General features: G+C 71.5%; 50 protein-coding genes (2 of these 50 running past the window's edge). 27 read left to right on the forward strand and 23 right to left on the reverse strand.

The annotated features are described in order from the left end of the window. On the forward strand, positions 1–144 hold the 3' portion of the coding sequence (locus tag DEJ49_RS24045) for a hypothetical protein (protein WP_150186057.1). Its footprint begins 138 nt before the window's first position; 144 of the gene's 282 nt are visible here — the last part of the coding sequence; its start codon lies beyond the left edge, outside the window; the stop codon is at positions 142–144. Then, entirely contained in the window at positions 132–299 is a 168-nt protein-coding gene (locus DEJ49_RS24050; protein WP_003966491.1) for a DUF3117 domain-containing protein, read from the forward strand. Before DEJ49_RS24045 ends, DEJ49_RS24050 begins: the two co-directional genes overlap by 13 nt. Positions 300–410: 111 nt before the next feature. Here the strand turns inward: DEJ49_RS24050 and DEJ49_RS24055 are convergent, their stop codons facing one another. Then, positions 411–1,109, reverse strand: a complete 699-nt coding sequence (locus tag DEJ49_RS24055; protein WP_150186058.1) for an O-methyltransferase — start codon at positions 1,107–1,109, stop codon at positions 411–413. A 153-nt stretch (positions 1,110–1,262) separates the two neighbouring features. Here DEJ49_RS24055 and sigE point away from each other — a divergent pair, with 153 nt between their 5' ends. The 5 genes from sigE (at position 1,263) to DEJ49_RS24080 (ending at position 6,676) form a co-directional block, all read left to right on the forward strand. After that, a complete protein-coding gene (gene sigE / locus DEJ49_RS24060; RefSeq protein WP_190329429.1) occupies positions 1,263–2,036 on the forward strand; it encodes an RNA polymerase sigma factor SigE in 774 nt (257 codons plus the stop codon). Between the two features lie 77 nt (positions 2,037–2,113). Further along, a complete protein-coding gene (locus DEJ49_RS24065) occupies positions 2,114–3,052 on the forward strand; it encodes a zf-HC2 domain-containing protein (protein ID WP_411757249.1) in 939 nt (312 codons plus the stop codon). A 130-nt stretch (positions 3,053–3,182) separates the two neighbouring features. Then, entirely contained in the window at positions 3,183–5,249 is a 2,067-nt protein-coding gene (locus DEJ49_RS24070) for a S1C family serine protease (protein WP_150186060.1), read from the forward strand. 176 nt (positions 5,250–5,425) lie between these two features. Then, positions 5,426–5,887: a sec-independent translocase gene (locus DEJ49_RS24075; RefSeq protein ID WP_150186061.1), complete on the forward strand. Its 462-nt coding sequence runs from the start codon at positions 5,426–5,428 to the stop codon at positions 5,885–5,887. Positions 5,888–6,007: 120 nt separating this feature from the next. Continuing rightward, the gene (locus DEJ49_RS24080; protein WP_223833220.1) at positions 6,008–6,676 is read left to right on the forward strand and encodes a hypothetical protein; all 669 of its coding nucleotides are present in this window, start codon (positions 6,008–6,010) and stop codon (positions 6,674–6,676) included. A gap of 145 nt (positions 6,677–6,821) precedes the next feature. Here DEJ49_RS24080 and DEJ49_RS24085 read toward each other — a convergent pair whose 3' ends face one another. Genes DEJ49_RS24085 through DEJ49_RS24095 form a run of 3 tightly spaced genes read right to left on the reverse strand, consistent with a single transcriptional unit; the run spans position 6,822 to position 9,824 of the window. Next, positions 6,822–7,955 (reverse strand): Mrp/NBP35 family ATP-binding protein, encoded by a 1,134-nt coding sequence (locus DEJ49_RS24085; RefSeq protein ID WP_150186063.1) that lies wholly within the window; start codon positions 7,953–7,955, stop codon positions 6,822–6,824. Positions 7,956–7,999: 44 nt separating this feature from the next. Then, positions 8,000–8,557, reverse strand: coding sequence for a DUF1003 domain-containing protein (locus DEJ49_RS24090; protein ID WP_150186064.1), 558 nt, complete (start codon positions 8,555–8,557; stop codon positions 8,000–8,002). Continuing rightward, positions 8,547–9,824 (reverse strand): magnesium transporter MgtE N-terminal domain-containing protein, encoded by a 1,278-nt coding sequence (locus tag DEJ49_RS24095; protein ID WP_150186065.1) that lies wholly within the window; start codon positions 9,822–9,824, stop codon positions 8,547–8,549. Before DEJ49_RS24095 ends, DEJ49_RS24090 begins: the two co-directional genes overlap by 11 nt. Before the next feature lie 193 nt (positions 9,825–10,017). On the opposite strand from DEJ49_RS24095, the gene DEJ49_RS24100 reads away from it, so the two are divergent. Beyond that, positions 10,018–10,791, forward strand: a complete 774-nt coding sequence (locus DEJ49_RS24100; RefSeq protein ID WP_150186066.1) for a hypothetical protein — start codon at positions 10,018–10,020, stop codon at positions 10,789–10,791. Positions 10,792–10,883: 92 nt separating this feature from the next. Here DEJ49_RS24100 and DEJ49_RS24105 read toward each other — a convergent pair whose 3' ends face one another. Both DEJ49_RS24105 and DEJ49_RS24110 read right to left on the reverse strand, forming a co-directional pair. Further along, on the reverse strand, positions 10,884–11,414 hold the full coding sequence (locus DEJ49_RS24105; RefSeq protein ID WP_150186067.1) for a hypothetical protein: 531 nt from the start codon (positions 11,412–11,414) through the stop codon (positions 10,884–10,886). A gap of 23 nt (positions 11,415–11,437) precedes the next feature. Further along, the gene (locus DEJ49_RS24110; protein WP_150186068.1) at positions 11,438–12,574 is read right to left on the reverse strand and encodes a magnesium and cobalt transport protein CorA; all 1,137 of its coding nucleotides are present in this window, start codon (positions 12,572–12,574) and stop codon (positions 11,438–11,440) included. A gap of 502 nt (positions 12,575–13,076) precedes the next feature. On the opposite strand from DEJ49_RS24110, the gene DEJ49_RS24115 reads away from it, so the two are divergent. Further along, on the forward strand, positions 13,077–13,661 hold the full coding sequence (locus DEJ49_RS24115; RefSeq protein ID WP_150186069.1) for a suppressor of fused domain protein: 585 nt from the start codon (positions 13,077–13,079) through the stop codon (positions 13,659–13,661). 37 nt (positions 13,662–13,698) lie between these two features. Here the strand turns inward: DEJ49_RS24115 and DEJ49_RS24120 are convergent, their stop codons facing one another. Next, complete coding sequence (locus DEJ49_RS24120; protein ID WP_150186070.1) at positions 13,699–14,952, reverse strand: MFS transporter; 1,254 nt, start codon at positions 14,950–14,952, stop codon at positions 13,699–13,701. Positions 14,953–15,124: 172 nt separating this feature from the next. On the opposite strand from DEJ49_RS24120, the gene DEJ49_RS24125 reads away from it, so the two are divergent. From DEJ49_RS24125 to DEJ49_RS24135, 3 genes are all read left to right on the forward strand, one after another. Then, positions 15,125–15,766, forward strand: coding sequence for a DUF6758 family protein (locus DEJ49_RS24125; protein ID WP_150186071.1), 642 nt, complete (start codon positions 15,125–15,127; stop codon positions 15,764–15,766). A 155-nt stretch (positions 15,767–15,921) separates the two neighbouring features. After that, complete coding sequence (locus DEJ49_RS24130; RefSeq protein ID WP_150186072.1) at positions 15,922–16,797, forward strand: PHP domain-containing protein; 876 nt, start codon at positions 15,922–15,924, stop codon at positions 16,795–16,797. A 145-nt stretch (positions 16,798–16,942) separates the two neighbouring features. Continuing rightward, positions 16,943–17,548, forward strand: a complete 606-nt coding sequence (locus DEJ49_RS24135; protein WP_150171940.1) for a MarC family protein — start codon at positions 16,943–16,945, stop codon at positions 17,546–17,548. A gap of 109 nt (positions 17,549–17,657) precedes the next feature. Here the strand turns inward: DEJ49_RS24135 and DEJ49_RS36025 are convergent, their stop codons facing one another. Then, the gene (locus DEJ49_RS36025; protein ID WP_165283191.1) at positions 17,658–17,810 is read right to left on the reverse strand and encodes a hypothetical protein; all 153 of its coding nucleotides are present in this window, start codon (positions 17,808–17,810) and stop codon (positions 17,658–17,660) included. 193 nt (positions 17,811–18,003) lie between these two features. On the opposite strand from DEJ49_RS36025, the gene DEJ49_RS24140 reads away from it, so the two are divergent. Further along, on the forward strand, positions 18,004–18,930 hold the full coding sequence (locus DEJ49_RS24140; RefSeq protein WP_150186073.1) for an NYN domain-containing protein: 927 nt from the start codon (positions 18,004–18,006) through the stop codon (positions 18,928–18,930). Between the two features lie 13 nt (positions 18,931–18,943). Here DEJ49_RS24140 and DEJ49_RS24145 read toward each other — a convergent pair whose 3' ends face one another. Next, a complete protein-coding gene (locus tag DEJ49_RS24145; protein WP_150186074.1) occupies positions 18,944–19,852 on the reverse strand; it encodes an alpha/beta fold hydrolase in 909 nt (302 codons plus the stop codon). A gap of 133 nt (positions 19,853–19,985) precedes the next feature. Further along, positions 19,986–22,697: a DEAD/DEAH box helicase gene (locus DEJ49_RS24150; RefSeq protein WP_223833221.1), complete on the reverse strand. Its 2,712-nt coding sequence runs from the start codon at positions 22,695–22,697 to the stop codon at positions 19,986–19,988. 454 nt (positions 22,698–23,151) lie between these two features. Here DEJ49_RS24150 and DEJ49_RS24155 point away from each other — a divergent pair, with 454 nt between their 5' ends. Next, positions 23,152–23,898, forward strand: coding sequence for a ferritin-like fold-containing protein (locus DEJ49_RS24155; protein WP_150175858.1), 747 nt, complete (start codon positions 23,152–23,154; stop codon positions 23,896–23,898). Between the two features lie 170 nt (positions 23,899–24,068). Here DEJ49_RS24155 and DEJ49_RS24160 read toward each other — a convergent pair whose 3' ends face one another. The 4 genes from DEJ49_RS24160 to DEJ49_RS24175 all read right to left on the reverse strand — a co-directional run bounded on the left by DEJ49_RS24160 (position 24,069) and on the right by DEJ49_RS24175 (position 25,949). Then, positions 24,069–24,338 carry a hypothetical protein gene (locus DEJ49_RS24160; protein WP_150186076.1) on the reverse strand — a complete coding sequence of 90 codons (270 nt, stop codon included), beginning with the start codon at positions 24,336–24,338 and terminating at the stop codon, positions 24,069–24,071. Positions 24,339–24,525: 187 nt separating this feature from the next. Further along, positions 24,526–24,753 (reverse strand): DUF3107 domain-containing protein, encoded by a 228-nt coding sequence (locus DEJ49_RS24165; protein WP_055565193.1) that lies wholly within the window; start codon positions 24,751–24,753, stop codon positions 24,526–24,528. A gap of 139 nt (positions 24,754–24,892) precedes the next feature. Then, positions 24,893–25,534: a TetR/AcrR family transcriptional regulator gene (locus DEJ49_RS24170; RefSeq protein WP_150186077.1), complete on the reverse strand. Its 642-nt coding sequence runs from the start codon at positions 25,532–25,534 to the stop codon at positions 24,893–24,895. A gap of 169 nt (positions 25,535–25,703) precedes the next feature. Continuing rightward, positions 25,704–25,949, reverse strand: a complete 246-nt coding sequence (locus DEJ49_RS24175) for a hypothetical protein (RefSeq protein WP_150186078.1) — start codon at positions 25,947–25,949, stop codon at positions 25,704–25,706. A 210-nt stretch (positions 25,950–26,159) separates the two neighbouring features. Here DEJ49_RS24175 and DEJ49_RS24180 point away from each other — a divergent pair, with 210 nt between their 5' ends. From DEJ49_RS24180 to moeZ, 12 genes are all read left to right on the forward strand, one after another. Beyond that, on the forward strand, positions 26,160–27,161 hold the full coding sequence (locus DEJ49_RS24180) for an alpha/beta fold hydrolase (protein ID WP_150186079.1): 1,002 nt from the start codon (positions 26,160–26,162) through the stop codon (positions 27,159–27,161). 8 nt (positions 27,162–27,169) lie between these two features. Then, the gene (locus tag DEJ49_RS24185) at positions 27,170–28,510 is read left to right on the forward strand and encodes a DUF3152 domain-containing protein (protein ID WP_223832968.1); all 1,341 of its coding nucleotides are present in this window, start codon (positions 27,170–27,172) and stop codon (positions 28,508–28,510) included. A 45-nt stretch (positions 28,511–28,555) separates the two neighbouring features. Continuing rightward, positions 28,556–28,648, forward strand: a complete 93-nt coding sequence (locus DEJ49_RS36885; protein WP_317850464.1) for an Ms4533A family Cys-rich leader peptide — start codon at positions 28,556–28,558, stop codon at positions 28,646–28,648. 136 nt (positions 28,649–28,784) lie between these two features. Beyond that, the gene (locus DEJ49_RS24190) at positions 28,785–30,506 is read left to right on the forward strand and encodes an ABC transporter substrate-binding protein (protein WP_150186080.1); all 1,722 of its coding nucleotides are present in this window, start codon (positions 28,785–28,787) and stop codon (positions 30,504–30,506) included. Beyond that, positions 30,503–31,438 carry an ABC transporter permease gene (locus tag DEJ49_RS24195; RefSeq protein WP_223832969.1) on the forward strand — a complete coding sequence of 312 codons (936 nt, stop codon included), beginning with the start codon at positions 30,503–30,505 and terminating at the stop codon, positions 31,436–31,438. Before DEJ49_RS24190 ends, DEJ49_RS24195 begins: the two co-directional genes overlap by 4 nt. Next, positions 31,435–32,433, forward strand: a complete 999-nt coding sequence (locus DEJ49_RS24200; RefSeq protein WP_150186081.1) for an ABC transporter permease — start codon at positions 31,435–31,437, stop codon at positions 32,431–32,433. The genes DEJ49_RS24195 and DEJ49_RS24200 overlap by 4 nt, the downstream gene beginning before the upstream one ends. Then, positions 32,430–34,031, forward strand: a complete 1,602-nt coding sequence (locus DEJ49_RS24205; protein WP_150186082.1) for a dipeptide ABC transporter ATP-binding protein — start codon at positions 32,430–32,432, stop codon at positions 34,029–34,031. Before DEJ49_RS24200 ends, DEJ49_RS24205 begins: the two co-directional genes overlap by 4 nt. Before the next feature lie 200 nt (positions 34,032–34,231). Beyond that, on the forward strand, positions 34,232–35,971 hold the full coding sequence (locus DEJ49_RS24210; RefSeq protein ID WP_150186083.1) for a DUF3492 domain-containing protein: 1,740 nt from the start codon (positions 34,232–34,234) through the stop codon (positions 35,969–35,971). After that, on the forward strand, positions 35,968–37,503 hold the full coding sequence (locus DEJ49_RS24215) for a hypothetical protein (RefSeq protein ID WP_190329432.1): 1,536 nt from the start codon (positions 35,968–35,970) through the stop codon (positions 37,501–37,503). The genes DEJ49_RS24210 and DEJ49_RS24215 overlap by 4 nt, the downstream gene beginning before the upstream one ends. A 49-nt stretch (positions 37,504–37,552) precedes the next feature. Continuing rightward, positions 37,553–38,512, forward strand: a complete 960-nt coding sequence (locus tag DEJ49_RS24220) for an NAD-dependent epimerase/dehydratase family protein (protein WP_150171966.1) — start codon at positions 37,553–37,555, stop codon at positions 38,510–38,512. Continuing rightward, on the forward strand, positions 38,500–39,264 hold the full coding sequence (locus DEJ49_RS24225; protein ID WP_150186084.1) for a spherulation-specific family 4 protein: 765 nt from the start codon (positions 38,500–38,502) through the stop codon (positions 39,262–39,264). The genes DEJ49_RS24220 and DEJ49_RS24225 overlap by 13 nt, the downstream gene beginning before the upstream one ends. Before the next feature lie 63 nt (positions 39,265–39,327). Next, positions 39,328–40,506 (forward strand): adenylyltransferase/sulfurtransferase MoeZ, encoded by a 1,179-nt coding sequence (gene moeZ / locus DEJ49_RS24230; protein WP_150186085.1) that lies wholly within the window; start codon positions 39,328–39,330, stop codon positions 40,504–40,506. A 43-nt stretch (positions 40,507–40,549) separates the two neighbouring features. Here moeZ and DEJ49_RS24235 read toward each other — a convergent pair whose 3' ends face one another. The 8 genes from DEJ49_RS24235 to DEJ49_RS24270 all read right to left on the reverse strand — a co-directional run bounded on the left by DEJ49_RS24235 (position 40,550) and on the right by DEJ49_RS24270 (position 53,077). Further along, positions 40,550–42,115: an alpha/beta hydrolase gene (locus DEJ49_RS24235; RefSeq protein ID WP_150186086.1), complete on the reverse strand. Its 1,566-nt coding sequence runs from the start codon at positions 42,113–42,115 to the stop codon at positions 40,550–40,552. A gap of 94 nt (positions 42,116–42,209) precedes the next feature. Continuing rightward, positions 42,210–43,760 (reverse strand): alpha/beta hydrolase, encoded by a 1,551-nt coding sequence (locus DEJ49_RS24240; protein ID WP_150186087.1) that lies wholly within the window; start codon positions 43,758–43,760, stop codon positions 42,210–42,212. Positions 43,761–43,863: 103 nt separating this feature from the next. Continuing rightward, a complete protein-coding gene (gene hemG / locus DEJ49_RS24245) occupies positions 43,864–45,303 on the reverse strand; it encodes a protoporphyrinogen oxidase (RefSeq protein WP_223832970.1) in 1,440 nt (479 codons plus the stop codon). Then, entirely contained in the window at positions 45,300–46,487 is a 1,188-nt protein-coding gene (locus DEJ49_RS24250; protein WP_223832971.1) for a TIGR04053 family radical SAM/SPASM domain-containing protein, read from the reverse strand. The genes hemG and DEJ49_RS24250 overlap by 4 nt, the downstream gene beginning before the upstream one ends. Continuing rightward, positions 46,484–47,206 carry a respiratory nitrate reductase subunit gamma gene (narI, locus tag DEJ49_RS24255; protein ID WP_150188435.1) on the reverse strand — a complete coding sequence of 241 codons (723 nt, stop codon included), beginning with the start codon at positions 47,204–47,206 and terminating at the stop codon, positions 46,484–46,486. The genes DEJ49_RS24250 and narI overlap by 4 nt, the downstream gene beginning before the upstream one ends. Continuing rightward, positions 47,206–47,862, reverse strand: a complete 657-nt coding sequence (gene narJ, locus DEJ49_RS24260; RefSeq protein WP_150186089.1) for a nitrate reductase molybdenum cofactor assembly chaperone — start codon at positions 47,860–47,862, stop codon at positions 47,206–47,208. Before narJ ends, narI begins: the two co-directional genes overlap by 1 nt. Further along, the gene (gene narH / locus DEJ49_RS24265) at positions 47,859–49,391 is read right to left on the reverse strand and encodes a nitrate reductase subunit beta (RefSeq protein ID WP_150186090.1); all 1,533 of its coding nucleotides are present in this window, start codon (positions 49,389–49,391) and stop codon (positions 47,859–47,861) included. The genes narJ and narH overlap by 4 nt, the downstream gene beginning before the upstream one ends. Then, positions 49,391–53,077: a nitrate reductase subunit alpha gene (locus DEJ49_RS24270; RefSeq protein WP_150186091.1), complete on the reverse strand. Its 3,687-nt coding sequence runs from the start codon at positions 53,075–53,077 to the stop codon at positions 49,391–49,393. Before DEJ49_RS24270 ends, narH begins: the two co-directional genes overlap by 1 nt. A gap of 154 nt (positions 53,078–53,231) precedes the next feature. On the opposite strand from DEJ49_RS24270, the gene DEJ49_RS24275 reads away from it, so the two are divergent. Further along, entirely contained in the window at positions 53,232–53,999 is a 768-nt protein-coding gene (locus DEJ49_RS24275; protein ID WP_223832972.1) for a YwiC-like family protein, read from the forward strand. A gap of 17 nt (positions 54,000–54,016) precedes the next feature. Here the strand turns inward: DEJ49_RS24275 and DEJ49_RS24280 are convergent, their stop codons facing one another. Then, on the reverse strand, positions 54,017–56,751 hold the 3' portion of the coding sequence (locus DEJ49_RS24280) for a lysylphosphatidylglycerol synthase domain-containing protein (protein ID WP_411757193.1). The gene runs 34 nt beyond the window's last position; 2,735 of the gene's 2,769 nt are visible here — the last part of the coding sequence; its start codon lies beyond the right edge, outside the window; the stop codon is at positions 54,017–54,019.

The following is a 56,751-nucleotide window of genomic DNA, read 5'->3' on the forward strand; positions in this document are numbered from 1 at the left end:
CCAAGCGATGCCGACCGATGTTGGTCATCGGGTCCTGCCATGCGGGATAATGGCCTGGAAGCAATGTGTTCGATGCCGGTGACACCTGGGTTGTCGGCTGCGATGAGCTGGTTTCAGGAAGGGGAACGAGCATGGCGGCCATGAAGCCGCGGACGGGCGACGGCCCGCTCGAGGTGACCAAGGAGGGGCGGGGCATCGTCATGCGCGTTCCGCTCGAAGGCGGCGGACGACTTGTCGTCGAACTGACTCCGGACGAGGCCGACGCGCTCGGCGACGCCCTGAAGAAGGTCGTCGGCTGACGCGGAAGCGCGCTCCATACTTTTCCACTGCCCCGGCATCGTACGACGATGCCGGGGCAGTTCTGTTTTCCGGGTCCGGGATCTGCGGGACCCCTGTGAGGGGGCCCCGCGCTAGCGCTTGACGGCGCAGAGGAGCCCGTCGCCGACGGGCAGCAGCGACGGCACCAGATCGGGGCTCTCGCGCACGGTCCGCAGCAGATCGCGCAGGTGCAGGACCTCCACCGGCTGGGGCCCCGAGTCGACGGTCCTGCCGTCCGCGAGGACGCCCTCGAAGCAGACGAGCCCGCCGGGCCGCAGCAGGCGCAACGATTCAGCGAGGTATTCGAGGGACTCCAGGCGGTCGCCGTCGCAGAAGACGAGGTCGTACCCGCCGTCCGCGAGGCGCGGCAGTACGTCGAGGGCGCGGCCCGGGATGAAGCGCGCGCGGTTGCCCGCGAAGCCGGCCGCCCGGAAGGCCTGACGGGCGAACTGCTGGCGGTCGGGTTCGGGGTCGACGGTGGTCAGCACGCCGTCGGGCCGCATGCCGTGCAGCAGGTGGATGCCCGACACTCCCGTGCCCGTACCGATCTCGGCCACCGCTTTCGCGTCAGCCGTGGCGGCGAGCATGCGCAGCGCGGCGCCGGTGCCGGGGGACACCGAGGGCAGGCCTGCCTCCCGGGCCCGGTCCCGGGCCCAGCGCAGCGCCTCGTCCTCGGCGACAAAGGCGTCGGCGAACGCCCATCCCGTCTGCCGGTTGCCGGTAATGGCCCTCTCCTGTCCCCGTGGTTGCCTGGCCGTGACTGTATCCGTTGGGCGCGGGAACCCGCAGATGGGACCGCGCGTTTATAGGGGGTGGGAGCACAGCGGGGGTAACGGATGGATCAAGACTTGAAGCGGGCGGCTCGCAGGGGCAGGACACCTGCGACGAAGCCCGTACCAAATTCACGTAAAAACGCTTATCCGGAGCTAACGGGCGAGGTGGTTATGGTAGGGGCTCCACTGGACACCACCAGAGCCGACAGGGGAGGTGCGGCTGCGTCCGCGGATCGGGGAGGAGTGCTCCGGCGCTTTCTCGGATTGGCGGGTGAGCCGAAATCCGTGACCGACACCGCTGACCGCATCCGTGCCAACGACTCCGCTCAGACCGCGACCTTTGCCGCTGACGCGGAATCGCAGGCGTGGACTCCGCCCACCTGGGAGGAGATCGTCAGCACGCACAGCGGCCGCGTATACCGCCTGGCGTACCGCCTGACCGGCAATCAGCACGACGCCGAGGACCTCACGCAAGAGGTCTTCGTCCGTGTCTTCCGGTCCCTCTCGACCTACACCCCCGGCACGTTCGAGGGCTGGCTGCACCGCATCACCACGAACCTCTTCCTGGACATGGTGCGCCGCAAGCAGCGCATCCGGTTCGACGCTCTCGGGGACGACGCCGCGGAGCGACTGCCCAGCCGTGAGCCGTCGCCCCAGCAGGTGTTCAACGACACGCACTTCGACGCGGACGTCCAGCAGGCGCTGGACACCCTCGCGCCCGAGTTCCGTGCGGCCGTCGTCCTCTGCGACATCGAAGGCCTGTCGTACGAGGAGATCGCCGCGACCCTCGGCGTCAAGCTCGGTACGGTCCGCAGCCGTATCCACCGGGGCCGCTCGCAGCTGCGCAAGGCCCTCCAGCACCGGTCTCCCGAGGCCCGCGCCGAGCGCCGTTCGCTCGCGGTCACGGGTGCCGTGGCGCTGGGAGGAGGGGGCGCGACCGCGTGAGTGGATCACGGTCGAATCCTGCCGAACGGCACGTAGCCGAGGCCGAGCAGCATCTGGGGGACCGGCTCGCCGCCCTTGTGGACGGTGAGTTGGGACATGACGCGCGCGAGCGCGTCCTCGCACATCTGGCGACCTGTCCGATGTGCAAGACGGAGGCGGACGCGCAGCGTCGCCTGAAGAGCGTTTTCGCGCAGGCGGCCCCGCCGCCGCCCACCGAGAGTTTCCTCGCCCGCCTCCAAGGCCTTCCAGGCCTCCCGGGAGGCGGTTCCGGGCCGTCCGGAGGACCTGACGCCGAGGACGGCTTCGCCACGGGAGCGACCGACTCCGCCGGGCTCCCGCGGAACGGGATCTTCGGCGTGAGCACGGAGCCCTTCGTGGAGTACGTGCCGGCGGGCGCCCATGCCGCGGTGCTGCCCAGCGAGCAGCGCGGCTTCCGCATCCACGAGGTCGCCCGGCGCTCCGAGGCGGAGCGTTCTTCCTGGCGCGGGCGCCGGTTCGCCTTCGCGGCGGCCGGTGCGGTGTCGATGGCCGCGATCGCGCTCGGCGGAGTCACGGTCGGCGTCCCCACGGACACCGGCGGCGACACCCGTGCGGGCGGTTCCGGGAGCAATGTGACCCCGCAGCGCAGTCAGGGTTCCGGCACCGCCGCCACCCCCGACTCCGTGCGCCGTCGCGGCGCCGGCAATCCGCTGTCGGTGCAGGGGCAGCGTCCCGGCGCGCTGTCGGCGCCGGTCGCGCCGACGGAGGTCACGGGACCGCTGCTGCCGGGCGCGCCCACGCAGCCCTTCCGGTCCCGCGCTCCCGTATACGAACTGACGGCCCCGATGCTCGCGGGCGCCGCGGCCATCTCGCCCCTCATACGTCCCGAGCCGCCCGGTCGGCACACCGCCGCCCTGCCCGGCATCAAGCTGCCGCAGGCGACGGACGCCGTGGTGCCGGGGGACGCGGATCCGGTGCGCGCCGGCGCGGCGGCTCCGGGCGTCGGACCGCTGGAGGGCACGTCGCAGGTCCGCTGACGCGACGGCGCCCTGCGCTTCCGCGCGGGAACCTGGTTGAATCCTCGGTGGGCCGTGCCCGCCGGGGATTCGGCGGTCACGGGGTTGAACATGCGAACGGCGTCCGCCGCGGGCCAGTTGTGGGGAGAACATGGACGAGGGGAAGCCCACGAAGGCGAACTGGTGGAGCCGCCCACGGCCGGACGCGCGGGGTGCGTCGGACGACCCCTCGACGCGGCCCCCGCACCCCACCGACGCCCCGTCCACGGCACAGGACGGCTCCGCCGAGTTCTCGTCGGGCCAGGCCCCCGAGGTCCCGGCCCGGTCGGGTGGCACGTGGGCCGAGCCGTCGCAGCCCACCGACCTTCCGCCCGCTCAGGCGCAGGTGCCGGACGCTCCGGCGGTGCCGGATCGCCCTGCCGAGGTCCCGGGCCGGCCGGACGCGACGTGGACCGGGTCCGGTGCTCAGCCCCAGTCGCCGAGCCCGGCGCACTCCGGGGAGTACCCGATCGCGCCCGCCGAGCCCACCGCGAGCCAGACCGGCCCCGTGGACCGGCCCAGGCCCCTGCACGACCCGGATCCGTACAGCACTCCGCCCTACGGTGAGCCGGGGCCCTGGGCACCCGCGCCGCCCGTGCAGCACCCCGCGGCGACGCCGGCGCACGGCACCCAGCTCTCGCCGCCGCACGGCACCCAGCTCCCGCCGCCACACGGCGGCACACCCTCGCACGGCACACCCGGCCCGACTCCCTACGGGGGCACGCCGCCGCACGGCACGTCTGGCCCGGCCCCGCACGGCACACCGGGTCCCGCGCCTCACGGCGGCACGCCCCCGCACGGCACACCCGGTCCCGTCCTTCAGGGCGGCACGCCGCCCCACGGCACACCCGGGCCCGCCCCTCACGGCGGCACGCCCCCGCACGGCACCTCTGGTTCCGCTCCCCATCCCGGCCCCCAGGTGCCTCAGCAGCAGGCCCAGCCTTCCCACGGCGTGACTCCCTCCGCGCAGGCCGGGGCCGGTCAAGGCGTGCCTCGGCAGCCGTACGATCCCTGGGACGCGCCCTTTCAGCAGGTCGGCTCTCTGCCGCCCGAGACCCGGGAGAAGCGGGACAAGCGGGGGCGGCGGGTGTTGTTCATCGGGGTTGCCGTCATCGCGCTGCTCTCGGGGCTCATCGGTGGGGCCACCGGCGCGTATCTGGAGCGGAACGGGACCGGGGACATCGAGTTGCGGCAGGCCGATGCCGAGTCCGCCGACCGGCCCAAGGGCAGCGTCGCCGGCATCGCGTCGGCCACCCTGCCCGGCGTCGTGACGCTGCACGTCAGCGGCGACTCCGCCCAGGGCACCGGCACCGGCTTCGTCCTCGACGGCAAGGGCCACATCCTCACCAACAACCACGTCGTGGAGCCCGCGGGCACCGGCGGCGAGGTCTCCGTGACCTTCAGCGGCGGCGAGACCGCCAAGGCGGAGGTCATCGGCCGCGACTCCGGCTACGACCTCGCGGTCGTCAAGGTCAGCGGCGTCCGCGGCCTCAAGCCCCTGCCCCTCGGCAACTCCGAGAACGTCCAGGTCGGCGACGCCGTCGTCGCCATCGGCGCCCCTTTCGACCTGGAGAACACGGTCACCTCCGGGATCATCAGCGCCAAGGAGCGGCCGATCACCGCGGGCGGCGAGAAGGGCGACGGCAGCGACATCTCGTACGTCGACGCCCTGCAGACCGACGCCCCGATCAACCCGGGCAACTCCGGCGGCCCCCTCGTCGACTCCAAGGCCCGCGTCATCGGCATCAACAGCGCCATCCGCTCCGCGGACGACGGCTCCGAGCCGGGCGGCGGCCAGGCAGGATCCATAGGCCTCGGCTTCGCCATCCCGATCAACCAGGGCAAGCGCGTCGCCGAAGAGCTGATCAACTTCGGCAAGGCGACGCACCCCGTGATCGGTGTCACGCTCGACACGGAGTTCAACGGCGACGGCGCGCGCATAGCGGACAAGGGCAGGAACGGCGGCTCGTCGGTCAACAAGAACGGCCCCGGCGACAAGGCGGGCCTGAAGCCGGGCGACGTCATCACCGAGGTCGACGGCCGCGCCGTGCACTCCAGCGACGAACTGATCATCAAGGTCCGCGCCCACCGTCCGAAGGACAGCCTGCGGCTGACCGTCGAGCGCGACGGCGACGACCGCGAGGTGACCCTGGTGCTTGGAACGGCCGGCAGCGGCTGAGTGCCGGTGGTGGCTGAGTAAAGGACTGGCCACGTCTGATCCGGGTTGTCGTGCAGCGGCTACCGGACAGACATCAGCGGCGGGTACCGTGGTCACGGTCCGACCCGGACGACGACCTGTTGCCGACGACCTGCTGCGGGCTGAGGACATCGCGGACATCGCGCAAGGAGCTCTAGGTGTTCAATGACATTGGCGCACTCGAGATAGTGACGCTGGTCGTCCTCGCCGTGCTCATCTTCGGTCCGGACAAGCTGCCGAAGGTCATCCAGGACATCTCCCGCACGATCCGCAAGATCCGCGAGTTCTCCGACAGTGCGAAAGCGGACATTCGCGAGGAGCTGGGCCCCGAGTTCAAGGACTTCGAGTTCGAGGACCTGAACCCCAAGAAGTTCATCCGCAAGCAGCTCGACAACGACGATCTCGGGCTCAAGGAGATCCGCAACGGCTTCGACCTGAAGAAGGAGATGAACGAGGTCGCGGACGCCGTGCACGGCCGCGACAGCGACTCCTCCGACACCGGGTCCGCGGCCTCCGCCGCCTCGTCCGGCGGAGCCCGCGTCGACATGCGGAAGAAGTCCGAGGAGCCCCGGAAGCCGGTCGCCGACGACCGTCCGCCCTTCGACGCGGACGCCACCTGAGCCCTCGCCTGGACTGCTCACGCCAACAGGTGTGGCTATCCTGCCTTGTTGTCCGGCGTGAGGACGCCCGAGGGGGGCGGGCCGCTCCGGACCGACGAGAGCGAGGAGGCGGCCGGGTACATGGAGACGACAAGTCGGGTGGGCGCGCAGGCGCCGACCGCGGAGGGCACCGCACCAGCGGTGTCGACCGCCCGGCGCACGGTCGACGGCTACCTGCTGGCGCCCTTCCCCTGGTACGGCCTCGACGAGGCCTTCACGGGGCAGCGCTGGCTGATGCAGGTCGGCGCGACATCGGACGGTGCCGTGGAGCACGGTTCCATCGGACACGGTGACGAGCCGTCGGTCCTGGCCGAGGGCACCCTCGGCAACAGCGACAAGGAGCGCTTCGCGGTCGTGGTGACCGTCGCCGCCAACCCGGTGCGGCGCACCGCGGACGGCACGGGCGTCCTGGAGGCCACGTCGGTCTCCTCGGCGGCCTGGCTCGCCGGGGTCGGCCTGCTGAACTTCACCTGGCCCGGCCAGATGGACCACACCCTGCGCGACGACTGGCTCGACCAGCAGACGGAGACCGCGTGGGTCCTCGCCGACGACCTGGAGGGCTCCGACTGGTCGTCGCTGTCACTGCCGGTCGACGGGGTGCCGACGCCGTTCCACTACCGCGAGTCCGAGTACGGCTGGATCCTCGCGGGCTCCACGAAGGAGGGCGTGCACCTGGGCGCGTACGGGCGCGGCATGAGTGCGTATGGGTTGGGGTTCTCGGTGATCGAGGACATCAGCGCGTACGCCTAGGGCGGCGGGCGGAGCGGGAACGGGGGGCGCCGTCACTGTGACGGCGCCCCCCGGTTCCCGTACAACCTGCTCGTGTTTCGGCTGCGGGTCCGCTGTGGCTGGGCGCGCAGTTCCCCGCGCCCCTTACGGGGCGCTCCCGGGGTCTCTAGAACTTGTTGCGTGGGGTGATGCCCAGGGACATGCCCGACAGGCCGCGCTGGCGGCCGCCCAGCTTGCCCGCGATGGCGCGGAGCGCGGAGCCCGCGGGGGAGTCCGGGTCGGACAGGACGACGGGCTTGCCCTCGTCGCCGCCCTCGCGCAGCCGCACGTCGATCGGGATGGAGCCGAGGACCGGCACCGTCGCGCCCGTCGTCTTCGTGAGGCCCTCGGCGACCTTCTGGCCGCCGCCCGTGCCGAACACGTCGACCATCTCGCCGCAGTGCGGGCACGGCAGGCCCGACATGTTCTCGACGACGCCGACGATCTTCTGGTGGGTCTGGACGGCGATGGAGCCGGCCCGCTCGGCGACCTCGGCGGCAGCCTGCTGCGGGGTGGTGACCACCAGGATCTCCGCGTTCGGGACGAGCTGCGCGACCGAGATCGCGATGTCGCCCGTGCCCGGCGGCAGGTCGAGGAGCAGGACGTCCAGGTCGCCCCAGAAGACGTCCGCGAGGAACTGCTGGAGCGCGCGGTGCAGCATCGGGCCGCGCCACACGACCGGCGCGTTGCCCGGCGTGAACATGCCGATGGAGATGACCTTCACGCCGTTCGCGGACGGCGGCATGATCATGTTCTCGACCTGGGTGGGCTTGCCGTCGGCGCCCAGCATGCGGGGCACCGAGTGGCCGTAGATGTCCGCGTCGACGACGCCGACCTTCAGGCCGTCGGCGGCCAGCGCGGCGGCGAGGTTCACCGTCACCGAGGACTTGCCGACGCCGCCCTTGCCGGACGCGACCGCGTAGACCCGGGTCAGTGAGCCGGGCTTGGCGAAGGGGACCTCGCGCTCGGCGGTGCCGCCGCGCAGCGCCGCCGCCAGCTCCTTGCGCTGCTCGTCGCCCATCACGTCCAGGGTCACGGTGACATCCGTGACGCCCTCGACCGCCGCCACCGCGTCGGTCACGTTCTTGGTGATGGTCTCGCGCATCGGGCAGCCGGAGACCGTCAGGTACACGGTGACCGCCACTGCCCCCTCGGCGGAGATGTCCACCGATTTGACCATCCCCAGTTCGGTGATGGGTCGCTGGATCTCGGGGTCGTTCACCGTCGCCAGTGCTTCACGCACCGCGTCTTCCGTAGCCATGGCACCGATAGTACGGCGCGGTAACCCCGCCCCGGGAAGGTATGTCAGCGGTCGCCTACATCACTCCCGCGCGAGCGCTCCGACGGGAATACGGCGCGCTGCTCCTCCAGCTCCTTGACCAGGTCCTGGAGCTCGGAGCGGATCCAGTCGCGGGTGGCGACCTCGCCGAGGCCCATGCGCAGCGAGGCGATCTCGCGGGTGAGGTACTCGGTGTCCGCGATGGACCGCTCGTTCTGCTTGCGGTCCTGTTCGAGGTTGACGCGGTCGCGGTCGTCCTGCCGGTTCTGCGCGAGGAGGATCAGCGGGGCGGCGTAGGACGCCTGGAGGGAGAGCATCAGGGTCAGGAAGATGAACGGATACTGGTCGAAGCGCAGGTGGTCGGGGGCGGCGATGTTCCACACCACCCACATGATGATGACGACCGTCATCCAGACGATGAACCTGCCGGTGCCGAGGAACCGCGCGATGCGTTCCGAGAGGCGCCCGAAGGCCTCCGGGTCGTAGTCGGGCAGGATCTTGTTGCGCGGGGGCCTGGGCTGGTCCAGACGGAAGCGCGGATTCCGCTGCTCGGGACGGTTCTCGCGGTCGCGGTCAGCCGCCATGGCCCGCCCCTTCCTCCTCCAGGTGGAACTCCGTCTCGCGCCAGTCGACCGGCAGCATGTGGTCCAGCACGTCGTCGACGGTGATCGCGCCGAGCAGCGAGCCGCTCTCGTCGACGACGGGGGCGGCCACCATGTCATACGTCGCGAAGTACCCGGCGACGGCCGGCAGCGTCGTGGCGGGCGCGAGCGGCAGCAGATCGTCGTCCAGGATCGAGCCGACCAGCGTGTACGGGGGATCGCGCAGCAGCCGCTGGAAGTGCACGGTGCCCAGGTACTTGCCGGTCGGCGTCTCGTCCGGCGGGCGGCACACGTACACCTGCGCGGCGAGCGCCGGGGAGAGGTCCTGCTGCCGCACCCGGGCGAGCGCGTCGGCGACCGTCGCGTCGGGCCGCAGCACGATCGGCTCGGTGGTCATCATGCCGCCGGCGGTCCGCTCCTCGTACGCCATCAGGCGCCGCACGTCCGCCGCGTCGGCGGGCTGCATCAGGGTGAGCAGCCGTTCCTTGTCCTCCTCGGGCAGCTCGGCCAGGAGGTCGGCCGCGTCGTCCGGGTCCATGGCCTCCAGGACGTCGGCGGCGCGCTCCTCCTTGAGCTTGCCGAGGATCTCGATCTGGTCGTCCTCGGGGAGCTCCTCCAGGACATCCGCGAGCCGGTCGTCGTCGAGGGCGGCGGCCACCTCCGTCCGCCGCTTCGGGGAGAGGTGGTGCAGGACGTTGGCGAGGTCGGCGGGGCGCAGCTGCTCGAAGGTGGCCAGGAGGCTCTCCGCGCCCTGTCCGTGCTCCTCCAGGGAGAAGCCGTCCACGGCGGACCAGTCGACGGTCAGCGTCTCGCCCTTGCGCCGGAACGTGCCGGCCTTGCCCTTCCGTACGAAGACCCGGTCGATCTCCCAGTCGCGGCGTGCGGGCAGCTGCTGAATCGATACGTCGAGGACGGTGACCTCGTCGCCCGTCTCCACGAGCCGCACGCGCCGGTCGAGCATCTCGCCGAGCACGAGCCGCTCCGTGGGCCGCTGCTCGAAGCGCCGCACGTTCAGCACGCCGGTGGTGATGACCTGGCCCGACTCGATGCCGGTGACGCGGGTCATCGGCAGGAAGATGCGGCGCCTGGTCGCGAGTTCGACGACGAGCCCGAGGAGCCGGGGCGGCCGTCTGCTCACCCGCAGCATCGCCACCAGATCGCGCACCCGGCCCACCTGGTCGCCGTTCGGGTCGAAGACGGGGGTGCCGGAGAGGTGTGAGACGAAGACCCTGGGGGCACCTGCCGCCATACGTGCGCCTCCTTCAGGCCGGGGGTTTCATGCCGGTTGGTCCGTCAATACGGGCTTCAGGCTAGCCCGTCCCGGTCGGGTACGCCCCGGCGGAGGGTCCGGAAGGACTGCCGCCGGTCGACTCGGCCGACCCGGGTACGCTGCCGTACTGCCGAAGCCGTAGAGGTCGTCCGTACGAGAGGCAGCGCCACCTGTGACCGCTCTTCCCCTGGCCAGCCGCGCCCGCAGGGCAGCTTTCGTGAGCGCCGTGTGCGCGGGCCTGGTCGCGGCGGCGACGAGTCTGACGGGCTGCAGCAGCGGCGAGGACCCGGACGCGGGCACCAACGGCGTCGGGAAGCTCTCCGCGTCGAAGATCCAGGGCAAGGCGGACAAGGCGGCCGAGTCGGCGTCGGCGGTCCGGCTCTCCGGCACGGTGGTCAGCAAGAGCCACACGTACAGCCTCGACATGCGCCTCAAGGGCGAGGGCGGCACCGGCTCGGTCACCTCGAAGGGCAGGACGTTCCAGCTGCTCCGGATCGGCGAGCAGCTGTACCTGAAGGCCGACACGGAGTTCTGGACGGGCGGCGACGGCGAGGCCGACGGGAAGTCCGGCAAGTCCGACGCGACGGCCGCGGCGAAGCTGGACGGCAAGTACGTGAAGGTCCCGCAGGGCGACCCGGCCTACCAGCAACTGAGCGGCTTCACGGACAAGGACAAGCTCCTGGGCGGCATGCTCACGCTGCACGGCAAGCTCACCGTGGGCGACCGCGGCAAGACGGGCACCCTGCGCAGCATCAAGATCACCGGCGACGAGGGCGCGGGCGGCACGCTCTCCGTCTCCCTGGACGGCAAGCCCTACCCCCTCCGCCTGGACCGAGGCGGCCACGCGGGCACCCTGAAACTCACGGACTGGAACAAGGACTTCCCGCTGGAGGAGCCGGGAAAGGACGAGATGGTCGACTACGGGAAGCAGCTGCCGACATCCTGAGGGGATAGCAAGCCCCGAAGGGGTGAGCTTCAGGGGCGCGGGGAACTGCGCGAACAACCCCGACGCACCCGCAGAGCAAAGCAGCGAACCCCTCAACGCCGCTTGCGCTTGAAGAGCAACCGAGGAAGCCCACCGGGCAACGCCTCACGCGTAGTGACCCCGGTAGGCAGCGGCGCAGCCGCGAGAGACCCCGACGGAAGCTCCGTCGTCACATCACGCGGCTTGAGCCGGACGACCCGGCACTGCTCGGCCCACCGCACCGTGACCCGCTCCGCGTCCGGCGCGTTCAACCGCTTCCCCTTGAGTTCCGAGGCCGCCGCCTCCCACTCCTCGGACCCGGCCGAAAGCTCCCGCACGTCCGCGGTCCAGGCGACGACCCGCCCGCCCTTGTCCTTGCTGCGCACGGTCACCTCGGCCGTGCCCCCGTCGACGAGCCCCGGCAGCGGCTGCTCGCCGGGCCCGTCCCCGACGAGATGCACGGCCCCCTCGTACCAGACGTGCCAGAGCGCCCGAGCGGGCGAACCCTCGCCCTGGACCCAGATGAGGCCGGACTTCTTCGTGGCCTCCTCGACGAGGGCGCGGTCGAGCAGCGGGTCGGCGGCCGTGGCGGGGTCAGCAGTCATGGCGGCAGCCTACCGAGTGGCGGTCAGAGCCAGCCGTTGCGCTTCAGGGTCCGGTGGATCGCGAAGCAGACGCCGCCGATGAGGGCGAGCACCATCGGGTAGCCGTACCGCCACCGCAGTTCGGGCATGTGGTCGAAGTTCATGCCGTAGATCCCGCAGACGGCGGTCGGGACGGCGATGATCGCCGCCCACGAGGTGATCTTGCGCATGTCCTCGTTCTGCGCGACGGCGGCCTGCGCGAGGTTGGCCTGGAGGATCGAGTTGAGGAGCTCGTCGAAGCCGATGACCTGTTCCTGGACGCGCGTGAGATGGTCGGCGACGTCACGGAAGTACTTCTGGATGTCGGGGTCGACGAGCCGCATCGGCCGCTCACTGAGCAGCAGCATCGGCCGGAGCAGCGGCGACACGGCGCGCTTGAACTCCAGGACCTCGCGTTTGAGCTGGTAGATCCGTCCGGCGTCGACGCCGCGAGAGGTCCCCTTGCCCTTGCTCGGCGCGGAGAACACCTCGCTCTCCACGTCGTCGATGTCGTCCTGCATGGCGTCGGCGACCGCGATGTACCCGTCGACGACGTGGTCGGCGATGGTGTGCAGGACCGCCGATGGACCCTTGGCCAGCAGCTCGGGGTCCTCCTGGAGGCGGCGGCGCAGGGCGCGCAGCGAGCCGTGGCCGCCGTGCCGGACGGTGATGAAGAAGTCCCGGCCGGTGAAGCACATCACCTCGCCGGTCTCCACGACCTCGCTGGTGGCGGTGAGTTCGGTGTGCTCGACGTAGTGGATGGTCTTGAAGACGGTGAACAGCGTGTCGTCGTACCGCTCCAGCTTGGGCCGCTGGTGGGCGTGGACGGCGTCCTCGACGGCGAGCGGGTGCAGCCCGAACTCGGCCGCGATACCGGCGAACTCGGCCTCGGTCGGCTCGTGCAGGCCGATCCAGGCGAAGCCGCCCCGGCGGCGCACTTCGAGCATCGCCTCGTGCGGGCTGAGGGTGTCGGCGCACTCCAGGCGGCGCCCGTCGCGGTAGACGGCGCAGTCGACGACGGCCGACGCGGCGTCACGGGTGGCGTCGTAGGTGTCGTACGACGCGGGGGAGGAGGGGTAGGCGGTGCCGTCCTTGCGCAGCGAGGGGCGGACGGCGGCACGAAGGTCGCGGATCATCGACATGGGCAGGCTCCTTCGAAGGAGGCCGCCGGCGACGGTTGGAACTGCCCGGAATGGGGACGTCCTACGGAGAAGTGTTTGGCACGTCCGCAAAGCGGGAAGCACCGCACCGTCGCGGTGGCAGCTTCGCTACTGACACAGATCAGGGAACTCAGACAGATCAGGTGGGAACGAAGTGCTCTTCCGACGCACACGGCACGAACGGTGCTCGCGGTGCGTGCGTGTGCTCGCGCAGCAGCTACAGGGCTGCGGGAATCACCGGGCGGAAGAGCGGGTGGTACTGCACGGTCGACTTCGGTCCATTGCAGCCCCACCTCCTCCGGCCGGTCCCCCGTAAGGGAAGTCCCATGCGCCCCTCACGCCCGTGGCGCGAAGTCAGTGTCTGTCTGCAGGGCTTGAAAGCGACGCTTCTGCGTGCTGCCCTGAGCCAGCGGCCAACACTATCAGCCGACAGAAGTGTCAAGCCCCCGCTTTGCGATTGCCTGACGAGTTCTATGCTCGCGTCATGGCTGATGTTCTTGCGCTGGTCGAGGCCCGTCTCCTTACTGGCCTGGGGGAACCCGACGCGCGCGCCGCGGTGACCTTCCTCGGGACCGACCGCGTGGAAGTGCTGCGGTTCACGGACGGCGACGTGGTGCGCTATGCCACGCTCGGGATGTCGGCCCAGCCGATGGCCGACCCCACCGCCGCGCTGGCCGACCCGGTCAAGGGCCCGCGCGCCGAGCTGGTGCTCTCGGTACGCGGGGGACTCGCCGACACGGACAAGGTGCTGCGGCCGCTCGCCGTCCTCGCCGCCTCGCCGGTGGTCGAGGGGCTGATCGTGGCGCCGGGCGCGTCGCTGGACGTGGGCGAACCGCTGTGGCCGGGCGCGCCGTTCACCTCGGTGCTCGTGGCGGAGTCCGGCGGTCTGGTCGAGGACCTCGCGCTGGACGAGCCCATGGATCCCGTACGGTTCCTGCCGCTGCTGCCCATGACGCCGAACGAGGCGGCGTGGAAGCGGGTGCACGGCGCGGCGGCCCTTCAGGAGCGCTGGCTGAACAGCGGAACGGACCTGCGCGATCCGCTGCGCACGTCCGTGTCCCTGGACTGAACTCCGGCCGCCGGGCTGAACTCCGGCCGCCGACGGCTCAGTTGGCGAAGACCGTCACGCTGTCCTCCGTGGCGTGCTTCGGTTCGAGCTCCTCCGCTTCGTGCGTGAGGGCGTTCCTGCGCACCCACACCACGACCGCGCCGAGCACCGCCGTGACGGCCGCGACCACGAACGGGATGTGGATGTTGCTCCACTCCTCGATCTTCGGCGCGAAGAACGGCGCGGCGGCGGCCGCGAACCACCGGACGAAGTTGTAGCCGGCGCTGGCCACCGGGCGCGGCGCGTCGGAGACCCCGAGGGCGAGCTCGGTGTACACGGTGTTGTTCACGCCGATGAACGCGCCGGACAGGATGGTGCAGACGACGGCGACCGTGTGGTTGCCGTAGCCGAGGACCAGGACGTCGGCGGCGAGCAGCACCAGGGAGCTGCCGAGCACCTTCAGCGAGCCGAACCGCGCCTGCAGCCGGGGCGCCACCAGGACGGAGAACACCGCGAGGAGCACGCCCCAGGCGAAGAAGACCGCGCCCGACTTGTACGGCGACATGTTCAGGACGAACGGCGTGAAGGCCAGCACGGTGAAGAACGTGTAGTTGTAGAAGAAGGCGGACGCGGCGGCGGAGGCGAGTCCGCCGTGGCCGAGCGCCTTGACCGGGTCGAGCAGGGACGTCTTCCGCGCGGGCTTCGGCTGTTCCTTGAGGAACGCGGTGATGCAGAGGAAGCCGATCGCCATCAGGGCCGCGGTGCCGAAGAACGGGTAGCGCCAGCTGGCGTCGCCGAGCAGCGCGCCGACCAGCGGGCCGCAGGCCATGCCGAGGCCGAGCGCCGACTCGTACAGCAGGATCGCGGCCGCGCTGCCGCCGGCCGCGGCGCCGACGATGACGGCGAGGGCGGTCGAGACGAAGAGCGCGTTGCCGAGCCCCCAGCCCGCCCGGAAGCCGACGAGCTCGCCGACCGATCCCGATGTGCCGGAGAGGGCCGCGAAGACCACGACGAGCGCGAGACCCAGCAGCAGGGTCTTCTTGCCGCCGATGCGGCTGGAGACGAAGCCGGTGACCAGCATCGCGACGGCGGTGATCAGGAAGTACGAGGTGAAGAGGAGGGACACCTGGCTCGCGCTCGCGTCCAGGCCCTTGGCGATGGAGGGCAGGATCGGGTCGACGAGTCCGATGCCCATGAAGGCCACGACGGACGCGCCGGCCGTCGCCCAGACGGCCTTCGGCTGCCGCAGCAGGCTGCCCGCCCCGGCGTCGAACGGGTCCCCTTCGGCGGGACCCCCTGTGCTGCTGTTCATACAGCCGCTCCTTCACTGCCTCCGCTGCCTCCGCGGAAGTCGTTGACGTATGCACATATTAAGTTAGCAAGGCTAATGAATGCAAGTTACACCTAATTTTGGCGGGTGACAGCGCCACCGGACGGGTGATCGTCCTTGACGGGGCGGCGACCGGGGAGGACCGTTGGGCGCTATGAGGGGCGAACCCAGTTGCCCGAAGTGTGGTGGCCGGGTCAGGGCTCCCGGTCTCTTTGCCGACTCCTGGCAGTGCGATGTGCACGGCACGGTGCACCCGCTGCAGCCCGTGATCCCGCCCAGCGTCGAGGCCCTCCAGGTCGTGGTGCACCGCACGCAGGTCCCGGTGTGGATGCCGTGGCCGCTGCCGGTCGGCTGGCTGTTCACGGGCGTGGCCTGCGCGGGCGACGACAGGAGCGGCGGCCGTGCGACGGCCGTGGCCTGCTCGGGCCCCGCGCCGCTGGGCGGGGTCGGTGAGCTGGTGCTCGTCGCCGAGGAGCTCGGGGTCGGACTCGGCGCGCGGTACGCGGGCATCGACGGCCCCGACCCGGGCCCCCACATGAGCGTCGAGAAGCCGCCGCAGACCAAGGTCCTCGCCGCCGGACGGCCGACACCCTTGTGGCACGTCTCCGGGACGCCCGACGACCGCGCCGTCTTCGCCGGAGAGGCGCGCGGCCTGTGGCTGTGGGCCATCGCGTGGCCGGAGCAGTCGGGCCTGCTCATGTACGACGAGCTGGTCCTCACGGACCTGCGGGACGCGGGCGCGGAAGTGGACCTGCTGCCGTGCGGGGCGCTGTCCCCGCGCCTGCTCATGCCGTAGGCGAGCGGCTGCCGGGTGGCGCGTCCCGGGGCGGACGGTGCGCGGGGTGAGCGATGCCTCTTCCGGGGCGGGCCGTGCGGGGCCCGAACCCCGTTATCCTTGAGCGTCCGCTCTCATCTTGTCGTCCGTCCCGCCAAAGCCCTGGAGTCAGCGTCGTGCGCATCGATCTGCACACCCACTCCACCGCGTCCGACGGCACGGACACCCCCGCCGAGCTGGTCCGCAACGCGGCGGCCGCCGGGCTCGACGTCGTCGCGCTGACCGACCACGACACCACCCGGGGCCACGCCGAGGCGAAGAAGGCACTGAGTGAGCTGTCGACCGGCCTGACCCTGGTGACCGGCGCCGAACTCTCCTTCAACCTCGACGGCATGGGCCTGCACATGCTGGCCTACCTCTTCGACCCCGAGGAGCCGGAGCTCGCCCGCGAGTGCGAGCTGGTCCGCGACGACCGCGTGCCGCGCGCCAAGGCGATGATCGAGAAGCTGCAGGGGCTCGGCGTGCCGGTGACCTGGGAGCAGGTCGCGCGGATCGCGGGCGACGGCTCGGTGGGCCGCCCGCACATCGCCGAGGCGCTCGTCGAGCTGGGCGTCGTGCCCACCGTCTCCGACGCGTTCACGGCCGAATGGCTCGCCGACGGCGGACGCGCGTTCGCCGACAAGCACGAACTCGACCCCTTCGACGCGATCCGCCTGGTCAAGGCGGCCGGCGGCGTCACCGTCTTCGCCCACCCGGGCGCCATCAAGCGCGGCAAGGTCGTCTCGGAGAGCGTGATAGCCGACCTCGCGGCGGCCGGCCTCGACGGCATCGAGGTCGACCACATGGACCACACGCCCGAGACCCGCGCCCGGCTGCGCGCGCTCGCGGGTGACCTCGGCCTCCTGGTCACCGGGTCCAGCGACTACCACGGCAGCCGCAAGACCTGCGTGCTCGGCGAGTTCACCACGGACCCCGAGATCTACGGCGAGATCACGCGCCGGGCCACGGGAGCGTTCCCGGTGCCCGGAGCGGGCGGACGCCCCGCCGCCTGACGGCCGGCCCGCTCGCAGGACCGCCCGCCCCCTTCACTCCCACCCTTCACCGCACTCCACGGTTCCGTGGCGGCGGCTGCCCTGCCCCGCGCTCGGCGCCATGCCGCCGCGGCACCTTCGTACGACTCTCCGCAAGGCCATCACTGTGTTCGACGTCGCCGTTTTCGGATCTCTCTTTCTCACGCTTTTCGTGATCATGGACCCCCCTGGGATCACCCCGATCTTCCTCGGTCTCACCGCGGGCCGCCCCGCCAAGGTCCAGCAGCGGATGGCCTTCCAGGCCGTGTGCGTCGCCTTCGGCGTCATCTCGGTCTTCGGCCTCGTGGGCCACCAGATCCTCGACTACCTGCATGTCTCCGTCCCCGCGCTGATGATCGCGGGCGGTCTGCTGCTGCTCCTGATCGCGCTCGACCTGCTCACCGGCAAGACCGACGAGCCCAAGCAGACCAAGGACGTCAACGTCGCGCTGGTCCCGCTCGGCATGCCGCTGCTCGCGGGCCCCGGTGCGATCGTGTCCGTCATCCTGGCCGTGCAGGACGCCGACAGCGTCGGCACGCAGATCTCCGTCTGGGCGGCGATCGTGGCCATGCACGTCGTGCTGTGGCTGGTGATGCGGTACTCGCTGCTGATCATCCGCGTCATCAAGGACGGCGGCGTGGTGCTTGTGACGCGGCTCGCGGGCATGATGCTGTCCGCCATCGCCGTGCAGCAGATCATCAACGGTGTGCTGCAGGTGATCGAGGGGGCCTGACGGGCTCCGAGCCCGACTGTCCGCGTACGTCTGTATACGACTGCGTACGTCTGTGTACACACGAAGGGCCCCGGTACGGATTCCGTACCGGGGCCCTTCGACGTCTGCGTTACGAGGCCGTGGTGTCGGCCGGGCGGATGTAGATGCGCTGGCCGATCGCTGCGGCCTGCTGCACGATCCGATTGACGGAGGCGGCGTCCACGACGGTGCTGTCCACGGCCGAGCCGTCGACGTCGTCGAGTCGCATGATTTCGAAGCGCATAGGGCTTCTCCCTTCGTCTGGTCATCCTCCTGCAAGGAGAACTGCTGGGGTGTTGCTGTTGTCTCTGATGGTGTCAACGAGTTGCCCCCTGCAAACATTCCCTACGCTAAAGAAATTTTTCGGTAACCTAATTACCTGCGAGTAGCGGGAGCGGTTGTGTTCGCTGCGTGACCGGCGGGAGACTGGGATCGATATGAACGACGCCGACCCCAGTGCAGTCGACGACTTCCGCGCAGTCGACATCAGCGCTCAGTTGGAGCGCGCCAACAACCTGCTCGAGCGTGTTCTCGCCGAGGTGGCGCGGACGCCCTCCACGCACGCGATCTTCGTCGACGCCGGGTACCTGTACGCTGCGGCGGGCCGCCTCGCCGCCGGCACCGAGGACCGGCGGACCTTCGACCTCGACGCGGAGGGCCTCATCGAGGCGCTCATCGACAAGGCGCGCACGATCTTCGCGGACAGCCGACTGCTGCGCGTCTACTGGTACGACGGTGCCAGGCGCCGCATCCACACCACCGAGCAGCAGTCGATCGCCGAGCTCCCCGACGTCAAGGTCAGGCTCGGCAACCTCAACGCCAACAACCAGCAGAAGGGCGTCGACTCCCTGATCCGCAGCGACCTGGAGTCACTCGCCAGGCACCGCGCCATCAGTGACGCGGCCCTCATCGGCGGCGACGAGGACCTCGTCTCGGCCGTCGAGGCGGCGCAGGGGTACGGCGCGCGGGTCCACCTGTGGGGCATCGAGGCCCCCGACGGGCGCAACCAGGCGGAGGCGCTGCTCTGGGAGGTCGACAGCCAGCGCACGTTCGACCTGGACTTCTTCAAGCCGTACGTGGCGCGGCGCACCGTCGCGACGTACGAGACGGCCACGGCCGCGCACCGCCCCTCCCGCGACGACGTCCGCTTCGTCGGCGCGCAGATCGCCGCGAAGTGGCTCGGGGCGCGCGGCCGCGAGGCGCTGGTCGGGCTGCTGCCCGGCCACCCCTACCTGCCCGGATCCGTGGACCAGGACCTCCTGGTCGAGGCGGAGCGGCTGCTCCAGTACTCGCTGCGCGGCCAGTCCGATCTGCGCAGGGCGCTGCGGGACGGGTTCTGGGAGCACCTGCAGGCGCAGTACTGAGATCACCGAGATCTCACCCGGTCAGGTGCCAGAAACCGACCAGGGCCGCCGCCGTCTCCGCGGGGCGGTCCGTGTTGGGGGAGTGCTCGGCGCCGCGGATCACCGTGCGGTGGGCGTCCAGACGGCGGGCCATGTCGTCCAGGAGCGGCACGGGCCAGGTGTCGTCGCGCTCGCCCGAGATCACGTGCTTGGGCAGCGGCAGCGCGGCGAGCTCGGCCACGCGGTCCGGCTCCGCGGAGAGCTGCCTGCCGGTGGCGATGAGCTGGGCCGGGCTGTGCATCAGCCAGCGGGCGCGCAACGCCTCGCTGTCATCCGTGTCCCCGCCGTCCTCGGCGCCCGTCTCCGCCTCCTGCGGGGGCGGCGGCTCCATGGCCCGCATCGCCTGCCACACCTCGTCCATGGACAGCGTCGCGAGGGCGTCCGCGAGCATCTTCGCCCGGGCCTGCTGCACGGGGACGATCGCGGCGGGACCCGAGGACATCAGGGTGAGGGTGACGAAGGGGCGGGAGTCGAGCAGGACGGCGGCGCGGGCGATCTGGCCGCCGAGGGAGTGGCCGAGGAGGTGGAGCCGGGCGGCGAATCGCTCCTCGGAGGGCTCGTCCTCCGACAGGGCGGCGGCCTGCGCCAATACGTCGCGGGCCAGCTCTTCCTGGGCGTACGCCGCCACGTCGTCCGGGCCCGGCGTCTCGTACTGTCCGCGCCCGTCCACGGTCACCGCGCGGTAGCCCGCGGCGGTCAGCGGCTCCAGGAGGGCGATGAAGTCCTCCTTGCTGCCGGTGAACCCGGGAAGCAGAAGTACGGTCCCCCGGCGCCGGACGCCGTCCGCCGGAACGGCGTCGAGAACGGCGAAGTCGCCCCGCGTGGTGCGGAGGGTCCGCGCGCTCGCGCAGGGGGGTGGGACGAAGGTCGGCGGCCTGCTCATGGGCCGAGGCTAACCGGTGCCGTGGACGACCGTGCCGGGCGCACTGCGCGAGAAGGCCCGCCCCGGGATGGGGCGGGCCTTCTGCGTGGCGGGCGGCCGGTCGAGGACCGAACCGTGTGGGTGGACCGGAGGGTCAGCCCTCCGGCGTCTCCACGGCTGCCGCCTTCTTGCGCGTGCGGCGGCGCGGCGCCGGGGCGGTCGCCTCGGCCTCGGCCGTCTCCGCCGGGGCGGCAGCGGCCTTGCGCGTACGACGTCGGGGCGTGGGCTCCTCCGTCGCCTGAGCCGGGATCCCGGCCTCGGTGGCGGCGGCCTCCGTGTCCTTGGCCGTGGTCTTGCGCGTGCGGCGCTTCGGCTTCTCGGCTTCGGCGTCGGTCGCGGTGACCTCGGTGGCGTCAGCCTCGGGTGCCTTGGTGGTGGTTTTGCGGGTGCGTCGCTTGGGCTTGTCCTCGGCCGGGGCCTCGGTGGTGGCCTCGGGCGCGGTGGCTTCGGCGGGCTTGTCCCCGGTCTTGCGGGTGCGGCGCTTGGGCTTGTCCTCGGCCGGGGCTTCCGCGACGGCTGCCTCGGGGGCAGCAGCCTCGGGTGCCTTGGCCGTGGCCTTGCGGGTGCGGCGCTTGGGCTTTTCGGCCTCGGCGTCGGTCGTGGTGACCTCGGCTGCGGTGACCTCGGGTGCCTTGGCGGCGGCCTTGCGGGTGCGTCGCTTGGGCTTGTCCTCGGCCGGGGCCTCGGTCGTGGCCTCGGGCGCGGTGGCTTCGGCGGGCTTGTCCGCGGTCTTGCGGGTGCGGCGCTTCGGCTTGTCCTCGGCCGGGGCCTCGGTGTCGGCCTCGGGCGCGGACGCCTCGACGGCCTTCTCCGTGGTCTTACGCGTGCGGCGCTTGGGCTTTTCGGCTTCGGCGTCGGTCGCGGTGACCTCGGTCGCGGCAGCCTCGGGTGCCTTGGCGGCGGCCTTGCGGGTGCGTCGCTTGGGCTTGTCCTCGGCCGGGGCCTCGGTGGTGGCCTCGGGCGCGGTGGCTTCGGCGGGCTTCTCCGCGGCCTTGCGGGTGCGGCGCTTCGGCTTGTCCTCGGCCGCGGCTTCCGTGACGGCTGCCTCGGTGGCGGTGGCCTCGGGGGCCTTTTCCGCGGTCTTGCGAGCGCGGCGCTTCGGCTGGTCCTCTGCCGGGGCTTCCGCGACGGTGGCCTCGGGTGCGGTCGCCTCGGCGGGCTTCTCCGCGGTCTTGCGGGTGCGGCGGCGCGGCTTCGTGGCCGGGGTCTCCGCCTGGGCGGCCGGCGCGGGTGCCTCCGTCTCGACGACGGTCGCGGTCCCGGCCGTGGCCACGGCGGCCTCGGACGACGCGCCGGAACGCGTGCGCCGACGACGACGCGGCGTACGCGGCTCGGTCGTCTCGGCCACCGGGGCGCTCACCTCGGCGGCCGGGGCGCTCGCCTCGACCGTCGCAGCGGCCGGAGCCGACGCGGTGGCCTCAAGCGGGCTGCCGCCACGCGTACGGCGACGACGACGCGGCGTGCGCGCGGGGCGCTCGCCCTCTGCGGCCGCCGGGCCCGAACGGTCCCTGTCACGGTCCCGGTCGCGGTCGCGTCCACGGTCCCGACCGCGGTCACGGTCACGGTCGCGGTCCTGCGTACGACCGCCGGAGCGGCCACCGCGGCCGCGGCCACCGGTCTCGCCGAGGTCCTCGACCTCCTCCGCGCCCAGACCCGCACGGGTCCGCTCGGAGCGGGGCAGCACACCCTTGGTGCCCGCCGGGATGTCCAGGTCCTCGTAGAGGTGAGGGGAGCTGGAGTACGTCTCTACCGGGTCGTTGAAGCCCAGGTCGAGCGCCTTGTTGATCAGCTGCCAGCGCGGGATGTCGTCCCAGTCGACCAGCGTGATCGCGATGCCCTTGGCGCCCGCGCGGCCCGTACGGCCGATGCGGTGCAGGTACGTCTTCTCGTCCTCGGGGGACTGGTAGTTGATGACGTGCGTGACGCCACCGACGTCGATGCCGCGCGCGGCGACGTCCGTGCAGACGAGCACGTCCACCTTGCCGTTGCGGAACGCGCGCAGGGCTTGCTCGCGCGCGCCCTGCCCGAGGTCACCGTGCACGGCGCCCGAGGCGAAGCCCCGGCGCTCCAGCTGCTCGGCGATGTCGGCGGCCGTCCGCTTCGTGCGGCAGAAGATCATCGCGAGTCCGCGGCCGTCGGCCTGGAGGATGCGCGAGACCATCTCGGGCTTGTCCATGTTGTGCGCGCGGTACACGAACTGCTTCGTGTTCGCGACGGTCTGGCCCTCGTCGTCCGGCGCGGTGGCGCGGATGTGCGTGGGCTGCGACATGTACCGACGGGCCAGTCCGATGACCGCGCCCGGCATGGTCGCCGAGAACAGCATCGTCTGACGCTTCGCGGGAAGCATGTTGATGATCTTCTCGACGTCGGGCAGGAAGCCCAGGTCGAGCATCTCGTCGGCCTCGTCGAGGACCAGGCACTTGACGTGCTTGAGGTCGAGCTTGCGCTGGCCCGCGAGGTCGAGCAGGCGGCCCGGCGTGCCGACGATCACGTCGACGCCCTTCTTGAGGGCCTCGACCTGCGGTTCGTAGGCCCGGCCGCCGTATATGGCGAGGACGCGGACGTTGCGCGCCTTGCCGGCGGTCAGGAGGTCGTTCGTGACCTGCTGGCACAGCTCGCGGGTGGGGACCACCACGAGGGCCTGCGGGGCCTCGGTCAGCTGCTCGGGCTTGGCGCGGCCCGCCTCGACGTCGGCGGGGACGGTCACGCGCTCCAGGATCGGGAGGCCGAAGCCGAGCGTCTTGCCCGTGCCGGTCTTGGCCTGGCCGATGACGTCCGTGCCGGAGAGGGCGACGGGGAGCGTCAGCTCCTGGATGGGAAAGGGATTGATGATGCCGACGGCTTCAAGGGCCTCGGCCGTCTCGGGAAGAATCCCGAGCTCTCGGAAAGTCGTAGTCAGGGCTATGCCTCTTCTGTGAGACGCGGCGTGAGGCGAACGCTGGGGGTCGTGACCGTGCCACTACCGCCGGCCGCTTGGGGGGCGGGCCGGGGGCGCGGGACCACTGCCGGCGCTCGAGCGCTCTTACCGCTGAGGTTCCCTCCTCGTGCCGCACGCACCTGTGCGTGCCGCCCGGAGGGCTGTCGGGTCGGAGCCGATCGGGCCACCGACCGGGCATCCTCATTCGTACGGCCCGTCGAATATTCGGCAGGCGCTTTACCACTGTACCGCGTAATCTCGCATGTGTGTCCGGCGAATTCGTCACATGGTCGTCGTCACAGTCACTGACCAGGGCCTTACGCCGTCCGGCAAGCGGGCTATTGTGCGCTTCATGGAGACCCCCGACACCCCTGCAGAATCCGCCCCCGAGCCCACCGGAATCGCCGCCCAGGACTGGGCGAAAGCCGCCACCGAGCCGCAGTACCGCGCCGCTGTCGTGGACCTCCTCGGCGCGCTCGCCTACGGGGAGCTCGCCGCGTTCGAGCGGCTCGCGGAGGACGCGAAGCTCGCGCCGACGCTCGGCGACAAGGCGGAGCTCGCGAAGATGGCGTCGGCCGAGTTTCACCACTTCGAGCAGCTCAGGGACCGGCTCTCGGCGATCGGTGTGGAGCCGACGGAGGCGATGGAGCCGTTCGTCGCCGCGCTCGACGGCTTCCACCGGCAGACCGCTCCCTCCGACTGGCTGGAGGGTCTCGTCAAGGCGTACGTCGGCGACTCGATCGCCAGCGACTTCTACCGCGAGGTCGCGGCGCGTCTCGACGGCGACACGCGTGCGCTGGTGCTCGGTGTCCTCGACGACACGGGGCACGCGAGCTTCGCCGTGGAGAAGGTGCGCGCCGCGATCGAGGCGGATCCCCGGGTCGGGGGGCGGCTCGCGCTGTGGGCGCGGCGGCTGATGGGTGAGGCGCTCTCGCAGTCGCAGCGGGTGGTCGCCGACCGGGACGCGTTGTCGACCATGCTGGTCGGGGGTGTCGCCGACGGGTTCGACCTCGCGGAGGTCGGGCGGATGTTCTCCCGGATCACCGAGGCGCACACCAAGCGGATGGCTGCGCTGGGCTTGGCGGCGTAGGTCGTCTGTCATCCGCGGGTGCGTGGGGGCTGATCGCGCAGTTCCCCGCGCCCCCAAGCCCCCCGGCACCACCCCGGCGCCCCCTCAGCGGGGGCGTTTTGAGGGGCGCGGGGAACTGCGCGACAAGCCCCCACGCACCCGCAGGTGAACACCGGCACCCCTTGCGGGAGCTAAGCCGTCGCCGAGCGGCGCATTCTGGTGCGGGTCGGGCGGAGCAGCAGGGACAGCAGGGCCACGGAGACGGCCGCCGCTCCTACGAGCGTCGCGGGCGCGTGGTCGGGGCCGAGCGCCATGTGGGTGATGAAGGCGCCGATGAGTGCGCCTGCGGGGCCCGTCGACAGGACCAGGGTGCGCGCGGGCAGCCGGTGCCCGTAGCGACGCGCGGCGGCCCAGGCCAGGGCCAGGCCGAGCAGCATGGAGCCGAGTGCTTCCAGAATCACGGTGTGTGCCCTCCCTTGCGGCCGGTGCAAATCGGTCGTAGCCGGTCTACCCCCGGCGGCCGGAATGCAACCCTCAAGATCGGATGACACCGACGCGACCTCGTACAACGCGCCTCGTACAACGCACGGGAACGGCCCGGTGGTTGAGAACCACCGGGCCGTTCCGTCACGATCCACCAAGAGCGTCCTACAGGGCGCTGAAGCCCACCTTGCGGGCGGTGGGCTCACCGAGCTCCACGTACGCGAGGCGGTCGGCCGGAACCAGGACCTTGCGGCCGTGGTCGTCCACGAGGCTCAGCAGCGGCGACTTGCCGGTCAGCGCCTCGGACACCGCGTGCTCGACTTCCTCGGCGCTCTGGCCGCTCTCCAGCACGATCTCGCGGGGCGCGTACTGCACGCCGATCTTGACCTCCACGGCTTTGTCCCTCCGACGGTCAGTCTGTGCGCGGCCGTCCGCGCCGTACCCAGCACACATTAGCCCGGTGAGGGGACGGGGACGGCCGCGGCCGTGCACGCCGTCAGCGAACACGGGACGGGAACAAAACCGCGAGGGGTCAGTGGCCCTCTGAACCGTGCAGCGGGAAGCCCGCGATGCCGCGCCAGGCGAGCGACGTGATCAGCTGGACCGCCTTCTCGCGCGGCACCGTGCTGGAGCTCGCCAGCCAGTAGCGCGCGACGACCTGCGAGTACCCGCCGAGGCCGACGGCGAGGAGCATCGCCTCGTCGCGGGGCAGCCCCGTGTCCTCGGCGATGACCTCGCAGATCGCCTCGGCGCACTGCAGGGTGACGCGGTCCACGCGCTCCCGCACGGCCGCCTCGTTGGTCAGGTCCGACTCGAAGACCAGGCGGAACGCGCCGCCCTCGTCCTCCACGTACGCGAAGTAGGCGTCCATCGTCGCGGCGACGCGGAGCTTGTTGTCCGTGGTGGACGCAAGTGCCGTGCGCACCGACTGCAGCAGTGACTCGCAGTGCTGGTCGAGCAGGGCGAGGTAGAGGTCGAGCTTGCCCGGGAAGTGCTGGTAGAGCACGGGCTTGCTGACGCCGGCGCGCTCGGCGATGTCGTCCATCGCCGCCGCGTGGTACCCCTGCGCGACGAAAACTTCCTGGGCAGCCCCGAGGAGCTGGTTGCGTCGGGCACGGCGCGGCAGGCGTGTGCCCCGCGGGCGTGCCGCCTCTGTCTGCTCGATGGCTGTCACGCCGCCTCCCAAATCGTCCGATGTGCGGTGAGCGCCGCGCCGCCATCGTACTTTTCGGTAACAGCGATGTGCGCGGTACGAGCGCAGAATTTCATGGACTGGACCATCGTTGAAGGGCTGTTCAACGGTGCGTAGCAGGGCAAACACGGTCAGGCCACGGGTGCGGGCCTCATCGGTAGTCGTCCTCGTCGAGGCTGACGACGCGGGCCTGCTCGGCCAGGTCGGCCTCGCTCGCCGCCGCCGGGTCGGCCTCCAGGAGGGAGTCGTCCCGGCTGGGGGTGAGGTCCGTGTGCTGTTCCGCCGTGTCCGCCTCCGGGGCCTCGACGTCGGCCTCGGCCGCGGTGTTCTCCGTCTCGTAGTTCTCGAAGTCGTCGGAGTCGTCGAAGGTGTCGGGATCGGTCGGGTCGACACTCATGTGTGGCTCGCTTCCCTCGCGGTACTCGGTGGTCTGCGGATGCGAGTGCCCCGTATCCACTCAATTCATCGCTCTTCGTGTCTCTCTCCGCAAGTCTTCACAAGCTGTTTCGAGCGTAGAAGAGGCACGCAAGGGGCGCCACGCGATCTGTGTACAACCTGTGACAGCGAACACGTGAACTAGCGCGTGATCGTCTCGTAACATTGCCGCATGTCTTCGACCGAGCTGCCCGCCCTGCTGGCCTCCGCCGTCGCCCCCAAACCGGGTGTCGTGGCGGTCGCGGACGGCGAGCGGCTCGACTCCGTGGCGCTTCCCGGCCTTTCGCTGACCGTGCGTTCGCGGCCCTCGACAGGGCCCGGACTGCCGCCGGCGCTGTTCGTGCACGGGCTCGGCGGCTCCTCCCAGAACTGGTCGGCCCTGATGCCGCGGCTCGAGGACGTCGTCGACTGCGAGGCGATCGACCTGCCCGGGTTCGGGGACTCCCCGCCACCGGACGACGGGGACTACTCCGTCACGGGGCACGCCCGCGCGGTCATCCGCCATCTCGACGCGGCCGACCGCGGACCCGTCCACCTCTTCGGCAACTCGCTGGGCGGCGCCATCACGACGCGCGTCGCCGCGGTCCGCCCCGACCTGGTCCGGACGCTGACCTTGGTCTCGCCCGCCCTGCCCGAGCTGCGCGTGCAGCGCACGGCGGTGCCGACCGGGCTCCTCGCGGTGCCGGGCGTCGCCGCCCTCTTCACGCGGCTCACCCGGGAGTGGACGGCCGAGCAGCGGGTGCGTGGCGTCATGGGGCTCTGTTACGGCGACCCGGGCAAGGTGACGCCGGAAGGTTTCACCGCGGCGGTCCACGAGATGGAGCGCAGGCTGCAGCTCCCCTACTTCTGGGACGCGATGGCCCGCTCGGCGCGCGGCATAGTGAACGCGTACACGCTGGGCGGCCAGCACGGGCTGTGGCGGCAGGCCGAGCGGGTGCTCGCGCCGACGCTCCTCGTCTACGGCGGGCGCGATCTGCTCGTCTCCTTCCGCATGGCCCGCAGGGCGGCCGCCGCGTTCCGCGACTCGCGGCTGCTCACGCTGCCCGACGCGGGGCACGTCGCGATGATGGAGTACCCCGAGACCGTGGCGACCGGCTTCCGTGAACTGCTCGTCGACATCGGCGAGTTGACTGCCGTGGGCCGGGGTGGCGCGCGCGTGGGCTCGGGGAGCTGAGGCGGCGCGTGGGACGTCACAGCCGCCGGGCTCCGGCAGACGCGACGGACAACACCAGCACCTCGGGCACACCGGTGTCGCCGATGGTGGGCCCGCAGGCGGGGCCCGGCACGGGACGGCGCAGGCGGGGCCGCGCGGCGGACGGCACTCCGGTGGACGGCACGCCCGCTCATGGTGTGCCCCGCGCCACCCCGCCCCACGGTGTCCCGCACGTCCGCGGCGGCCACCCCGAGCAGCGGGAGCCCGGCGGCGCCTGGGGCGACACCCCGGGCTCAAGCACAAGCTCAAGCACCGGTACGGGCCCCGGCCCCCGCATCGTGACCGGCCCCGGCGTCGTCCCCGGGCCCCGCCAGGACTACGTCGCCGCCTTTCCCGAGGGCCGCAGGCAGGGCACGCAGCCGCCGGAGCCCCGCGACCCGTACGCCTCCGTCACCCAGTGGGACACGGAGGCCGACGGAGGCGACGGCGGCAACGGAGACGGCGATCTCGCGGACGGCGAGGACGGCGGCGGCAGGAAACGCGGCCGCAACCGCACCATGACCGTCGTCGTGACCGCCGCCGTGACCACCGTGGTCGCCGTGGTCGTCGCGGGCCAGATGATCGGCGGGGGCAAGAGCCCGGAGCCGCAGACCCGCGCGGCCCCGGGCGGCGATCGCGACACCGAGGACCCCGCGTCCCGCTCCGACCGCAGGCCCACCCCCGCCGAGGTGCGCAAGGAGGCCCCGGCGACGTACGACGACAAGATGAAGGAGACGTATCCGCTGGACGCGAAGCTCAAGGCGTCCGGCGACTTCGAGGCGATGGCCGGCTTCGACAAGGCGCCCGGCAAGGGGCAGAAGTTCCGCTACCGCGTCGACGTGGAGAAGGGGCTCGGTCTGGACGGGAAACTCTTCGCGCAGGCCGTGCAGAAGACCCTGAACGACGACCGCAGCTGGGCCCACAAGGGCGCCCGCACCTTCGAGCGCATATCGTCGGGCAGGCCCGACTTCGTCATTACGCTCGCGAGCCCGGGAACGACCGGCGTCTGGTGTGCGAAATCCGGTCTCGACACCACCCAGGACAACGTGTCGTGCGATTCCGCGGCGACGGACCGCGTGATGATCAACGCTTATCGGTGGGCCCAGGGCGCGCCCACCTACGGCGACGAGGTCAAGAAGAAGTTCGGCAACGCCATCCACCCGTACCGGCAGATGCTGATCAATCACGAGGTCGGCCACCGGCTCGGCTTCAACCACACGGACTGCACGAAGAGCGGGGACCTCGCGCCCGTCATGCAGCAGCAGACGAAGTTCCTGGAGCACGACGGAATCAAGTGCAAGGCCAACCCATGGGCCTTTCCCAAGAGTTGAGCAGCCGCTTTGACATCTGTCGGAATTTCGTTCATATTTCTCCGCATGTCGAACCTTCACGCCCCTTCGAGCGCCGCCATTGAGCTGGCGCTCCTCGGCGTGACCGCGCTCTGCGTGGCCGACATCCACTGTTGCTGACGCCCGCCCCGGCGAGTGCGTCGCTTTTCTCCGGCTCCTGGCTTTTTCCGCGCCCGTGTGCCGTTTTCTCCCGCGCCTTTCCCGGGGTGAGCTCTGTCGCTCCCTTTTCTCACTCATCCCGAGAGGTCTCTTTCCGATGCGTCAAACGTCCGTCATAGCCCGCCGCGTGGCAGCGGCATCCGTCAGCCTGGTCCTGGCCTCGGGCGCCGTCGCCTGCGCGGGCCCCAAGGACGGCGGCGCCGGGAGCGGCGGCGGCAAGCCCGCCGAGGGCGGCACGCTCACCGTCCTCAACCGCGATCCGCAGACCGACTTCGACCCCGCGCGGCTGTACACCTCCGGCGGCGGCAACGTGCCGAGCCTCGTCTTCCGCACCCTGACCACCCGCAACCGCGAGGACGGCGCCAAGGGCGCGGAGGTCGTCCCCGACCTCGCGACGGACCTCGGCAAGCCGAGCAAGAACGCCACCGTGTGGACGTACACCCTGAAGAAGGGCCTCAAGTACGAGGACGGTTCGGCGATCACGGCCGCCGACATCAAGTACGGCATCGAGCGTTCCTTCGCGGCCGAACTCTCCGGCGGCGCACCCTTCCTGCGGGACTGGCTGATCGGGGGCGCCGACTACGAAGGGCCGTACAAGAACAAGGGCGGCCTGAAGTCGGTCGAGACGCCGGACGAGCGGACGATCGTCTTCCATCTGAACAAGCCCGTGGGCGACTTCGACTACGTGGCCACGCAGACGTCGTTCGCACCCGTGCCGAAGGCCAAGGACAAGGGCACGAAGTACGAGGAGCACCCGGTCTCGTCCGGGCCCTACAAGGTCGTCAAGAACGAGAACGACGGCGAGCGGCTCCGTCTGGAGCGCAACCCGCACTGGTCCGCGAAGAACGACGCCGAGCGCAAGGCCTACCCGGACGTCATCGACGTACGGTCCGGGCTCGACCAGTCCGTCATCAACCAGCGGCTCTCCGCGGGCCAGGGCGCCGACGACGCAGCCGTCACCACCGACACCAACCTCGGCCCGGCCGAGCTCGCCAAGGTCGCCGGTGACAAGGAGCTCTCCTCGCACGTCGGCACCGGCCACTTCGGCTACACGAACTACCTCGCCTTCAACCCGAAGGTGAAGCCGTTCGACGACCCGAAGGTCCGCCAGGCCATCTCGTACGCCGTGGACCGCTCCTCGGTCGTCAACGCGGCGGGCGGCTCCTCGCTCGCCGAGCCCGCCACCACGTACCTGCCGAACCAGAAGTCATTCGGATACACGAAGTACGACCACTTCCCCGCGGGCCCCTCCGGCAACCCGAAGAAGGCCAAGGAGCTCCTGAAGGAGGCCGGTCACAAGGACGGGCTCACCATCACGCTCACACACTCCAACGCCAAGGACTTCGAGACCAGCCCCGAGATCGCGACCGCGATCCAGGACGCGCTCAAGAAGGCCGGGATCACCGTCAAGCTCCAGGGCCTTGAGGACAACGACTACAAGGACAAGGTCCACAGCGCCAAGGACGAACCCGGCCTCTTCCTCGCCCACTGGGGTGCTGACTGGCCCTCCGGCGGCCCCTTCCTCGCCCCGATCTTCGACGGCCGGCAGATCGTGAAGGACGGCGCCAACTTCAACTCCGGCTTCCTCGACGACAAGTCCGTCAACGACGAGATCGACGAGATCAACAAGCTGACCGACCTGAAGGCCGCCGCCGAGCGGTGGGGCGCACTCGACAAGAAGATCGGCGAGAAGGCGCTGACCGTGCCGCTCTTCCACCCGGTCTACAAGCGCCTGTACGGCAAGGACGTCAAGAACGTCGTCATCAGCGACTGGACCGGCGTCCTCGACGTCTCGCAGGTCGCGGTGGAGTCGTCGTGACCGAACGCTCCGTCTTCTGGGGGCGGCTGCGCGCACAGCGCGCCGCCCTCGTGGCGGCGGGCGTCGTCGCGCTGCTCGTGGTCGTGGCGCTCGCTGCGCCGCTGCTCACCGCCCTGGAGGGGCAGGACCCCACCTCGTACCACCCGCATCTCATCGACTCGGCGCGCGGCGGTGTGCCGGTCGGCCCGCTCGGCGGGATCAGCGGCGAGCACTGGCTCGGCGTCGAACCGCAGACCGGGCGCGACCTCTTCGCCCGCCTCGTGTACGGGGCGCGGGTCTCGCTCGGCGTCGCGCTCGCCGCGACCGTCGTACAGGTCGTCGTCGGCGTGGCGGTCGGATTGGCCGCAGGGTTCGGCAACCGCTGGGTCGACCAGGTGCTCAGCAGGGCCACCGACGTCATCGTGGCCCTGCCGCTCATGGTCTTCGCGCTCGCGCTGATGGCGGTCGTGCCCAGCGGATTCCCGCGGCCCGTGCTCGTCGCCCTCGTCATCGGGCTCGTCGCCTGGGGCGGCGTCGCCAAGATCGTCCGCGCCCAGACCATCACGCTCAAGGAGCTCGACCACGTGGCCGCCGCGCGGCTCAGCGGCTGGGGCTCCGTGCGGATCGCCCGCCGTGAACTGCTGCCCGCGCTCGCCGCGCCCGTCATCACCTACGCCGCGCTCCTCGTCCCCACCAACATCACCGTCGAGGCCGCGCTCTCCTTCCTCGGCGTGGGCGTGAAGCCGCCCACCGCGTCGTGGGGACAGATGCTCACGTCCGCCGACGTCTGGTACCAGGCGGCGCCGCAGTACCTGCTGTACCCGGCGAGCGCGCTGTTCGTGACCGTGTTCGCCCTCACCGTGTTCGGTGACGGCGTGCGTACGGCGCTCGACCCGCGGGCCACGTCGCGGCTGCGGATCGGCGCGGGGCGGAAGCAGGAGGCCCGCGCATGACCGGCTTCCCCGGGTTCCTGCTGCGGCGCGTCGTCGGCGCCGCCGTCACGCTCCTCGCCCTCTCCGTCATCATCTACGCGGTCTTCTACACCGCCCCGGGCGACGTCGCCCAGATCACCTGCGGCCCGCGCTGCTCACCCGCCCAGGTCCAGCAGGTCGCCGAGCAGCTGCGGCTCGACGACCCGCTGTACGTCCGCTACTGGGACTTCCTGCACGGCATCGTCGTCGGCCAGGACTACTCGACCGGCACCGGCACCGAACACTGCGGTGCGCCCTGCCTCGGGATCTCCTACCAGAGCGACCAGCAGGTCACCGCGCTGATCACGGCGAAGCTGCCGGTCACCGGGTCGCTCGCGCTGGGCGCGATGGTGCTGTGGCTGATCCTCGGGGTGGGCGCGGGCGTGCTCTCCGCCTGGCGGCGCGGCAGGCTCAGCGAGCGCGTGCTGACCGCCGTCACCCTCGCGGGCACCGCCACGCCCGTCTTCGTGATCGGCCTGCTCCTGATGATCGTGGTCTGCGGTCAGCTGCAGTGGCTGCCCTTCCCGCAGTACGTGCCCTTCGCGGACGACCCGACGCAGTGGGCGTGGAACCTGCTCCTGCCCTGGCTCTCGCTGGCCCTCATCGAGGCCGCCAAGTACGCGCGCCTGACCCGCTCCTCGATGCTGGAGACCCTCGCCGACGACCACGTGCGGACCTTCCGCGCGTACGGCGTGGGGGAGCGGTCGATCATCGGGAAGCACGCGCTGCGCGGCGCCGTCGCGCCCGTCATCGCGCTGACCGCCAACGACTTCGGATCGATGTTCGGCGGCGCGGTGCTCAGCGAGACGCTGTTCGGCCTGCCCGGACTCGGGCGTGAACTCGTGCACGCCGTCAAGGTCGTCGACCTGCCGGTGGTCGTCGGGATGGTCCTCGTCACCGGCTTCTTCGTGGTGCTCGCCAATGCCGTCGCGGACGTGCTGTACGCGGTGGCCGACCGACGGGTGGTGCTGTCATGAGTCTCGTCCACGTCACCGATCTGTCCGTCGAGTTCGCGTCCGGCGTACGTGCCGTGGACGGGCTCTCCTTCACGCTGGAGAAGGGCGCCGCCCTCGCCCTCGTCGGCGAGTCGGGATCCGGCAAGTCCACCGTGGCGTCCGCGCTCCTCGGCCTCCACCGGGGCACGGGCGCGCACGTCGACGGGACGGTGCTGGTCGACGGCGTCGACGTACAGGCGGCGTCCGAGGCGGAACTGCGCGGGCTGCGCGGCGGAAAGGCCGCGATGGTCTTCCAGGACCCGCTCTCCTCGCTCGACCCGTACTACGCGGTCGGCGACCAGATCGCCGAGGTGTACCGCGTGCACACGGGAGCGTCCCGACGGGCGGCACGCGCGCGTGCCGTCGACGTGCTCGACCGGGTCGGCATTCCCGACGCGGCCCGCCGCTCCCGCTCACGGCCGCACGAGTTCAGCGGCGGCATGCGCCAGCGCACCCTGATCGCCATGGCGTTGGCGTGCGAGCCCGCGCTGCTCGTCGCCGACGAGCCGACCACCGCGCTCGACGTCACCGTCCAGGCCCAGATCCTCGACCTGCTGCACACGCTGCGGACCGAGACCGGCATGGGCCTGCTCCTCGTCACCCACGACGTGGGCGTCGCGGCGGAGAGCGCCGACGAGGTCCTGGTCATGCGCAACGGGCGCGCGGTGGAGCGCGGCGAGGTGCGGGACATCCTCGGCGCGCCCCGTGAGGCGTACACGCAGGAACTCCTCAAGGCCGTGCCCCGGGTGGACGCGCCGCTCGTGCCGGCCGCCGGGGAGCCGGGCGAGGTCGTGCTCGAAGCGGTCGGGCTGCGGAAGGAGTTCGGGCGCGGGAAGCGCGCGGTCACCGCCGTCGACGACGTCTCGCTGACCGTCCGCCGCGGAGAGACCCTCGGCGTGGTCGGCGAGAGCGGCAGCGGCAAGACCACGCTCGGGCGCATGCTGGTCGGCCTCCTGGCACCCACCGCCGGGCAGCTCCTCCACGGGGGTGCGGAGAAGCCCGGCGGGCAGGTGGTGCCCGGCGTGCAGATGGTGTTCCAGGACCCGGTCTCCTCCCTGAACCCGCGGCGCTCCGTCGGCGAGTCGATCGCCGACCCGCTGCGCGCACGGGGCGAGAGCGACTCCTACGTACGGGGGCGCGCACGGGAACTCCTGGAGCGCGTCGGCCTCGAACCGGCGCACTACGACCGCTACCCGCACGAGTTCAGCGGCGGACAGCGCCAGCGCGTGGGCATCGCGCGGGCGCTCGCCGGCGAGCCGCGCCTCATCGTGTGCGACGAGCCGGTGTCGGCGCTCGACGTGACGACCCAGGCGCAGGTCATGGATCTCCTCGCCGAGCTGCAGCGCGAACTGGGCCTCGCCCTGGTCTTCGTCGCACACGACCTCGCCGTGGTCCGCCAGGTCAGCGACCGGGTCGCCGTGATGCGGCAGGGGCAGATCGTGGAACAGGGCCCCGTCGCGGAGGTGTACGGCGCGCCCCGTGACCCGTACACGAAACGGCTGCTCGCGGCCGTGCCCGCGCTCGACCCCGAGGCCGCGGCGCGGCGGCGTGCGGCCCGCGAGGAGCTGGCCGCAGCCTGACCGACGGTGACGAAAAGTGGCTTCTGAAGTGCTATAGCGCGACAGAACGCCACCGGCGCCGGAAAGTTACTGCCGTTCACCCCTTCTGGTGGCGCGATGGACAACCGTCCGTCGCGCCACCTGCATGACCGCTTACGTTCGTCCCGCTGCGAGCCGCCGGCCAACGGCGGCTCACCGAACGGGAGATCGGGGGTGCGCTCGTGCGCGTCGGACTGCTTACGGAGGGTGGCTATCCGTATGTGAGCGGTGAGGCGAGGCTCTGGTGCGACCGGCTCGTACGGGGACTCGGACAGCACGAGTTCGACATCTACGCGCTCAGCCGCAGCGAGCGGCAGGAGGCCCAGGGCTGGGTCGAGCTGCCGCCGCAGGTCGGCAGCGTGCGCACGGCGCCGCTGTGGACCGTCGACGACGAGGCGCTCAGCGCCGCCGGACCCCGCGGCGGACGCGGACGGCGGGCGCGGCGGCGCTTCGAGGAACACTTCGGGGAGCTCGCCGACACCGTCTGCCGGGGCGATCGCGACGCGGTGGCGGACCGTTTCGGCAACGCTCTGTACGGACTCGCCGAACTCGCCCGCGACGAAGGCGGTCTGGTCGGCGCGCTGCGCTCGGAGTCCGCCGTCCGCGCCCTGGAACGCGCCTGCCACGCGCCCGGCGCGCTGCGGACCGCCCACACCGCACGCGTCGCCGACCTGCTCGCCGCCGCCGGTCTGATGGAGCGCGCACTGCGGCCGCTCTCCCTCGACTGGTACGGGCCCGACGCGCTCGGCGCCGTCGACCTCTGCCACGCCACCTCCGGCGGACCCGCCGCGCTCCCGGGACTCCTCGCCAAGCACTTCGCGGGGGTGCCGCTGCTCGTCACCGAGTACGGCGTGCAGCTGCGCGCGCACTACCTCGCGGCCGGCGACACGGACCTGAGCGCGCCGACCCGGGCCCTGCTCGCCTCCTTCCACGGCCTCCTCGCCGCGGAGGTCTACCGCGCGGCCACGGTCGTGACCCCGGGCAACACCCACGCCCGGCGCTGGCAGGAACGCTGCGGCGCCGACCGCGCCAAGCTGCGCACGGTCCACCCCGGGATGGAGGCGGACCGCTTCACGGAGATCGGCGAACGGGGCTACGACGACTTCGCCGCCGCTCCCGACACCCTCCTGTGGGTCGGCCGCGTCGAGCCCGCCAAGGACCTGATCTCCCTGCTCCACGCCTTCGGGGAGATCCGCGCGCGGGTGCCGGGGGCACGCCTGCGGATCGTCGGGGCGCCCGCGGAAGGACCCGATGCGCGGGCCTACCTCACGCACTGCCGCGCCCTCGCCGCGCAGCTCTTCCCGGACGAGGCGCCGGGCGCGCACGCCATCGGCGACAACCCCGTCTCCTTCGAGGAGATCGGCGGACCCGAGGTGCCGGGACTCGCCGACGCGTACGCCTCCGCGGGCGTCGTCGTCCTCTCCAGCGTCGTCGAGGGCTTCCCGATCAGTCTGGTCGAGGCGATGTTCTGCGGACGCGCGACCGTCTCGACGGATGTCGGCGCGGTGGTCGAGGTCATCGGCGGCACGGGACTCGTCGTACCGCCGCGCAACCCGCGGGCGCTCGCGGAGGCATGCGTGGCGCTCCTGCGTGACCCCGAGCGGTGCGCACGCCTCGGCGCGGCGGCGCGGGCGCGGGCTCTCGAACTCTTCACCGTCGAGCAGAACATCGCGGCATTTCGGAGCATCTACCTCGAGATCGTCTCGCACTGTCCCGTCCGCAGGGACGCGCTGGACGAGGCGGGCGAGCCGTTGCCGTTCGCGCATCCGGCGGAGGCGTACGTCCCGGGGCGCTGGGCGGTGGCGACGGGGGCGACCGCGGGCGGGGCGGGAGCGGCGGAGGAGGTGCCGGTGTTGGTGCCGAGTTGGGCCGTGACGGAGGAGGTTCCGGTGGGGGACGGGCTGAAGGGGGCCGCCGTATGACGGGACAAGAAGGCGCCGGTACGAGCGGCGCCGTGGACGCGCCGCGCGCCCCTGAGGGCGCGAGCGGCTGGGACTCCCGGTCGGCGGAACTGCTGGACGCCGGTGCGGATCTGCCCGGCGACGGAACGTCGATTCCCGCCTCCGTCTCCGTTCCCGCCTTCGGCGAGGGGCGCGAGGACAGCGGCGTCGACGACGGTGACAGCGGCTGGGACGCGCGCGGCAAGGGGCGGCGCGGGGGCGCGGGGGCGCGTAGGGGCGTGGGCGGTGTCGGGGGCGGCGCGAGCCGGTCGTCGTCGGCGCGCGCCACCGCCCGCGCCAAGCCGCCCCGGCGCGGCGCCGCCGACCCCGTGAAAGCCCTCATGCACCGGCACCGCGAGCTGTGCGAGCGCGCCGTCGACCCGCTGGAGATCGCGGCGGGCCTGGAGGCGCACGGCGTCACCGACCGGGCGGCCGCACGCTTCCGGCACCGGGACGTGTTCGCGCTCGCCGAGGAGATGTACGCGCGCGTGCCGACGCTCCCGGAAGGCCGCACGCCACCGACGGCGACGACGGAGGCACACCCGGTGCAGTCCGCGCGTGCGGAACTCCCCGCCGGGTGGGCCCTGTTCGCCCTGCTGCCCGGCGCCGTGTGCGCGGCCGCCGTCGCGGGGGCCGCGTGCAGTGAGGGACGCGTGCGGCTCGTGGTCGCGGTCGTCGGCGCGCTCGCCGTCGCCCTCGCCCTGCGCGTCGCCCTGCGGAACGGCCCCTTGCGCGCCGTCGCCCACCCGGTACGCGCCACGCGCGCGTGGGTGTGCTGGCTCCTCGCGTACGCCCTGCTCGGCGACGGCCTCCTGAACGGCGCCCTCACGAACGGCCCGGACGGCTTCGCCGACCTCTGGGACCCGGCGGCCGCCGCGCTCCTCGGCCTCGCGCTCGCCGTCGCGCCCGCGATCTGGTGCGCCCGCCTCTTCGCGGTACGGGCCGGGGCGCGGCTCGCCGCCAGCCGAGGGCTCGACGAGTTCGCGTCCGCCGTACGGCCGTTGCTCCTCGGCGTCGTCGCGCTGTTCCTCGGCGCGCTCGGGGCGTTGCTCGCGGGGGTGTACGCACTCATCGGCGACGCGGGCACAGGCCCAGGGCACGCCACCCCCGCCCCGCTCGGCGCGTTCACGCTCGGCGCCCTGCTCCTGCTCGCCCGGCTCCTCGGCGTCCACGGCTTCACCCGCGCCCCCGTCCTGCTCCTCGGCGCCGCGGCCTCCTGCGAAGCGGCCGTCCTGGTCCTGGCGTTCGCCGGCCGGCTGCCCGGCCCGGACGCGCTCGCCGCCCCCGTCACGGCCGCCGTCGACACGTGGGGCCCCGGCGTCGTACCGGCCGCGGCCTGCGGCGGCGCCGCCCTCGTCCTCCTGGTCCACGCGGCCAGGACCCTGACCCTGGCCTCGGCCCACGCCGGTACCGGTACCGGCGCGGGCCGTTCTTCCGACCACTCTCCCGCGGGGCCGACACCGCGGGCCCACCCCGTGCACCACGGCAACTTCCCGAAGGAGAAACACAGATGACCACCCGCAGCCGTCTCCGCCGCCGAGCGGCCACCCCGGGAGGCGCCCGATGAGGGTGCTGCTGATCGGAGCCAACGGATACCTCGGCCGGTTCGTCGCCGACCGGCTGCTCGCCGACCCGGCCGTGCAGCTCACCGCACTCGGCCGCGGCGACGACTCGGACGTACGGTTCGACCTCGCCAGCGGGAGCCCCGGCGCGCTCACCCGCTTCCTGGACGCCGTCCACCCGGGCGTCGTCATCAACTGCGCCGGTGCCACCCGGGGCGGTGCCCGCGACCTGACCCGGCACAACACCGTCGCCGTCGCCACCATCTGCGAGGCGTTGCGGCGCAGCGGCTGCGGGGCGCGCCTCGTGCAGCTCGGCTGCGGCGCGGAGTACGGGCCGAGTCAGCCGGGCTCCTCCACGGCCGAGGACGCGGTGCCGCGGCCCGGCGGACCGTACGGCGTCAGCAAACTGGCCGCCACGGAACTGGTGCTCGGCTCCGGACTCGACGCCGTCGTCCTGCGCGTCTTCTCGCCCGCGGGGCCCGGCACGCCCGCCGGATCACCGCTCGGGCGGCTCGCGGAGGCCATGCGGCGCGCCATGCAGGCCGGGGACGGCGAGCTGAAGCTCGGCGGGCTGGGCGTCCAGCGCGACTTCGTCGACGTACGCGACGTGGCGCGCGCCGTGCACGCCGCCTCGCTCTCCGCCGCGCAGGGAATCGTGAACATCGGCGCGGGGCGGGCCGTACGACTGCGTGACGCGGCCGCCGTCCTGGCCCGCGTCGCGGGGTACGGCGGCGCGCTGCACGAACTCGACCAGGTGCCGGTGCGGACATCCATCGGCCACCCCCGCGGCGAATCCGAGCACGGGGGCCCGGCCGCGGCCGCGTACCCCTACCCGGACGGCTGCGGGAGCTGGCAGCAGGCGGACGTCCGCACCGCGCGGGACCGGCTCGGCTGGCGGCCCCGCATCAACCTCGAAGAGTCACTCGCCGACATCTGGATGGAGGCCGCATGCCGCATCTGACCAGGACCACGAGGGGTACCGCGAGCACCGAGGTACGTATCGGCTTCGGCATCCCGGGCTTCGCCCACCCCCTGGTCGCCCCCGCCGAATGGTCCGAACTCGCCCGGCCGGGCACCCCTTTGAAGTGGGTCGTCCTGAATGTCGCCAACGGTCCGGGGGAGCGGCCGGACCCGCACTGCCTGGAGGCGGCGGGCCGGCTGCGGAACGCGGGCGTCCGCGTGCTCGGCCACCTGGACACGACGTACGGCGCGCGCGCCTTCGGGGAGCTGATCTCCGACGCGCACCGCTACCTGGACTGGTACCAGGTGGACGGCTTCTCGCTGGACCGCTGTCCCACCGAGCGGACCGCGCTCCCCGAGGTGCGCAGGACGGTGGCGACCCTGCGGGCGCTGGTCGGGGACGCGCACATCGTCCTCGGGCACGGGACGCACCCGTATCCCGGGTATGCCGAGACGGGCGACCAGCTGGTGACCTTCGCGGGCCCGTGGAGCGATTACCGCTGGTCGCAGGTTGCCGAGTGGACCGCGGACTACCCGCCCGAACGGTTCTGCCACTTCGTGCACGGCATGCCGCGCGGTCACCTGGAGGAGGCGCTGCGGATCGCCCGCTGGCAGGGCGCGTCGACGATCTACTTCACGGACCGCGTGGACGGAAGCGGCGCGGACGGGGGTGGCTCGGGCGACCCCTGGGAGTCCATGCCCGGTTACTGGGACGAAATCGTCTCGCGTATCGGAACGGGTGTCTCGGAATGAAGAAGGGCGTGGCAGTGTTACTTGCAGAACAACCGTTCCGCATTACCGACCAACGGAGTCCCCGTGTCGCTGCCACCCCTGGTCGAGCCCGCATCCGAGCTCACCGTCGATGAGGTTCGCAGGTACTCCCGCCACCTGATCATCCCCGACGTCGGGATGGACGGGCAGAAGCGGCTGAAGAACGCCAAGGTGCTGTGTGTCGGCGCCGGCGGCCTCGGGTCGCCGGCGCTGATGTACCTGGCCGCGGCGGGTGTCGGCACGCTCGGCATCGTCGAGTTCGACGAGGTCGACGAGTCCAACCTGCAGCGGCAGATCATCCACAGCCAGGCGGACATCGGCCGTTCCAAGGCGGATTCGGCGAAGGACTCGGTCCTCGGCATCAACCCGTACGTGAACGTGATCCTTCACAAGGAGCGGCTCGAGGCCGACAACGTGATGGACATCTTCAGCCAGTACGACCTGATCGTCGACGGCACCGACAACTTCGCGACCCGTTACCTGGTCAACGACGCGTGTGTGCTGCTCAACAAGCCGTACGTCTGGGGTTCCATCTACCGCTTCGACGGCCAGGCGTCCGTCTTCTGGAGCGAGCACGGCCCCTGCTACCGCTGCCTGTACCCGGAGCCCCCGCCGCCCGGCATGGTCCCCTCCTGCGCCGAGGGCGGCGTGCTCGGCGTGCTGTGCGCGTCGATCGGCTCCATCCAGGTCACCGAGGCGATCAAGGTCCTCACGGGCACGGGCGACCCGCTGGTCGGCCGCCTGATGATCTACGACGCCCTGGAGATGCAGTACCGCCAGGTCAAGGTCCGCAAGGACCCCGACTGCGCGGTCTGCGGCGAGAACCCCACCGTCACCGAGCTCATCGACTACGAAGCCTTCTGCGGCGTCGTGTCCGAGGAGGCCCAGGAGGCGGCGGCCGGTTCGACGATCACTCCCAAGCAGCTCAAGGAGTGGATCGACGACGGCGAGAGCATCGAGATCATCGATGTCCGCGAGATCAACGAGTACGAGATCGTCTCGATCCCCGGCGCCAAGCTGATCCCGAAGAACGAGTTCCTCATGGGCAACGCCCTCCAGGACCTCCCGCAGGACAAGAAGATCGTCTTGCATTGCAAGACGGGTGTCCGCAGTGCGGAAGTCCTCGCGGTGCTGAAGTCCGCGGGCTTCGCGGACGCGGTGCACGTGGGCGGCGGCGTGATCGGCTGGGTCAACCAGATCGAGCCCGACAAGCCGGTCTACTGATCTGTTGAGAAGCCCCGCTCACCGGAGGTGAGCGGGGCTTCTCTCATGAGCAGACCTTGTTGTCCTTCGGCGGGGTGCCCTCCAGGAGGTACGTGTCGATCGCGTCGTCCACGCAGTCGCTGCCGTTGCCGTACGCCCCGTGGCCCTCGCCCTTCCACGTCAGGTGGACGCCGACGTCCTTGCCGAGCTCGTCCGCCATCTTGCGGGCGCCCTCGTACGGGGTGGCCGGGTCGCCGGTGTTGCCGACGACGAGGATCGGGTCGGCGCCGGGCGCGCTGACCTCGGGGGAGTCGTGCAGACCGGCCACCGGCCACTCGTGGCACCAGCCGGCCGTGTCCCAGCCGAGGAACTCGCCGAACACCGGCGATATCCCGCGGAACCGGTCCAGGCGCTTCTTCGCCTCCGCCGGAGTGGTCCGCGCCTTGGTGTCCAGGCAGGCGATCGCGCGCTGGGAGTGGCTCTGCGTGCTGTAGCGACCCGAGGCGTCGCGTTCGTTGTAGGCGTCGGCGAGCTGGAGCAGCGCCGAACCGTCGCCCTTCTCGGCGTTCTCGAGGGCGCGGGTCAGCGCGGGCCAGGTCTGCTTGCTGTAGAGGGTGACCAGGACGCCGGTGTGGGCGAGGGACTCGGTCAGCTTCCGGTCGCCGGAGGTGCGCATCGGCTCCGCGTCCAGGCGCTTGAACAGCTTCTGTATCTTCGCGGAGCCCGCCTTGGGGTCCTGTCCGCGGGACGTGAAGTAGTTGTCCAGGGCGCGCTGGAAGCCGCGGGCCTGGTTCTCCGCGTGGCCGATCGAGTCGGCGCTCGGGTCGACGACCGCGTCGAACACGAGGCGGCCGACGCGCCGGGGGAACATGTGGGCGTACGTCCCGCCGAGTTCCGTGCCGTACGAGACGCCGAAGTAGTGCAGTTTGTCGTCGCCGAGGACCTGGCGCAGGACGTCCATGTCGCGGGCCGCGTCGTCCGTCGAGACATGTCCGACGATCTTCGCGGAGTTCTTGGCGCAGCCAGCGCCGAAGTCCTTCGCGTCCTTGAAGTACGCCTTCTCCTCGGCCGCGGTGTCCGGTGTGAGGTCGACGTTCTTCTCCGCGGCCTGGGTCTCCGCGTCGTCCCGGCAGCGCACGCCTTCGCTCGCCGCGACCCCGCGCGGGTCGAAGCTCACCAGGTCGTACCGCTCGCGCAGCGAGTCGTACGAGTCGGCGAAGGAGGGGAGGCCGGAGACGCCCGAGCCGCCGGGGCCGCCGAAGTTGAAGAGGAGGGAGCCGATGCGGTCGCCCTTGCCGGTGCTCTTGGTACGGATCAGGGCGATGCCTATGGTTTCGCCGTCCGGCTTGTCGTAGTCCAGCGGGACCTTCAGCGTCGAGCACTGCCATGCGGCGCCGGGCGCGCTGCCGCCCTCGGGTGCCTTGCAGCGGCTCCAGTCCAGCCTCTGGGTGGTCAGCGAGGCGGGCAGGGTGGAGGAGGGGTCCGGCTTCGGCTCCGGCTCGGGACCGGTCGCCGAGGGGTGCTTCCCGTCGCTCCCGCCCCCGTCGTCGGACGAGCCGCACCCGGCGGCCAGTCCCGCCACGAGCACGCCTGCTGCGGCCAGGGCCGCGGACCGTACGAAACGCTGCATGAAGGCGCTTCCCCCCTCGGAAGACAGTTCAGGCCATCGTAGGCGGGGCCACTGACAGGGCCGGGGCGGGGGCGGCGGACCCGGGGACGCGGCGTCAGGAGCAGACCGTGCCCTCCTTCGGGACCTTTCCGTCCAGCAGATAGCCGTTCACGGCGTCCCGCACGCACTTGTTCTTGCTGTCGTACGCGCCGTGCCCCTGGCCCTTGTACGTCAGCTCGACGCCGACACCCTTGCCGAGCGCCTGAGCCATCTTGCGGGCCCCTTCGTACGGCGTGGCCGGGTCGCCGGTGTTGCCGATGACGACGATGGGCGGCGCGCCCGCCGCGCTCACGTCGGGGTGGTCGGCCTGGCCGTCGACCGCCCAGTCGGTGCAGCCGACCATGCCCCACGCGAGATAGTCGCCGAACAGGGGCGACGCCTCGCGGAACTCGGGGAGTTTCTTCTCGACGTACGCCGCGTCGTAACGCGCCTTGTCGTCGGCGCAGTTGATCGAGATGTTGGCGGACTGGATGTTGCTGTACTCGCCGTCCTCGTTGCGCCCGTTCATCGAGTCGGAGAGCGCCATGAGGATCTTGCCGTCGCCTTCGTAGGCCTCTTCGAGGCCCTGGGTCAGATACGGCCAGAAGTCCTTGGAGTACAGGGACTGCGCGATGCCGTTGGTGGCGGCGGTCTGCGTCAGCTCGCGCGGCGCGATGCCGGCGATCGGCTTGCCGTCCAGGTCCTTCAGGAGCTTCGCGATCCGGTCCTTGACGTCCTGCTCGGAGTCGCCGACGGGACAGTCCGCCTCCTGTGACGTGCAGTCCTTCGCGAAGTTGTCGAGCGCGAGCTGGAATCCTTCGGCCTGGCCGAGTGAGCCCTGTTCGGCGGTCTGGGTGGGGTCGACGACCGCGTCGAAGACGGCTCGCCCCACCTTCTTGGGGAACAAGTGTGCGTAGACGCCGCCGAGTTCGGTGCCGTACGAGATGCCGAAGTAGTGCAGCTTGTCGTCGCCGAGGACCTGGCGCATCAGGTCCATGTCGCGGGCGGCGTCGGTGGTGCGGACGTGCGGGAGGGTCTTCCCCGCGTTCTTCTCGCACCCGTTGTTGAACTCGCGGACGTTGTCGACGTGCTTCTTGCGCTCGGCCTCGTCGTCGGGCGTGGCGTCCTGCTGGAAGTACGTGTCCAGGGCGGAGTCGTCCTCGCACCTGATGCCGGCGCTGCGGCCGACACCGCGCGGGTCGAAACTGACCAGGTCGTAGCGGGTGCGCAGCTTGGCGTAGTCCTCTCCGAAGGCGGGCAGCGTGGTGATGCCCGAGCCGCCGGGGCCGCCGAAGTTGAAGACGAGCGAGCCGATGCGGTCGCCCTTGTCGCCGCTCGTGGCCGCCTTGATCAGGGCGATGTCGACCGTGTCGCCCTTGGGCTTCGACCAGTCGAGGGGGGCCTGCATGGTGGCGCACTGCCACTCGGCGCCGCCGGGCAGCGGGGACGGGGCCTCGCCGCCGCCCTCCGCCGCGTCGGGCGCGGGGCAGTCCTTCCAGCTCAGCTTCTGAGCCGACAGATCCTCGTCCTTGGAGTCGTCACTGCCGCCGCACCCCGCGAGGGCGGCGGACAGGAGCAGGGTGGCGGCGGCCAGTGCGGTGGCGCGCGGCGTGGACTGTGTGGGCATGTGCCCATCCTGCGGCGGGTCCTGACGGGGCGCTCGGGGCGCGGGCCGTGTGGGTGAGGAATCGGCCACTTCGTGCGGGTGGGTCGGAGCCGCCCGACTCTTGTCAGCCCTCCGTGATCTGGCGGGCCGCCCCCGTCCCCGTCGCCACGCACGCGGCGACGCCCACGCCGTCGTACGCGGCGCCGCACAGGGCCAGCCCCGGCAGCCTGCCGACGGCCGCACGGACGCGGGCGACGCGCTCGATGTGCCCGACGCCGTACTGCGGCAGACCGCGCTCCCAGCGGGTGACGCGGGCCGCGACGGGCTCGCCGATGGAGCCCAGGGCCTGGTGCAGCTCGATGACGGAGCTGCGGACCAGATGCCGGTCGGGGACGGCGAGCCGGTGCTCCTCGGCGACGCGCCCGATGGAGGTGCGCAGCAGGAAGACGTCGGGCGCCTCCTCGCGCTGCCACCGCCACTTGTTGCTGAGGAACGTGGCGGCCTTGAGGGCGCGTCCGTCGACGGCGGGCACCAGGAAGCCGTTGCCCTCGGGAAACACCTCCCCGGGGGCGTGGCCCGGCCCGCTGCCGGGTGCGCGGGTGAGGGCTCGCGCGCGCGGGAACGCCAAGGTCACCACCGCGGTGCTGGCGTGCTGGATCGCGCCCAGATCGGCGTCGGCGAGCGGCGCGTGCGGCCGCAGCAGCTCCGCGGCCTCGTACGCGGGCACGGCGAGGATCACCGCGTCCGCCTCCAGGAGGAGGGGGCCGTCGCCTGTGACGGCGAGGACGCGCCACCGTCCTCCGGGGGTGCGTTGCAGCTCACGCGCGCGCGTGCCGGTGAGCACCCGGGCGCCGCTCGCCGCCGCCACGGCGACGGGCAGGCGCCCGGTGCCGCCGCGCAGCCCCTGGACGGGGACGGTGCGGGGTGCGTCCGCGCGCGGGAAGGCTCCGCCGCCGGGCGTACGCATCCGGCGCAGAGCCTCGAGCAGCGGCTCCCCGCGCTCCGCGACCGCCGCCACGCGCGGCAGCACGGCCCGCAGCGAAAGACGGTCGGGACGGCCCGCGTAGACCCCGCCCAGCAGCGGTTCCACGAGCCGGTCCACGGTCTCCTGGCCGAGCCGGCCGATGAGGTACTCGGCCACCGACGCGTCCTCGGTCAGCGGTTTCGCCGGCAGCGCCTCCTCGTGGCGCAGCCTGGCCACGCCCTCGTCGGAGAGCAGCCCCGTGCCCGCCATCAGGTCCGGGTCGGTGGGGATGCCCATGACGTGGCCGGGCGGCAGCGGGCGCAGCGCGCCGTTCGACCACAGGGTGGTGGGCGCCGGGGCCGGGTCGCACAGCGCGTCGCCGAGGCCGACCTCCTGCGCAAGGCGCACGGCCTCGGGCCGCAGTGCCATCAGGGACTCGGCGCCCTCGTCGACGGGGACGCCCGCGAGGGTGCCGGTGCGCAGCTTGCCGCCGACGCGAGCCGCACCCTCCAGGACGGTCACTTCCGCGTCCGCGCGCAGCCTCCAGGCGGCCGTCAGTCCGCTGATGCCGCCGCCGACGACGATCACTGAACGCGTCATGCCGTACGTCCTTCCGCGAGCAGCTCTCGCAACTCGTCCTGGTAGGGGAAGCTCCCCGGTTCGTACGCGCACCAGGGGTCGGCGGCGAGCACGCGCCCTGTGGCCCCGTAGGCGCGCGAACGGGAGCCCCCGCACACGGTGTTGAACTCGCAGCGCCCGCACGCGCCGCCGAGCAGTGAGGGTTCGCGCAACGTCGTGAACAGCGCGGAGCCGCGGTAGATGTCGACCAGCGGATGGTGCTTCACATTGCCCGCCGACAGCGGCAGGAAGCCGCTGGGATGGACCTCTCCGGTGTGCGACACGAAGACGAAGCCGCGCCCCGAGCCGACGTCCATGGGTGGCCTGCGCACCGCCCGCCGCTCGCCGTCGTGCAGGCCGAGGGCACGCGCGCGTGCCGACAGGCGGGCGTACAGGGGCCCCAATTCGGGCTCTTCGCCGTGCCGTTCCAGAAGGGTGCGCTGGAGGGCCACGCGGCGGAAGTGGTGGCCCTCAGTGGTCTTGGTGGCCAGCGCCGCGCCCGTGTCGTACAGGAAGTGCAGGACGTCCTCGACCTCGGTTGGGGTGAGCGAGGCGAGCTGTTCGCCGCGTCCCGTCGGCACGAGGACGAAGCCGCTCCAGAGCATCGCGCCCTCCCTGCGCACCAGGGCCGCGATGTCGGCGAGGTCCTCCAGGCTGTCGCGGGTGACGGTGGTGTTGACCTGCACCTTGAGGCCGAGTTCGCGGGCGGTGCGCCAGCCGTCGAGGGTCCATTCGAAGACGCCGTCCACCCCGCGGAACGCGTCGTGGCGCTCGGCGGTGGACCCGTCGACGCTCAGGGAGAGAGCGACGGCGCCAGCGTCGCGCACGGCGGCCAGGTTCGCCCGGTCCAGCGTCGGTGTGCCCGAGGGGGAGACGGCGACGCGCAGCCCGAGCGCTGTTCCGTACGCGACGAGGTCGGTGAGGTCGGGCCGTTGGAACGGGTCGCCGCCGGTGATCACGAAGAGCGGGCTCGGCTTCCCGAAGGCGGCGATCTGGTCCATGAGGCGGCGGGCGTCCGCGCCGTCCAGTTCGTGCGGGTCCCGTGCGGGCTGCGCCTCTGCCCTGCAGTGCAGACAGGCCAGTGGGCACGCGCGCGTGGCCTCCCAGATGACGATGAAGGGGCGCTCGGCGACATCGTGCCGGGGACGCCGCACGACGCGGTTCACGAGGCACGCTCCCAGCCGCGCTTCGGACGCCGGTTCGCGAGCTCCCGCGGGTCCCGGGCGCGGTAGACGACGTACGGCCTGAAGACGTACTTGAAGGGCGCGCTGACGACGTGGGCGAGCCGCGAGAACGGGATCAGCGCGAACAGCGCGAAGCCGAAGACGATGTGCAGCTTGAAGGCGAGCGGCGCGGCGCCCATCAGCTTGTAGTCGGGCTGGAGCGTGAACAGGCTGCGGAACCAGACGGAGATGCCTTCACGGTAGTTGTAGTCGACCGCTCCGGCGGAGTTGAGGACGGTCGCGAGGATGCCGAGCAGCATCGCCCCGAGCAGCACCGTGTACATCAGGTGGTCGCTACGGAGGGTGGCTTTGCGGACGGCGGGCACCGTGAAGCGCCGGTACACGAGGATGCCGATGCCGACGGCCGCCGCGACGCCCGCGACCGCGCCGGTGGAGACCGCCATCAGGTGGTACGTGTGGTCGCTGACGCCGACCGCGTCGGTCCAGCTGTCCGGGACGACGAGGCCCACGACGTGCCCGAGCACCACGAACACCATCCCGAAGTGGAAGAGCGGCGAGCCGACGCGCAGCAGCCGCGACTCCTGCAGCTGCGAGGAGTGCGTGGTCAGGCCGAACCGGTCGTAGCGGGCCCGCCAGACGAGGCCCGTGATCAGGAGGGTGACGGCGACGTAGGGCATGACGCCCCACAGGAGGAGGTCCATCACGCCGGGGTCCTTTCCTGGGCGGCGGATTGCCGGGCGGCGGTTTCCCGGGAGCCGGGAACGGCGGGCCAGGGGAGGTCCACGCCGGGGCCGAAGGGTTCGAGTCCGACGGTCTCGCGGGGCGGCCCGCCGCGGGCCAGCGCCTTCGCCTCGGCGCGCGTCTTCGGAGAGGGACCGGGGAGCGTCCCGCAGACCGCTTCGAGCACGCGCGCGTAGGGGGTGTCCGCGTCGGCGACGGCGAGCCGCAGCAGTTCGAGTCCGGCCCGGTGCTCCTCCAGGAGAGCGGTGCCCGCCTCCTCCTCGCGGGCGGCGAACTCCAGCATCACCGGGAGGAAGTCCGGCAGCTCCTCGGAGGCGAACTCCAGACCGTGCCGGCGGTACACCTGCTTGACGCGCACCAGGGAGAGGCCGCGGTTGCGGGTGTCGCCGTCCGACCACCAGGTGAGGTACAGGCAGCGGCGGTTACGGGTGTCGAAGACGTCCGTGTAGTGCGCCGCGAGGTCCAGGGGGCGTCGTGCACGCGCGTGGGCGATGAATTCCCGCAGCAGCGGTTGGCCGGTCGCTTCGTGGAGGCGGTCCAGCTCCGCGTACAGCCGCTCGTCCGGGTACCGCAGGAGCCGCCCGGCGACGAGCCGGACCACGGCGTCGGGGGTCATACGGTCCTCCGGGTGGGGCCGAGGTTGAGCATGACGCGCTCCTTGGAGGCGGCGATCGGGCTGTCGGCGACCGGGCAGCCGTCGTCGAGCGGGTGCGTGTCCGCGAGGGCGTCGGCGTCGGAGCGGGCGGCGGTCGGGACGACGTACCGGTCCTCGTACTTGGCGATCGCCAGGAGCCGGAACATGTCCTCCATCTCCTGTCCGGTGAGGCCGACCGCCGTGGCGATGGACTCGTCGCGCTCCTCCCCGAGGTTGATGTGGCGCATGTACGCGCGCATGGCGGCCATCCGGCGCAGCACCGCCTCCACGGCGTACGTGTCGCCTGCGGTGAGCAGTGCGGCGAGGTACTCCACCGGGATGCGCAGCGCGTCGATCGCTCCGAAGAGGTTGCCCGCGTCCTCCCCGTCGCGGCCCGCGGCGGCCACCGCCTCGACCACGGGGGACAGCGGAGGCACGTACCAGACCATCGGCATGGTGCGGTACTCCGGGTGCAGCGGCAGCGCGACCTGGTACGTCCTGATCAGGTCGTACACGGGGGAGCGGCGGGCCGCGTCGAGCCACTCGTCGGTGATGCCCGAGGCGCGCGCGGCGGCCACGACCGCCGGGTCGTCCGGATCGAGGAGGCACTCCAGCTGTGCCGGGTAGAGGTCCTGTTCGTCCTCCACGGCGGCGGCCTCGGCGACCTTGTCGGCGTCGTACAGCATGACGCCCAGGTAGCGCATGCGGCCGACGCAGGTCTCCGAGCAGATGGTCGGCATGCCGGCCTCCACGCGCGGGAAGCAGAAGGTGCACTTCTCCGCCTTGCCGGTGGAGTGGTTGAAGTAGACCTTCTTGTAGGGGCAGCCGGTCACGCACATGCGCCAGCCGCGGCACTGGTCCTGGTCGACGAGGACGATGCCGTCCTCCACACGCTTGTACATCGCTCCGGAGGGGCACGACGAGACGCACGCGGGGTTGAGACAGTGTTCGCAGATCCGCGGCAGGTAGAACATGAAGCTCTGCTCGAATTCAAAGCGGATCTTCTCGCCCACCTCGTCGCGGACCTTCTCGACCAGCGGGTCCCTGGGGCCGTGCTCCGGGGCGCCGCCGAGGTTGTCGTCCCAGTTCGGGCCCCACTCGATGGTGCCGATGGGCTCGCCCGTCACCTGCGAGACGGGCTTCGCGACGGGCATGTCGTCACCGGCAGGGGCGTCGGTGAGGTTCTTGTACTCGTACGTCCACGGCTGGTAGTAGTCCGAGAGCTCCGGCAGCTCGGGGTTGGCGAAGATCTGGCCGAGCCGCCTGAGGCGCCCTCCGGCCCTCAGCCGCAGCCGGCCGGACCTGGTCCGCTCCCAGCCGCCCTTCCACCGCTCCTGGTCCTCCCAGCGGCGCGGATAGCCCTGTCCGGGGAGCGTCTCGACGTTGTTGAACCAGACGTACTCGGTGCCCTTGCGGTTCGTCCACGCCTGCTTGCAGGTGACCGAACACGTGTGGCAGCCGATGCACTTGTCGAGGTTCATGACCATGGCGACTTGGCTCATCACGCGCATCAGTAGGAGACCTCCTGGTCGCGGCGGCGGATGACCGTCACCTCGTCACGCTGGTTGCCCGTCGGGCCCAGGTAGTTGAACGCCCACGTCAACTGGGCGTAGCCGCCCACCAGATGGGTGGGCTTGAGCATGATCCGGGTGAGGGAGTTGTGGATGCCGCCGCGGCGGCCCGTCTTCTCCGTCTTCGGGACGCCGACGGTCCGCTCCTGGGCGTGGTTCATGTAGACCGTCCCGGGCGGCATCTTGTGGGACACGATCGCGCGTGCCGTGACGACGCCGTTGCGGTTCACGGCCTCGATCCACTCGTTGTCCTTCACGCCGATGGCGTCCGCGTCCTGCGGGGACATCCACACCGTCTGTCCGCCGCGGCCGAGCGTCATCATGTAGAGGTTGTCCTGGTACTGGGAGTGGATCGCCCACTTGTTGTGCGGGGTCAGGAACCGCACGGCGACCTCGCGGCCGCCCTTGCCGTCCTTGCCGTCCGTCCGGGAACCCAACTCGGGCTCTCCGTAGAGGCGGTGCATGTTCAGCGGCGGCTTGTAGACGGGCAGTGCCTCGCCGACCTCGTGGATCCAGTCGTGGTCGAGGAAGAAGTGCTGGCGCCCGGTCAGGGTGTGCCACGGCTTCAGGTGCTCGGTGTTGACGGTGAACGCGGTGTAGCGGCGCCCTCCGGACTCGCTGCCCGACCACTCGGGCGACGTGATGACCGGCACCGGGCGGGCCTGGGTGTCCGCGAAGGTGATCCGCTTGCCCTCCGCCTCCGTGGCCAGGTGCGCCAGCTCCGTGCCGACGCGCTTCTCCAGCGTCTCGAAGCCCTGGGTGGCCAGGCGGCCGTTGGAGGTCCCGGAGAGCGACAGGATGGCCTCACAGGCCCGCTGGGCGGTGTCCAGGCGGGGCCTGCCGTCCGCGGTGCCACCGCGCACGGTGCCGTTCTTCTCCTTCAGGTACGCGACTTCCTCGGCGACGTCGAACGTGACCGCCTTCGTGGTGACGCCCAGCTGGTCGACGAGCGGGCCGAGCGCGGCGAACTTCTCGCCGACCGCTCCGTAGTCGCGCTCCACGACGGCCAGGTTGTACATCGTGCGTCCGGGGACGGGCTCGCACTCGCCCTTCGCCCAGTCGAGCGCCACCCCGCCGGGCTGCGCCATCTCGCCGCCCGGGGTGTCGTGCTGCAGCGCCGTGGCGACGAGGTCGCGGCGCACGCCCAGGTGCTCGCCCGCAAGATCGCCGAACCGGCGGGCGACGGCGAGGAACGCGTCGTAGTCGGTGCGCGCCTGCCAGGGCGGGTCCACGGCCGGTGTGAAGGCGTGCAGGAAGGGGTGCATGTCCGTGGAGGACAGGTCGTGCTTCTCGTACCAGGTGGCGGCGGGCAGGACGACGTCGGAAAGCAGCGTCGTGGACGTCATCCGGAAGTCGAGGCAGAGCAGCAGGTCGAGCTTCCCCTCGACGTCCTCAGAGTGCCACTTCACGTCGCGTGGCGCGCAGCGCGGCCCGTCGTCGGGGAGGTTGGAGTGGGTGCCGAGCAGGTGCTTCAGGAAGTACTCGTTGCCCTTGGAGGACGAGCCGAGGAGGTTCGCCCGCCATACGTTGAGCACGCGCGGCCAGTTGCCGGGCGCGTCGGGGTCCTCGCCCGCGAAGCCCAGGGTGCCCTCCCTCAGCTCCCGCACGGTGTCGACCACGGGGTCCTCGGCGGCTCCCAGGTCCAGCGGGTTGCGGTCGAAGGTCGGGTAGGACGGCATCCAGCCCATGCGCGCGGACGCGGCGAGACAGTCGGCACCCGTCATCCCCTCGAAACGGCCCTCTCCCAGAGGGGAGGCGAGGGACTCGGCGGGAAGGGTGTCGTAGCGCCACTGGTCGGTGTGCAGGTAGAACCAGCCCGCGCCGATCATGTGCCGGGGCGGCCGCGCCCAGTCGGACGCGCTCGCGAGCGTCGCCCAGCCGGTCACCGGGCGGCACTTCTCCTGTCCTACGTAGTGCCCCCATCCGCCGCCGTTGCGCCCCTGGCAGCCGGTGAGGGTGAGCAGGGCAAGGAACGCGCGGTAGGTGGTCTCCGCGTGGAACCAGTGGTTGGTCCCCGCGCCCATGAGGATCATGCAGCGCCCTTGTGACGCCTCCGCCGTCCCGGCGAATTCGCGCGCCACGCGCGTGGCCTGTGCGGCCGGCACCGACGTGAGGGTCTCCTGCCAGGCAGGCGTGCCGGGCTGGGAGGCGTCTTCGTAGGAGGCGGGCCACTCGCCGGGCAGCCCCGCGCGCGGGACCCCGTACTGGGCGAGCATCAGGTCGTGGACGGTGGTGACGAGCCGGTCGCCGACACGGCGCACGGGAACCCCCCGGCGTACGACACCGCCGTCGCCGTGGTCGCCCTCTTCGAAGCGGGGCAGCACGATCTCCGCGGCGCCCTCGCCGTACAGGGTGAGCCGGGGCACGGTGTCGCCGAGGTCGAGGTTCCAGTCGGGGGTCGCGGAGGCGCCCCAGCGGTGGCCGAGCGTGCCGTTCGGGACGGTCGGCTCGCCCGTCGCGTCGTCGATCAGGACGGTTTTCCACTGTGCGTTCTCGGTCTCCGCAGCCGCCCCGCCGAGGTCCGCCGCGGTGAGGAACTTGTGCGGCACGAGACCCTTGTCGGTCTCGTCGAGCGTGACCAGGAAAGGCAGATCCGTGTAGCGGCGCACGTAATCCTGGAAGAACGGCGTCTGCCGTTCGACGAAGAATTCCTTGAGGATCACGTGCCCCATCGCGAGGGCGAGCGCGCCGTCCGTTCCGGGGTGCGGGTGCATCCATTCGTCGGCGAACTTCGTGTTGTCCGCGAAATCCGGTGACACGGTGACGACTTTCTGCCCGCGGTAGCGAGCCTCCGCCATCCAGTGCGCGTCCGGAGTCCGCGTCACCGGCACATTGGAGCCCCACATCATCAAATACGCGGCGTCCCACCAGTCGCCCGACTCCGGTACGTCGGTCTGGTCGCCGAACACCTGCGGAGAGGCGACGGGCAGATCCGCGTACCAGTCGTAGAAGGACAGCATCGGGGCGCCGATGAGGGAGTGGAAACGGGCACCGGCGGCGTGCGACGCCATCGACATCGCGGGAATGGGGGAGAATCCCGCGACGCGGTCCGGGCCGTGCTCCTTGATGGTGTGCACGTGCGCCGCCGCCACGATCTCGACGGCCTCGTCCCAACTCGCCCGCACCAGACCGCCCTTGCCTCGGGCCCGCTGGTAGCGCCTGCGGCGCTCGGGGTCACTCTGGATGTCGGCCCAGGCGAGCACGGGGTCCTTCAGCCGCGCCTTGGCCTCTCGGTACATCTCGAGAAGGGTTCCGCGCACATGGGGATAACGGACGCGCGTGGGCGAATACGTGTACCAGGAGAAGGAAGCTCCGCGTGGACAGCCGCGGGGTTCGTATTCGGGACGGTCGGGGCCGACGGAGGGATAGTCCGTGGCCTGAGTCTCCCAGGTGATGATGCCGTCCTTGACGTACACCTTCCACCGGCACGAGCCCGTGCAGTTCACGCCGTGCGTGGAATACACGACTTTGTCGTGGCTCCAGCGGTCACGGTAGAAGGCTTCCCCGTCCCGGCCCCCGGTGTGCTGCACCCGGTGCAGATCCTCGGAGGTCTCAGCGGTCCGGGTGAAGAAACTCCCGGCCTTCACGAGCGACTCAGCGATGTCTTTCCTCTGCTGCAACGTCACATCTCCTGGCCGTCCCGAAGAAAAGGCCGCACGGCACGTGCCGCCTGCAACGACCCTAAGCCTGGGGGATGTTGGGAACCCGGGGACTTAGGTCCCGTGAAGGGGTGACCTCTTTCCGGAATTGTTCGGGCCCTGTGCTGCGATGCTGGGACGCATGGGTAGGAAGAAGCGGGGCGCGCTCCGTTCGTGGCTGCCGAACCAGCACGGTGCGTGGGCGATGCTCGCCGTGCCGTTCATGGTGGGCGCGTTCCTCGGCGACGGGCCGGGCGAAGGCCCCCGGTGGGCCCATCTGCCGCTGTTCGGCGCCTGGTTGGCGGGGTACGTCACCGCCTTCCACGTCCAGCAGTGGCTCCGGCTCCGCCGCCTCTCCCGCAACCCGAGGGCCCCGCGGCGCCACGTGCGGCCCGCCATCGGCGCGGCGGCGGTCTCCGCGGTGTGCGGGGTGCCGCTCCTGTTCGCCTACCCCTGGCTGCTGCTCGCGGCCGCCTGCGCCGCGCCCTTCGTGGCCGTCAACACGTGGTACGCGTGGCGCAACGAGGAGCGGGCCCTGCTGAACGGCCTCGCCGCCGTGGTCCCCGCCTGCGGCATGCTCCTCGTCACGCTGCGGCTGGGCGGCGGCGACCTCTCCGAAGGCTGGCGTCCCGCCCTCGCCTGTCTGCTGTTCTTCGCGGGCACGGTGCCGTACGTGAAGACGATGATCCGCGAGCGCGGCTCACGCGCGTACTACCGGGCGTCGGTGGCGTACCACGCCCTCGCAGTGCCCGTCGCGTACGCGCTGAACCCCTGGCTCACGATCCTGTTCGCGGCCTATCTGGTGCGCGCGGCGGTGCTGCCGGGGAAGGGCCTCAGGGTGCCGGTGGTCGGGGCCGTGGAGGTCATGGGCGCGCTGCTGCTGCTCGCCGCGCTCCTGGTGCTGTTCTGAGGGCGGTCACCACACCGTCAGAGCAGCCCCTTCCTTGTGAGGTGGTTGAAGAACAGCCACCCGGGGAGCACCGGAAGCCACAGCGTGAGCAGTCGGTAGAGCAGCACCGCGGGCGCCGCCACGTCCTTGGGCACGCCCACCGCGATCAGACCCAGGGTCAGCGTCGCCTCGACCGCGCCGACACCGCCGGGCGTCGGCGCCGCCGATCCCAGGGCGTTGCCCGCGAGGAAGACGACCGCGACGCTCGCGAGACTCAGTGACGTCATCTCTTCGTTGCCGAAGGCCCGCACCGAAGCGTCCAGACAGAGCACGAACATCAGGGTGAGGAGCAGCATCCCGCCGATGCCGGTGAGCAGCTTCTGCGGCCGCTGCAGCACGTCCAGCATGCGCGGCACGACACCCGCGAAAAGCGACCGCACGCGCGTGACGACGAATTTGCGCAGGAACGGGATGGCGGTCACCACGAGGACCAGCACCGCGACCGACAGCAGACCGGCGATGACGGTCCGGGACGGTGTGAACGACGGCGTCTTCTCCGTCCCCGTCAGATAGCCGAAGATCAGCAGCAGCAGGATGTGCGAACCGAGCCCGAAGAGCTGCGAGGCGCCGACGCTCGCCACCGCGAGCCCCGAGCGCACCCCGGACCGCTGCAGGAACCGCGTGTTCAGCGCGACACCGCCGACCGCGGCGGGCGCCACGATCTTCACGAACGACCCGGCGACCTGCGCCGCCACGGCCCGCAGGAACGGCACCCGCTCCGGCACGAAGCCCAGCAGGCTCATCGCGGCCGCGAAGTAGCTCAGCGCGGAGAAGCCGACCGCGGCGGCCACCCAGCCCCACTCCGCCTCCTGGAAGAGGGTGCCGAATTCGACGTGCGTCAGCTGCGAGAGCAGGAAGTAGGCGCCGATGGCACCCGCGATGAAGCTGATCAGCGTGCGCGGCCTGATCCGCTCCAGCTGCGCCGGCTCGACCGGCGCCGTCGGGCGGATGAGCAGCACCTGGTGGCGGATCTGCGTGAGGAGATCCTCCTCGCGCGCCTGCTCCAACGCGTCGTCTATGGCCTGCTTCTCGGCCTGCCGCTCCTGCTTGGCCGCCTGCTTCTCCTGCTTCGAGGACGGCTTGTCCGGCTGCCCGTCCTCGGAGACGTCCGCGCGCAGGCTCTGCCGGGACTTGCGGGAGGCCTCCAGGACGGCCTCACGCTCGCGCTGGGACCGCTCACGGGCCAGCTTGCCCAGCGTGGCGCGGGTGGAGCGGGTGAGGGCGATGGGCTGCAGCAGCGGCAGACAGTCGGCCACCGCGTCGGGGCCGAGGACCTCGACGGCCGCGGCGACCGCGCGTTCCGCACCCACCCGCAGGCCGAGTGCGGCCAGGAGCTGGGCGATGTCGATGCGCAGGACCAGGTCGCCCGCGGCGATCTCGCCGCCGCGCAGATCGGTGAGGATCACCGTGCCGGAACGATCCACCAGAATCGCGTCGCCCGCGAGCCTGCGGTGCGCGATCCGCCGGGACTGCAGGGCCTGCACCTGCCGCCACGTGTCGCACAGCAGTTCGTCGGTGATGGCCTCGTCGGGCAGGGAGTCGAGGGAGTGGCCGCCCGTGTGCTCGTAGACGAGCATCACGGCGTCGGGGCCGAGTTCGGAGGTGGCGATCAGCTTGGGCGCGTTCGCCCCGGCCGCGATGGCCGCGTACGCGAGGAGGGCCTCCTGCTCCAGTGCCTGCCGCAGGGACTGCAGGCTGCGCCGCTGGGTGATGCCGCGCAGGGTGAGCCTGCGCCAGACGCGGTAGAAGAAGCCCTGCGCCTGCTGTTCGCGGTCGATGACCGTCACATCGAGCGGCGGGCCGTCCTCCAGGGTGACGAAGTAGCGGCGGCCGCGGTCGCCGTGCTCGCTGTCGGGGGACTCCTCGCGGGAGGCGCTCACGGGGTGGAACCCGACGTGCCGCAGGCCCGCGAGCAGCGTCTGCCCGGTGGGCCGCACGTTCGGCGAGCCGACCGCGTACAGCGTTCCGTAGGCCACGGCCCAGCCGATGAGCACCGTCAGGATGATCGAGAAGGGCGTCGTGTAGCCGGTGACCAGCATCGTGAACGCGTCGAGCAGCAGCACCACGAACAGCACCAGGCGCCAGCGCGGTCTGCGGGACATGCCGACGGCCGTCATGTACGCGATGACGGGCGCGAGATAGCCGTGCACCGGATCGGTGAACGCGTGGAGGTCGGCGGGGGACGGCTTGGTGAGCGCGTCCTGGATGGAGTCGGGAGCGGCCTTCGCGACCCAGAGGTCGGTGGCGAGCGTCACGCCGTGCGCCAGGACGGCCGCCAGGACGCCGTCGGCGATGCGCAGCCCGTCCCGCTTGATGAGCCGCTCGATCGCGAACGCGACGGGGACGAGCAGCACGCCGATGCTGGCGACGAGACCCGCGACCTTGATCAACAGATCGGGAGCCTGGTCCGTGCCCTTGTCGATGTCCTGTTCGAGCCCGGACGTCGTGCCGTGCGCGAACGCGGCGATGGAGAGCAGCACGGCGATGGCGAGGACACCGACGAGGAGCCGCATGAGGTCGGACGGGCGGTGCACGCGGGCGGCTAGCAGCGGTTCGTCGCGCTCGACACGCTCGGCGTGGGCTCCGTCGTCGGCGCATCCGGAGTCGTCGACGAGGCCGGTTTCGGGGGCCCCGTCGCCGTTGGTCGGTCCGTTGCCGTTCTCGGTCTTCTCGCTCTTCAGGGCGCGCTCACCGGTGTCCAGGTGTGACTCGG

It is taken from the genome of Streptomyces venezuelae (assembly GCF_008642335.1).
Classification (GTDB): Bacteria; Actinomycetota; Actinomycetes; order Streptomycetales; family Streptomycetaceae; genus Streptomyces; species Streptomyces venezuelae_F.

Coding starts and splice junctions, on each gene's coding strand:
- DEJ49_RS24050 (WP_003966491.1), top strand. CDS start 132: ATGGCGGCCATGAAGCCGCGGACGGGCGACGGCCCGCTCGAGGTGACC.
- sigE (WP_190329429.1), top strand. CDS start 1,263: ATGGTAGGGGCTCCACTGGACACCACCAGAGCCGACAGGGGAGGTGCG.
- DEJ49_RS24070 (WP_150186060.1), top strand. CDS start 3,183: ATGGACGAGGGGAAGCCCACGAAGGCGAACTGGTGGAGCCGCCCACGG.
- DEJ49_RS24080 (WP_223833220.1), top strand. CDS start 6,008: ATGGAGACGACAAGTCGGGTGGGCGCGCAGGCGCCGACCGCGGAGGGC.
- DEJ49_RS24085 (WP_150186063.1), bottom strand. CDS start 7,955: ATGGCTACGGAAGACGCGGTGCGTGAAGCACTGGCGACGGTGAACGAC.
- DEJ49_RS24090 (WP_150186064.1), bottom strand. CDS start 8,557: ATGGCGGCTGACCGCGACCGCGAGAACCGTCCCGAGCAGCGGAATCCG.
- DEJ49_RS24095 (WP_150186065.1), bottom strand. CDS start 9,824: ATGGCGGCAGGTGCCCCCAGGGTCTTCGTCTCACACCTCTCCGGCACC.
- DEJ49_RS24105 (WP_150186067.1), bottom strand. CDS start 11,414: ATGACTGCTGACCCCGCCACGGCCGCCGACCCGCTGCTCGACCGCGCC.
- DEJ49_RS24110 (WP_150186068.1), bottom strand. CDS start 12,574: ATGTCGATGATCCGCGACCTTCGTGCCGCCGTCCGCCCCTCGCTGCGC.
- DEJ49_RS24115 (WP_150186069.1), top strand. CDS start 13,077: ATGGCTGATGTTCTTGCGCTGGTCGAGGCCCGTCTCCTTACTGGCCTG.
- DEJ49_RS24120 (WP_150186070.1), bottom strand. CDS start 14,952: ATGAACAGCAGCACAGGGGGTCCCGCCGAAGGGGACCCGTTCGACGCC.
- DEJ49_RS24125 (WP_150186071.1), top strand. CDS start 15,125: ATGAGGGGCGAACCCAGTTGCCCGAAGTGTGGTGGCCGGGTCAGGGCT.
- DEJ49_RS36025 (WP_165283191.1), bottom strand. CDS start 17,810: ATGCGCTTCGAAATCATGCGACTCGACGACGTCGACGGCTCGGCCGTG.
- DEJ49_RS24140 (WP_150186073.1), top strand. CDS start 18,004: ATGAACGACGCCGACCCCAGTGCAGTCGACGACTTCCGCGCAGTCGAC.
- DEJ49_RS24145 (WP_150186074.1), bottom strand. CDS start 19,852: ATGAGCAGGCCGCCGACCTTCGTCCCACCCCCCTGCGCGAGCGCGCGG.
- DEJ49_RS24175 (WP_150186078.1), bottom strand. CDS start 25,949: ATGAGTGTCGACCCGACCGATCCCGACACCTTCGACGACTCCGACGAC.
- DEJ49_RS24180 (WP_150186079.1), top strand. CDS start 26,160: ATGTCTTCGACCGAGCTGCCCGCCCTGCTGGCCTCCGCCGTCGCCCCC.
- DEJ49_RS36885 (WP_317850464.1), top strand. CDS start 28,556: ATGTCGAACCTTCACGCCCCTTCGAGCGCCGCCATTGAGCTGGCGCTC.
- DEJ49_RS24190 (WP_150186080.1), top strand. CDS start 28,785: ATGCGTCAAACGTCCGTCATAGCCCGCCGCGTGGCAGCGGCATCCGTC.
- DEJ49_RS24200 (WP_150186081.1), top strand. CDS start 31,435: ATGACCGGCTTCCCCGGGTTCCTGCTGCGGCGCGTCGTCGGCGCCGCC.
- DEJ49_RS24205 (WP_150186082.1), top strand. CDS start 32,430: ATGAGTCTCGTCCACGTCACCGATCTGTCCGTCGAGTTCGCGTCCGGC.
- DEJ49_RS24215 (WP_190329432.1), top strand. CDS start 35,968: ATGACGGGACAAGAAGGCGCCGGTACGAGCGGCGCCGTGGACGCGCCG.
- DEJ49_RS24220 (WP_150171966.1), top strand. CDS start 37,553: ATGAGGGTGCTGCTGATCGGAGCCAACGGATACCTCGGCCGGTTCGTC.
- DEJ49_RS24225 (WP_150186084.1), top strand. CDS start 38,500: ATGCCGCATCTGACCAGGACCACGAGGGGTACCGCGAGCACCGAGGTA.
- DEJ49_RS24235 (WP_150186086.1), bottom strand. CDS start 42,115: ATGCAGCGTTTCGTACGGTCCGCGGCCCTGGCCGCAGCAGGCGTGCTC.
- DEJ49_RS24240 (WP_150186087.1), bottom strand. CDS start 43,760: ATGCCCACACAGTCCACGCCGCGCGCCACCGCACTGGCCGCCGCCACC.
- hemG (WP_223832970.1), bottom strand. CDS start 45,303: ATGACGCGTTCAGTGATCGTCGTCGGCGGCGGCATCAGCGGACTGACG.
- narI (WP_150188435.1), bottom strand. CDS start 47,206: ATGGACCTCCTCCTGTGGGGCGTCATGCCCTACGTCGCCGTCACCCTC.
- narJ (WP_150186089.1), bottom strand. CDS start 47,862: ATGACCCCCGACGCCGTGGTCCGGCTCGTCGCCGGGCGGCTCCTGCGG.
- narH (WP_150186090.1), bottom strand. CDS start 49,391: ATGCGCGTGATGAGCCAAGTCGCCATGGTCATGAACCTCGACAAGTGC.
- DEJ49_RS24275 (WP_223832972.1), top strand. CDS start 53,232: ATGGGTAGGAAGAAGCGGGGCGCGCTCCGTTCGTGGCTGCCGAACCAG.